The sequence below is a fragment of the Novispirillum itersonii genome (genome assembly GCF_014205675.1).
In the GTDB taxonomy this organism is placed as follows: Bacteria; Pseudomonadota; Alphaproteobacteria; order Rhodospirillales; family Rhodospirillaceae; genus Novispirillum; species Novispirillum itersonii_A.
The window spans coordinates 1-57,671 of sequence record NZ_JACIIX010000017.1; the positions used below are offsets into that span (position 1 = coordinate 1).

Consider the following 57,671-nt stretch of genomic DNA (forward strand, 5'->3'; position numbering starts at 1 on the left):
CAGCCATTCGTCCGGCCAGATACCCACGTATCCCTTCCCTCTCTTCACTTGTCTAACAGCGGCGCCACCAAGGTGACTTCCAAACTCCGCTTCCCGTCAGCTACTCGCTGCGGCCCGCGTCGTCGGGAGGCGCTTTATAGGTCCCCAACACAAAACCGTCAAACACTATTTTCAGGAAAATGACTCTTTTCTCGGCACTTGCGCCCAAACCCACAGAACGACAGGGGAGGGCAGGGGAGGAGGAGGCCCGCATTCCGTCCGCATTCCACAGGCCGTCTTGCCATCCAGGCCTTCCCCCTGCCAGACTCCTGCCAACAGGAGGAACCGTCATGAAACCCATTGGCCTGATCGGCGGCATGAGCTGGCAGAGCACCGTTCTCTATTATCAACACATGAACACCATCGCCCAGCAGCGGCTGGGAGGATTGGCGTCTGCCGACCTGCTTCTGCATTCGGTCAACTTCGCCGAGATCGCCGCCTGCCAGCATGCGGGAGACTGGGACGGGGCGGCGCGCCATCTGGTCACTTCCGCACAGGGGTTGGAGCGGGCAGGGGCCAAGGCCCTTGTGCTGTGCACCAACACCATGCATCTGGTCGCTGACCAGATAGAAGCGGCCTGCGCCCTGCCGCTGATCCACATCGCCGATGCCACCGCCGGGGCCATTCAGCAGGCCGGGGCGCAACGGCCGTTGCTGCTGGCCACCCGCTTTACCATGGAACAGCCGTTCTACCGGCAGCGCCTGCGGGAGCGGCACGGGATCGAGACCCTGATCCCGGAGGAGGGCGACCGCGCCACCGTCCACCGGGTGATTTATGAAGAGCTGTGCAACGGGGTGATCCGCCCGGAGTCAAAACAGGCCTATCTGGACGTGATCGAACGCGGACAGCAGGCCGGAGCAGACGGCCTTATTATGGGGTGCACTGAGATCACCCTGCTGATCGGACAGGGGGATTTCAGCATTCCGGTGTTTGACACCACCCGGATCCATGCCGAAGCCGCAATGGCCTATTCTCTTGGAGAGACGGAGGAGGGGAGGGCCTGAGGCCCTCACCCAGCCGCCTGAAGGGCTCCGATAAACACATCGGGGTCAACATTGCCCCCGGAGGCCACCAGCCCGACCCGCTGCCCGGCAAACAGCCCCGGATTGGCCAGAACTGCCGCCAGAGACGCCGCCCCGGCCGGTTCCAGCACCAACTTCAGGGTCCGGAACGCAACACTCATGGCATAACGCACCTGATCTTCCGACACCGCCAGCGGCGTAACCCCGTGACGCAGCAGCACGTCCAGCGGCTGCACCCCGGCGGACGGACCATTGATCCCATCCATGATACTCTGCGGGGCAGGGCGGATGGTCTGCGCCACACCCGCCGCCAGCGACGCCGCCATCTTCTGATACCCCGCCTGCTCGACGATATGGCAGGCCGTCTGCGGCGACAACGCCTTCACCGCTTCCGTCACCCCGGAGGCCAACCCGCCGCCACTGGTGTTCAGCAGCACGGCATCGAAGGTTTCGCCCAGATCCTGCACCTGCCGACACATTTCCAGCCCGATGGTGCCCTGACCGGCCATCACCCGCAGGTCATCAAACGGGGCAATGAACACCGCGCCGGTGGCCTCCATGCGGGTCTGCATCACCTCCGCCCGGTTCTGGGTGGCCGGGTCATACAGAATGACCTCCGCCCCCCACCAGCGGCAGTTGTCCACCTTCACCGCCGGGGCGACGGCGGGCATGATGATGGTGGCGGAACAGCCCATCTGCCGGGCTGCCGCCGCCACCGCCTGACCATGGTTTCCGGCGGAATAGGTGATGACGCCCCGGCCCCGCTCCTCCGCCGTCAGCGACAGCATGGTGTTCAGGGCCCCCCGGTATTTGAACGATCCGGTCCGCTGGAGAGATTCCGCCTTCAGGAACACCCGGCACCCGGCCAGGGCATCCAGCTGCGGCGACGTCAACAGCGGGGTCCGCACCACCGCATCCTGAATCCGCGTGGCGGCGGCCTGAATCTGGTCAACCGAGAACCCTGTCATCCGGTGTGCTCCTGACTGTGGCTTTCAACCCTGCGTATCAAGCCCCAGAAGGCAGCAGCAGGCAAGGAAAAGCCCCGGCGGCCGGAGCGTACGGACTGGCAGGGCAGGGGGGATCAGGGAAACCGGCCGCCAGCCTCTGCCGTGGCCTGCGCCCCTGCTGGCGCGGGCGCAAAATGAACGACCCGCTGCGGATAAGGGATGCCGATTCCGGCCGCGTCAAAGGCCTGCCGGATCATAAAGCGCAGATCACTGGCAATCTGTGCGCCATCTGAGGTCTGACTGTAATCAATCCAGTACTGCAAGGTGAAGAGCAGGGCGTCCGACCCGAAGTCCTCGAACAGAACCCGTGGGGGCGGGGTCTGCAAAACCTGACCATGGCGGGTGCAGATCTGAAGCAGCAGATCGCGGACCGTCTCCGGCGGTGCAGCGTAGTCTACCCCCACCCGGACCGAGCGGCGGACCGCCGAGCTGGAATAGGTCCAGTTCGTCACGTTGTTTTCGATAAAGGTCGAATTGGGGACCAGGATTTCGATCCCCTCGTTGGTGCGGACGGTGGAGGACCGCACCCCGATATCGGTAACCCAGCCACTGACGGAGCCGACCTCAATCCGGTCCCCCACCCGCAGCGGCCGTTCCACCAGCAGCATCAGGCCGCTGACCAGATTTTTCAGCAGAACCTGCGTCCCGAAGCCCAGACCGATGGCCAGCGCACCGCCCAGAAACGCAAAGACGGTCAGGGGGATATTGACCATGTAGAGAACCGCGATGAACAGCAGCCCCAGAAACATGAAATGCAGCCAGCGCGTCATCATGCTGGCATGACCGTCCCCGGCATTCAGCCGGTCAACCGCAAAGCGCCCCAGCCGCCGCGAAACCCAGGAGCTGATGAAGTAGCCCGCCGCCAGAAACAGCAGGGCGCCCCCCGTCTTGCCAACGGTGACACTGCGCGTGGCGATCACGGTACGGCCATCCACCGTCAGGGTATCTTCGGCACTGAAGATTTCGAACTGCCAGACATCCTGCACGACCCGCCAGAGGTCCGACGCCGCCTCGCGGGCCACCATCCCGACCGTCCGGTCCGCCCCCCGGGCCTGTAAGTCCTGACGCCAGAGGGAGAGGGTCCGCAGCAGGGTTCCCACCGCCTGCTGCGCCGTGCGCAGGATCTCCACCTGCCGCTGCTGTAAGGCCTGTGCGGTATCATCGGCCCCGGTGGCATGGCCGATCACCGGACGGTCACTGCGGTTAAGGGTCCGTTCTATTTCGTTCTCAAGATAGAGGCCCCACGCCTGAAGGCGGTGAGAAAGAATCTCCATCTCAGACAGGGCCTCACGCAGCTTGTCATGATCCCCCGAATTGAGCAGCAGCCAGCGCATCTGCCAGCCGGTCCGTTCCCAGGCCAGAACATCCAGCACGCGGTGAGTAACCTCGGCCGCCAGATCATCGGTATCCGCCTGCAACCGGCGCAAATCCTCCGCCCGTTCCAGCGCCGCCAGCGAAACGGTCCCGTCTCCGGCAACGCCGCCGTCCGGGTGCGCTTCCCTGAACTGGGCAACCGCCTGCTGCGCCGCTGTCAACTCCTGCCGGGACCGCAGACTTGCGGCACGGGCCGCGTCCACTTTCTGCTCCAGATCCGTCCGCCGGTGCTCAAGGTCAGCCAGCACCGTTTCCAGATCGGCACGGGGGAAATGAGTGGTCTGCCGCGCCACCGCCACCTGCTTGTCCAGCAAGGTCACCAGACTGCGCTGCTCGTCAGCTTCCGCCGCCGTCACCGCCCGCAGGGCGCGGGCCTCCTCCAGACTGGCCGCCGCAGCCCGCAGCCGCAGCCCGGCCAGCTCACTCCGCCACCGCTGCCGGTTGCGCTGTTCTTCCGTTCCGGCCTCGGCAGCCCGTTCCTCACTCTGGCGCCGGGCGACCTCCGCCTCTCTGTACTGCTCCTCTCCATCACGTTCCTGATCCTTCAGCAGCAGGACCCGGGCCTCGGCCCCCTGCACCTTGACGGTTGCCGCATCCAGCGCCGAGCGCAGCTGATCGACCAACAGAATGGAATAGGGCGGGGGAGACGGAAACCTGCTCCATTCGCGGGTCCGGACCTCCTGCATGGCGACCCGCTGGCGCAGCTCCGGCAGGCGTTCCGTCGCTTCAATGGTATGTTGAAGACTGGCAACAAGCTCCCCCATCAGGTGGTTCCGCTCCAGAACCTCCTCACGGCTGGCCCCAACCGGCAGATCCACTGTTGCCGCCGCCCGCCGGAAGGCCGCCTGCGCCGCCTCCAGAGCCCGCTTCAGACCGGCGCCGTCATCTGCGGACTGTGGAGCGGAGGCTGCCGTCCCCGCCGGACCGCCCGCCGGACCGGCAAGGGGAAGGACCGGACTCTGGGCCCCGGCCGGACCGGTCATGGCCGTCACCAGCAGGCCGAGAATGCCCAGCCTCAGGATCCCCACCTTAAAGGCGGTCAGGAGGGACATGACTTTCTCCTTTTCTCGGATCCGCAGAGGCAAGACCACGGCGCATAAGCGGCTGCGAAGAATAGCATAAGGAACCGGAACCGCCACAACACCAGCCGGGCAGGGACCGGCGCGCCGGGATGGGAGGCAAGGCTGTGTTCAGAAACGGGAAGGCAGGCCTGCCACAGCCCTTACCGCCGCTCCGGGGTCCCGGAGCGGCGGAGGAAAGCCGCATTAAGATATACAATAAGGATACTTGAGATATTGAATGTATATCTCTTATCAATCCGCGCCTGATCCCGGGATTCCCACTGACAGACCGAATTGTCGCATAATTTTTGTTATGAATACCGTTGGGAAGCCCCCGGTGTCGGCTGAATGCATCCCACAAGCTTGTCCCGAAGCCATTGCTGGGCCGGATCAGCCTGCAACCGCTCGTGCCATGTCAAAACCTTTGTAAAGCCCGGGACCGGAACCGGCGGCGGTACCATCACGCAATCCTTCACCCCGGTCGCCAGCCTGCCCGGGACCATGGCCACCAGATCAGAACGCCGTACAAGGTCAATCAACACAAGAAAGCTGGGAACGACAGCAACCACCCGGCGGCTGAGCCCAAGGCCTTCAAGCGCCACATCCGTCACCCCACGGAACTTTGATCCGTCGTGCGACATCAAGGCATGATCCAAGGCGCAGAACCGCTCAACCGTCAATGGGGTGTCTGCCACCGGATGGCCTTTGCGCATAAGGCAGACATAGTGTTCGTGAAACAACACACGCTGCCGCATCGTTTCAGCCGCCAGATCGGGCGTAATCAATGCCATATCGAGATGGCCACACTCCATCTGAGAACCAAGGCCGGAAGGATCGACCGGGCGGACGGCAATGCGGATCCCCGGGGCCTCCTGACGCAGCAGCAGCATCAACGGCAGCAGCACCGCTGTCTGTGCATAGTCGGTCGCCGCGACCGTCACCGTCATGGCGGCCTGTGCCGGAACAAACGCCTCGGGTGTCAGCAGAGACTGAATATCCCGCAGCGCCTGCCGCAAAGGCACACCAAGGGCTTCTGCCCTTGGTGTCGGAACAACACCCCGCTGGGACCGGATGAACAGAGGGTCTCCGAACACATCGCGCAGACGGACCAAAAGCCCGCTGACCGCAGGCTGTGTCAGTCCCAGCCGTTCAGCCGCACGGGTAACGGAACGGGTTTCCAGCAATGCATCCAGCGCCTTCAGCAGATTGAGGTCAAGGCTCTTAATATCATTCATTCTGATATCAAAAATTAAATATCCAGATTTGTCTTATAACAAAGATCCCCGCATGGTGCCAGCACCCCCTTCCTGCAAAGCGGCACATCCACAGGAGATCCGCATGAGTGACATCCTCTGGCCTGCGGGCTATGTCCCCGGCTTTACCGACAACTATTGTTCCAACGAAGTGATTATTGCCACTCTGACCACGGAAGACATCTGGCCCTTCCTGAACACCCCTGCCCGCTGGCCCGGCTATTACCGGAATTGTGCCGATATCCGTTTTTATGACGCTGCGGGACCGGATCTCGCGCTGGGGACCCGCTTCTTTTTCAGCACCTTCGGCTTTCCGGTTGAAGCCCGGGTCGTGGAGCATGTGGCACCGGTTAAAGGGCAACCCGCACGCATCGCCTGGCATGGCTGGTCGGGAGAAGACGGAGCCGCTGACCGGCTGGACGTTCACCACGCCTGGCTGATTGAGGACCTTTCGGAAAACCGTGTCCGCATTCTGACCCAGGAAACGCAGAATGGTGCCCCCGCCCGGCAACTGGCCCGGACCATTCCCAACCCGATGATTAACGGCCATCAGGAATGGCTTGACGGGTTGGTCGCCGCCGCCCGCACCGCAAAACAGTGAACGATGTGAGCGGCGGTCCGTTTCCGGCGGGCCGCCCTTCATCAAGCCTTTGATATTTAATGAAAATCAATACGCCAACTTACAGATAGTCCGTCAGCGACAGTTTGAACATGGTGCCAATGGCACTGTAGGAAGCCTGAAGCGTGCTTTCATACTGCGACAGCTCCACCGTCACTTCGGCGGTATCCACCGCCGTCAGGCCGGTCACGCGGTCCTGCAGCAAAGACAGCATGTCGCTCTGGGCAGTCTGGGCATTTTCCAGCCGTTTGGACTGTACCGACAGCCGCCCCTGATCGGCCAGCAGCCCTTCCAGCGCTTCCGTCGCCAGATCATAGGCTTCGGTGATGGCATCGGTATCCATCGGGCTGGTGGTCAGGTTCGCCAGCAGGTTGGCTGCCCGCAGCGCTTTCTCAAACCCGGTTCCGCCGGCGCTGACCCCATACTGAATGGTCTGGTCTGCCGAGACCCGGACCGACGCCAGCGTCGAATCCCCCTGAAAATAGGCGGTGTCTGCGGTTGATGGCACCGTCGGCACCGACAGGGCCGTGGTATCCACCGGTGCCGTATCGGTGCGGCTGCCGCTGAACAGATAGCGCCCGTCCATCTGTAAGTTCATCTGCTGGGCCAGATCGTCCAGCACCCCTGCCCCGATGCCGTTGTAATCGACCGAGGCCGAGGCATCGCTGCGGGCGGCGCTGAGGGTCGACCGCAGCGAGGACAGCTGATCAATCATCGACCCCAGCGCGCTGTACATCGCCTGAGAGCGGTCCACCGCCACCTGCGTGTTGCCGGACCATGCCTGCGTGCGGGTCATCACCGATTCCAGCGACAGCACGGTCCCCGCCGTCGCCCCCAACCCGCCATAGGTGGTCGTGACCAACCCGGAGGCTGAGGCCACCTGCTTTTCCGCCATCCGCGCCTGAAGGGCCATGGCTGAGCGCAGCATAATATCACTGAGACCGGCGGAGGAAACGCGCTGGATCATGGTGTCGGGTCCTTCCTGTACTGATCTGCCCGTGGGCCGACATCTGGCCTTACTTCACCGCCTGCAACAGGGTCTGGAACATCTCGTTCACCGCCGAGATGATCTGGGCCGAAGCGGAATAGGCGTTCTCCAGATCGGTGATGCGGGCGCTTTCCTCGTCCACATTCACCCCGTATTTCGAGGAAAACCGGTCGGTCAGGGTGGTCAGGGTGGTTTCCGCGGCGGTCTGGTCGGCTTTTGCCTGTGTCAGGCTGGTTCCGACCTGCGCCACCAGATCCGCCGCCGCCGCGCTGATTTTCGCCGATGCCAGCGCATCCGCCATCGCCTGCGCCGGGGAGCCGGATCCGGCGGTCAGCGCCACATCCCCGGCGGCCAGTGTCGCCGCCGTGCTGACGGTTCCGGTCGCCAGACGGGAGGGCGTGCTGAGGATATCCGCCCGCACCGCGATATCCGTTGCCCCGCTGCCGGTCAGCAGATCATTCAGCCCGAAAAAGGCCGAGGCCCCCTCCCCCGCCAGCGTCCCGCCGGACAGCGACACGCCATTGGCGCTGTCGGTGGTGGACAGCACCAGGGCCCCGTCGCTGTTGAGGCTGGCGGACAGACCGCCGAGGCTGTTCAGCTGGGTCAGCAGATCATCGACCGTCGCCACGGTGGACAGATCGATGTCCAGCGCTGCCACCGTCGCACTGCTGCTGTCCGACACCACCACCCGCAGGATACCGGACCCGCTGAGGCCATCGCTGCCGCTCAGGCCGGTTGTGGTGCCGGTCAGCGTTGCCGGGGCCGGAACCGCCGTATTGCCGTTGTGCAGGCTGTTCAGGGTGTCCATCAGGGTCTGGGCCTGATCGTCCAGCTCCTCCTGAATCCCCGGCAGGGTGGTGTCGCGCAAAGTGACCAGCGCCGCCAGTGACCCGGATTTCAGGCTGCCGGTGATATCCTTGCCATTCAGCATGATCCCGGAAAAGCCGCCGGGATAGGTGGTGTTGGCATCAACGCCCGAGGCCGTGTCGTAGGACAGCGGATGCACCACCGAGGTCAGCAGCGGTTCCCCGGTGCTGGTATAGATCTTGGTCGCCCCGGTGCTGTCGTTGAAGGTGGTAATGTCCAGATATCCGCCCAGCGACTGGATCAGGCCGTTGCGCTGGTCTTCCAGATCGGCGGTGGACTGCCCGGCCTGCCGGGTGCGGACCACGCTGTCATTCAGGGCCGACACCTGCGCCAGAATGTCGTTAACAGCGTTGACGGCATCCCCGATCCCGCTGTCCGCCTGCTGACGCAGCGACTGCACCGAGGCCGAGGTGGAGCGCAGGGCACTGGCGGCATCGTCAAAGGCCATCACCGCCTGCGTCTTCAGGGTGGCACTTTCCGGGGTCGTCGCCAGTTCTTCCAGCGCGGAGACCGCATCGGCCACCGCCGAAGACAGGGTCTGACCACTGCCGGTGCTGCTGAGTGAGCCCAGCGCATCCGACAGGCGGCCCAGAAAATCCGCCGTCACATCGGCCGCCCCGGAGGCCGATCCGGCGGACACGATCGAGCGCACCAGATTGGCGTCAACCCGGCTCTGGATCACTTTCAGGGTAACGCCGGTCCCCTGCCCGCTGCTGACGGTGTTGACCTGCGTCGCCGACTTGGCCGAATAGCCGTCGGTATCGCTGTTGGCAATGTTCGAGGACGCCACCGCCAGATGGGTCTGAATAGTCCGCAGCGAGCTGTTCGCCGAGGACAGGGCAAGGGACAGGGACATCGCGGTTCCCCCGGAGGGACGGGTGGGGTGGTGGCCTCAGGCGTGATAGGCGGTCTCGGGCACCGACAGGCGGGCCGCCAGCGGCACGGCCGGGGCCGGGCTATCGGTGCCCGGAGAGGTATCGGTGCGCAGCGCGGTCAGAACCGCCTCCACCCGGCGGCGGGAGGTCTGCATGGCGGTTTCCAGCCGGGCCATGTTCTCATCCGCCACCGCCCGCAGCAGCCGTACCCGGCGGATCAGCAGATCCACCGCACCCGGATCAACCTGTTGCAGATGCGGCAGAGACAGGCTGAGCGTCTCCCACAGCCGGGCATATTCCTCACTCAGGGCCTGTTTCTGATCCACGGTATGCACCAGACCGGCCGGAAACCCGGCGGCCAGTGCCTGATTTTCTTCGGTCATCACCGCAATCAGCTCGTCGATCACCACCTGAATCGGCCGCGACCGCAGCAGCCGCTGCCCGGCGGAACGCCCCACCAGCGGACGGGACTCCAGCGGGCCGGACACAGACGGGCCGGTGACCGGCGGACGGGGGGACAGGGGAGAACGCATGATCAGTCTCCTGACAGGAGGGGAAACACGGAGGAACAGGAGCTGGCAGCCAAAACGCCCTATCCCAGACGCCGGTAGGCGGTGGCCGCCCCGGTGTGCAGGGTGACGGCGTGCAGATCCGACGCCAGCGCCGACAGCTCCCCTTCCAGCTCATCCAGCAGGGTTTCCAGATCCGCCGCCGCCGCCGCTGACTGGCGTTGCAGCAGGCGGCGTTCCTCCGGCGGCAGGGTCTGCAACTGGTCAGCGACAGAGCGGGCCAGATCGGCGGCATCGGCAATCACCCGGTCGGCACGCCGTTCCAGCAGCGACAGGGCAACATCACGGTCCGGCGACAGGGTAAAGGCAGACAGTTTGGACATGGCGGTCTCCTGTTCAGGTCAGGGCAGGACAACAGGGCAGAAACAAAAGGCGGACGCGGCGGGCAGCCGGTCAGCGCATCGCTGACATCAGGACAGACCGTCAGCGCACCGCTGACATCAGGCTGTCGAACATGTCCTTGGTGCTGGTGATCACCTGTGACGCGGCGGAATAGGCCTGCTGCGCCACGATCATCCGGGTGAATTCGTCAGCGGTATCAACGGTGGAGGCTTCCAGCGCGCTGGACTTGATGGTCCCTGCCCCGTTTTCCCCCGCCTTTTGCAGGGCGTAAGTGCCGGAGGAATTGGACTCCTGATACACCCCGTCACTGAGGGCATTCAGGCCGTTGACATTGGGGAAGGTCGCCACCGCCAGCTTGTAGATCGCCAGCTGCTGGCCGTTGTCATACTTGGCGTAGACCGTGCCGTCGGTGGACACTTCCACCCCGCTGTAGGCCCCGTAGGTGATGCCGTTGCCGGAAATGCTGGTGATGGAGATGGAATCGGTGTTGGTCTTCTGGGTCAGGCGGTTGCCGCTGCCACTCTCGCCCAGATCCAGGGTGATGGTGCTGTCGGCGGCACCGGTGGTCCAGCCGGAGACCGACAGGGTCACCGGCGACGGCGTGGTGGAGCTGAGGTTACCGCTCTCATCAAAGGTGATGGTGTACGGCCCGCCGCTGCTGGTGCCGGTGGTGGATGTGCTGTCCGACGCTTTGGTGGGGTTGGACAGCTCCATCGACCACTCATTGGTATCGGTCTTGGTGAAGGTCATGGTCACGGTGTGGGCGATGCCAAGGGAATCCACCACTTCCATGGTGGCGGAATGTTCATCCAACACATCGGCACTGGCGGGCAGGCTGGCCTTGATGGTCTCGGTGGTGGTCGCCGACGACATCCCGGAAAACCGGTTGACGTTGATCGAGTCCAGCGTGGCGATGCTGTTGGTCGCCCCCTGCGAGATGTTGCCGGAGGAGTCCGCCGGCCAGCCTTGCAGGTAGTAGTTGCCCAGCGTCAGATAGCCCTCATCATTCACCGTGAACTGACCGTTGCGGGTGAAGTAGGCGGCGTTTCCGTCAACACTGTCGGTCAGCACGAACATGCCGTTCCCGTCCAGCGCCAGATCGGTATCATTGGTGGTGGAAGTCACCAGCCCCTGCGCCGATACGTTCTGGCGCACGGTGGAAAACACCCCGCCCGACGGGTAGGAGGTGCTGGAAAACTGTTGCGTCACCAGCGTTGAGAAGCGGGTGGTCACCGCCTTGTAGCCAGAGGTGCTGGAGTTGGCGAGATTGTCCGATACCATCGCCAGAGCCTGACTCTGGGCCTTCAGGGCGGACACGGCGGTGTTCATGGCTCCGGCGAGACTCATGGTCGTCTTCCTTTTCTCAGGGGCCGGGGTCAGGCCACAAGCCGGGTGACATCGGACATCGACACCTCGGTGGCGCCGATCTCGAAGACGGTGCTGCCGCCGGAGGAGTCGACCCCGGTGACGGTGCCGGTGATGGATGTGGAGGCAGAGAGGGTGCTGCCGCTGCTGTTCTTGGCGGCAACGGTCAGGGTGTAATCCCCGGCGGCGACGGCGTAGCCGTTGGCATCCTTGCCGTCCCAGCTGAAGGTGTGGCTGCCGGACGCGGTCTCCCCGCTGCCGGACCACACCACGGTGCCGTCGCTGTTGGCGATGCTGAGGGTGACGGAGGACGCCTCACTGGGCAGGCTATACTTCCACGCCCCGCCGACGCTGCCGCTGCTGTCAACCCCCAGGGTATCGCCGGACGCTTCAACCGCGTGGCCGAGGTAACCGACACCGCTGCTGAAGGAGAAGCTGTCGAGCTTGCTGATGACCGTCTCAAGCTTGTCATTGACCTGAATCTGCTGCTCGACCCCGGCATACTGCACCAGCTGCGAGGTGAAGGTCTGGGCATCCATCGGGTCCAGCGGCGACTGGTTCTTCAGCTGCGTGGTCAGCAGGCTGAGAAACATCTCGTAATTGGCGGAAATACCCGATGATGTCGAGGACGAAGACGACGCAGAAGACGTGGCCGTCATAGAAGAAATGGCTGACATTCTGACCCGCTCCGATAAAGACATTGCGACAGTCATGTGCCGCTTCTGTGGTCTGTTACGGTGCAATGCAGGTCTATCAGGCGGAAAAAATTCCGACTTCTTCTGAGAAATTCACGTCACTTATCCACAATGACATGGAGTTGAAACCGGCGTTCTTTATACGGTTCCTGCCGACGGATCAGGCGCAAAAAACAACCCTCCACGCGGAGGCCGCGGGAGGGTTGCTTCAGGGATGGCCCCGTCAACGGCGGAAGCCGCTGCCGGAACGGATCCGGGAAAGGTGTCAGTTTTTCGGCTTACCGGCACCGGAGGCCGCAAGAATACGGTCCACCAGCCCCTCGGGGGCCTTGATCCGGCTGTTCTTCAGCGTTCTGTGCAGGGCTTCGGCTTCCGCCAGAACCGCGACGGCCTCGTCAGAGTCCGTCAGCAAGGCTTCGGCAGCGCGGCGCTGATCCTCCGGCCAGACGGCAAGATCGGCACCATTGGTGTCAAGCAGCGTCACAAACGCCGCGACGGTCAGGGGGTGTTCAGTCATGGTGCCTCGAATTCTTCTTCGGCATGGTCAACCGGCCAGTTCTGACCGGGCACAAGAGAGTATCCGACCCCCTTGAAAATAGACAGCTTATTTTACCGTTCCATCAGGCGCAGACGGGGGTCGGATCCACCGTTTTTCTGGCCCCCCTGAAAATAGACAGCTTAATTTGCCGCCCCTTCAGGCCCTTCAGGCGCAGACAGGGCCGGATCCACTGTTTTTCTGGGCTCTGCCACCGCCATTCCGGCATTTTCCGCCCAGGAGTTGCGCAGGCTGCGCAGCCCGCGACTGATACGGTCATAGCAGCTCTCGGCCTCCGGGCTGCCAAGGCTGGACAGGATCGCGGTCATATTGCTGCGGTAGGTTTCCCCCAGCCGCACCGCCACCTCGCCGCCCCGGGCGACATCCAGCACCGACAGCAGTCCGCGCAGGATCTCCACCGCCCGCATCGACTCCTCCAGCTGGCGCGGATACTCCCCGCTCCGGGCCGCCACCGCCGCCCCGTGCAGGTGGCCGAGCACACGGTCATACAACATCACCACCGCCTGTAACGGCGGCACGGTCATCAGGGCGGACTGATAGACTCCCACCGCCTTGCGGGCACGGCGGGGATCGGGCATCGGCATCATGGCAGGTCTCCTTCTCCGGCGCAGCCTTACGCGCTGCTCTCGGCATTGTTGATGGCTTCCAGCAGATCCAGCACCGACTGGGCCTTGGCCAGTTTGGCCTCGATCCGGGCATACTTGTCCAACAGGTAGGACCGGTAGGTTTCGGCATTGGATTTGATGGTGGAAATCCGGTCCGTCAGATCAGTGTTGGTTTTCTGCAGGGTCGAAATGATCCCGGTCAGGGATCCGTCGTAGCTGTCCGCCACGGTATCGGTCACCTGCCACAGGGAATCTGCGATCCCCTGAGACAATTTGACGGAAATGCTCTGCGCGGTCTTACCGGTATAGACAAACACCAGCCCGTCATAGGCGGTGCCCGCCGCCCCGGTGATGGTGCTGCCCGAAACCGTGAACAGAGAGGCATTCCCGCCCACCGTCGCAGCGGTCAGCGCCCCGGAGGAATCCACCGTCACATCCAGCGTGAAACTGGCGCTGTCGGGGCCGTCACCGTGACGCAGCAGCTGCAACGAGGAGGTGGAGCTTTCCATCCGGTAGGAAAACAGGGTCTGCACCGCCTCGAAATTGTTCAGCAGCGCATCTTCCAGCGCGGTGCTGTCCAGTTCCAGCGCGTTGCTGCTGTCAAAGGACAGACCGATATCAGCCAGCGACACCCCGTTAACCTCGGTGGTCAGGATGGTCTGCATCTGCTGCGACACCGAGCGCAGGGTGGCATCACCGAACAGCACGGCACTGTCATCGGCACTGCCATCAGACCCGGTGGTCTGGTTGGTCAGCACGAACTCCCGGAAGGCATTGTAAGCCTCCACCAGTGCCGTGATCTGATCCATGATGCCGGACAGGTCGTTATCGACCTCCAGCGTCAGGCTGTTGCCCTCCTCGGCGCGGTACAGGGTAAGAGAGACACCGTCGATCACATCGTCAATGGAATTCCCTGACCGCTCAACCGTCACCCCGTCCACCACCAGCTTCGCCGGCTGGGCCGCCTGCAACACCACGGCAGCATCACCGGCACTGTCGGTGACGCCCAGCGCCGTCATCACGTCATCGCCGCTGACAGCGGTCAGGTTGATGCTTTTCCCGGTGTCGGCAGCGGTCAGGGTCAGCATGTAATCCCCGTCACTGACCTTAACCACCGACGCCTTGACCCCGGAGGCGGTGCTCTGGGCGTTGATCGCCGTCACCAGATCATCCAACGTCATGGTCGCGGTGACGGTGACCGAGGCCGATAACGACCCGGTGCCGAGAGTAAAAACCCCGGCATGACCCAGCGCCGTGGTCCGGCTGTTGACCGATCCGCTGCCCAGCCGCTCGGCCTTGGCGATCTGGAGCACCTCAATGGAATGGGTGCCAAGATCGGTGCCGTCGGCCACGGTCGCCGAAAGGATGGTGCTGGCGGTGGTGCTGGTCGAGGAGGTGACATAGGCGGTGCGGTCCCGGAACGCATCATTGGCCCGGCCGGAGGTCCCCGGTTCCGACCGCAGCGTGCCCAGCGATGTCTGCATGGTTTGCAGCAGGGTCTGCATTTCCTGATAGGCGGCGATCTTGGTCTCGTTGGCGGAGACCTTGGTGCTGAGGGTATCCGCCCGGGTCAGGCGGGCCGCCACGGCGGCCTCGACCAGACTGTCGGTATCGAAGTCATTGCGGTTCTGGGAATAACTGGTGGCGCTGGTGGTCGAGGATGTGGATGAAACGCTGGTCATGATCCCTCCGGCAGGCAGCAGACGGGGGCTGGCCCCCAAAGAACGGACGCCGGGTCCACTGAGCGGTCGGAACGGCTGGGCTCTCCGGGATGGAACGGACCACGCCACCGCTTCAGGCGGTGTTTTTTCCGTCTCCCTCCCCCGTGCATACCCCCCCCTGCGCACAAAAAGAAAGGCAGGGGCCGCCACGCCGGAGGACGCGGCAGCCCCTGCCCGTCAAGGCTCTTGGGCGTTAAACACACTCACTAAAAAGCCGTCAGATCATCAGCTCTTCAGCAGGCTGAGGAGATTCTGCGGGATCTGATTGGCCTGCGACAGGGCGGCAATCGCCGCCTGCGTCTTCACATCCGCCGACGACAGGGCCGACTTTTCTTCCGCCACGTCGGCATCCATTACCGCCGACTGAGCGGCGGAGAGGTTTTCGCTGCTGGTGGCGATGTTCTCGGCGCGGAACTCAAACCGCGACATCACCGCCCCGACATTGGCGCGGGCCTGCGAGATGGTGTCGATCGCCGCATCAATGGCAGTCAATGCCGCCTGCGCGGTGGTCTGCGTCTTCACATCCAGCGTGCCGACCGCCAGCGCGGTGGCATCAACATCGGTGATTTCGACCTTGATCACGTCGGTGCTGTCGGTACCGACCATGAAGTCGATGCCGGTACCGGTGACATAATCGCTGGTGCCGTCGAGCAGGGATTCCCCGTTATAGCGGGTGCCCTTGGCGATACCGTCGATTTCGTCGCCCAGCTGCTGGAATTCGGCATCAATATAGGCACGCTCGTCGTCGGTGACGGAGCCGGAATTCGACTGGGTCGCCAGCGCCTTCATCCGCTGGAGAATGTCGCCGATGCGGGCCATGCCGCCGTCCGCCGCCTGCAGGATGGCAATCCCCTGCGAGGCATTGGTCGCCGCCTGACTGAGGGTGGTCACATCCGACTGCACGCGGGTGCCGATCGCCAGACCGGCGGCATCGTCAGACGCCTTGGTGATGCGGGAACCGCTGGCCAGCTTCGACAGGATGCTGGACTGTTCACTGGCGTTGGAATTGAGGTACCGCAGGGCCGAATTGGCGGCGGTGTTGGTGGCAATAACGGGCATGGTCCGTCTCCTTCTGTTCCTGGACACATCTGCGACCCAGACCGGTGTCCTTCTGCCGCCCCCGCGCAGGGTTCTCCTCCGGGGGGCCATCGGACATGTCCGTCGGTGTCGTCATCAGGTGGAACGGACCAAACCGCCGCTTCAGGCGGTTTTTTTAACGCCACGGTTTTTCAGGCGTCGGCAAGGGCCAGACGCATATCACGCTCCGACCGGCGCAGACGTTCGCGCAGGGTCTGGCGGCCGCGTTTTAACAGACTTTCCACGGCTTTGACCGTGGTCCCGAGAACAGCGGCAATCTCGGCGTTGGCCATTTCTTCGAAATAGGCCAGCGTCAGCGCCGCCCGCTGCTGTTCCGGCAGCAGGCTGATGGCGTGGCCCAACCGGTCAAACACCTGACGGCGGTGCAGGGTCTGCTCCGCCGACCGGGCATCATCCTCCGGCTCCGGCACATCATCCAGACAGGCCCCCACCGGGCGCCGGCGCAGATCAATGCAGCGGTTGACCACCACCCGGTACAGCCAGGTGGAGAACCGGGCCCGGCCCTCCTGCCAGTCGTGCCGGTGGACCCATGCCTTGATCAGCGCATCCTGCGCCACATCTTCGGCATCGGCCCGGTTGCCCAGCATGCGCAGGGCCAGCGCGAAGGCGCGGTCCACGTGCCGTTCCACCAGCACCCGGTACGCCGCCGCGTCGTCCGCTTTCATCCGGGCGAGCAGAACATCATCATCACAGTCGTCCGGAGGGTCCGCCGGAACGGGGTACGCTATGGTCTGTGTCATGGTCATGGCAGAGTCCTGTCGCAATCAGGGTCTGTCGCAAGTCTTCCGGTCCGCCGGCGCCACCGCGCCCGGCTGCCGAAACACTCTCCCCGAAAGGCTTACACGCCGGGCCGGAAAAATTCCGTCGATAAAAAGTGCGGATTTTCCAACAGGATACCCGGCAAATTTTGCCCATCTTCCGCTTTCTGCGCGCAGGAAGCCGCAATCTGCCCCGTTTAAGCATCATGCCCGTCCCCCTGCCCGGTCCTTCCCCCCGCGGACAGACGCTGATACGAGACCTACGATGCAAGACCTTGATTCCCTTCTCAGAGTCCATGCTTCCGGCCCAGACACTTCCCAGCCGGACACCCGCCAACCGGGCTCCCGCCGGGGCCGGGCCCGGCAGACACTGGCGTGGGGGGCCCTGACCGCCGGAGTGCTGATGTGTATCACCGCCGTCATCGCCACCGATGCCGCCACCGGATCCGCCGCCGCCCCGCCGCCGTTTGAGACCGCCAGCGTCCACACCGGCCCCCTGACCGTCCGCATCACCGCCACCGGCACCCTTCAGCCGACCACCTCGGTCGATGTCGGCAGCGAGCTGTCCGGCGTGGTTGCCGCCGTTCTGGTGCAGGAGAACGACACCGTCCAGCCCGGACAGGTTCTGGCCCGGCTGGATACCGCCAAACTGGAAGACGCCGTCCTGCGGTCGCGCGCCGCCGTCACCGTCGCCGAGGCCAGCGTCACCGAGGCCCGCGCCACCATCACCGAAGCCCGCGCCACACTGGGCCGCCTGCAACAGCTTTTCGCCGCCACCCACGGCCAGACCCCGTCCCGCGGCGAACTGGACACCGCCGAGGCCACCCTGCAACGGGCCGTCGCCGCCGAAGCCAGTGCCCGGGCGCAGGTCATACAGGCGCAGGCCTCGCTGAAGACCGATGAAACCAACCTGAGGAAGGCCGAGATCCGCGCCCCGATGTCCGGCGTGATCCTCAGCCGCGCGGTGGAACCGGGGATGACACTGGTCACCGCCATGTCAACCCCGGTGCTGTTTGAAATGGCCGAAGACCTGACCCGGATGGATCTGGAGGTGAATGTGGACGAAGCCGACATTGCCGCCCTGCGCCCCGGTCAGCCCGCCACCTTCACCGTCGCCGCCTGGCCGGGCCGGAGCTTTGCCGCCACCGTGCGGCGGGTCAGTCTGGGGTCCAGCACCACCGACACCGTTGTGACCTACAAAACGGTGCTGACCGTCGCCAACGACGATCTGGCCCTGCGCCCCGGCATGACCGCCACCGCCACCATCACCACCGCCGCCCGCGACGCCGCCGTGCTGGTCCCTAATGCCGCCCTGCGGTTCTCCCCCGCCAGCGGGGCAAAGGCCGGGGCCGAGCCCCCCCGGCGCGGTGGCCTGCTTGCCAGCCTGCTGCCCCGCCCGCCGGAAGCCGCCCGCCGCCCCCGGCAGACGGAAACCACCCCATCCCCGGCCGCAGGCGGGGCGGCGGGCGGATCAACCGTCTGGGTGCTGACCGACGGCCAGCCGGTGCCGGTCCGGGTCTCCACCGGCCTGACCGACGGCCGGATGACCGAAATCACCGGCGGGGGTCTCAGCGCCGGAACCGACGTCATCACCGGGCAGGCAGCCCCGGCATCATGACCGCCGCCGCCCCGCTGATCCGCCTGTCGGCCCTGACCCGTGTCTATGGCCGGGGCGACACTGCCGTCGCCGCCCTGCGCGGCATCGACCTGTCGCTGTGCCAAGGGGATTTTCTGGCCATCATGGGGGCCAGCGGATCGGGAAAATCGACCCTGATGAACATTCTCGGCTGCCTTGATACCCCCAGCGGCGGAGAATACCGCTTCGGCGCAATCGCGGTGGAAACCCTGAACCAGACCCAGCGCGCCCTGCTGCGCCGCCACCGGCTGGGGTTCGTATTTCAGGGCTTCAACCTGCTGGCCCGCACCTCGGCGCAGGAGAATGTGGAACTGCCGCTGCTCTACCGGGGCCTGCCTGCGGCCCGGCGGCGGGAGGCGGCACTGGCGGCGCTGGATCTGGTCGGCCTGTCCGACCGGGCCGGACACACCCCGGCGGAACTGTCCGGCGGCCAGCAGCAGCGGGTGGCGATTGCCCGCGCCATTGTCACCGATCCCGCCGTGCTGCTGGCCGATGAGCCGACCGGCAACCTCGATACCGCCCGCAGCCATGCCATCATGGATCTGCTGACCCGCCTCAACCGGGAACGCGGACTGACCGTCATCATGGTCACCCATGAAGAGGATATGGCCGCCTACGCCGGGCGGACCCTGCATCTGCGCGATGGCCTGATTGACCGCGACAGTGGCCGCGACAACGCCCGCCCCCTGCTGACAGAGACCGCCCCATGCTGCTGAACGCCCTCCATCTTGCCCTGCGGGAGATCCGCCGCAACCTGCTGCGGTCCCTGCTGACGGTGTTGGGAATCGTCATCGGGGTTGCCGCCGTCATCACGCTGGTGACGCTGGGCAACGGTGCCACGGTGATGGTCAAACAGCAGATTTCGGCGCTGGGCAGCAATCTGGTGGTGATGCGCCCCGGCCAGCGGCTGGGGCCGGGCCATGATGAGGCCGGAGCCCCCCCGTTCCGGCGCGAGGATGCCGACGCCATCGCCGCCGAAATCCGGGGCATTGCCGCCGTTGCACCGGTGGTCAGCGCCACCGTCACGCTGGTGGCCGGGGCGGCGAACTGGTCCTCCTCCGTCACCGGCTCCACCAATGCCTATTTTCCGGCCGGAAACTGGAGGCTGGCACAGGGCCGCCTGTTCAGCGACGACGAGGAGCAGGCCGGGAAAGCCGTCTGCATCATCGGCGAGACCGTCCGCGCCAAACTGTTCGCCGGGGAGCCGCCGCTGGGCAGCAGCCTGCGGGTCAAAAGCTTCGGCTGCGAGGTGATCGGCGTGCTGGCCGCCAAGGGACAGGGGGCGATGGGCATGGATCAGGATGATACCGTCATCCTGCCGCTGGTCACCGCCCAGCGCCGCCTGACCAACAGCCGGGCGGTGGGAACGGTGATGATCTCCCTGCGCGACGGGGTTTCCGCCGCCACCGCCATCACCGACATCACCACCCTGATGCGCGAACGGCGGAAGCTGACCGAGGCGCAGGAAAACAATTTCTCGCTGATGGATACCCGCCAGATTGCCGAGACCCTGTCCGGCACCATCGGCACCATGACCACCCTGCTCGGGGCGGTGGCGGCGGTCAGCCTGCTGGTCGGCGGGATTGGCATTATGAACATCATGCTGGTCTCCGTCACCGAACGGACCCGGGAAATCGGCATCCGGCTGGCGATCGGTGCCACCGGGCGCGAGGTGCTGACCCAGTTCCTGACCGAAGCCGTCGTTCTGTCCGCCTGCGGCGGGCTGGCGGGCATGGCGCTGGCCCTGCTGGCCTGCCTCGGTCTGGCCGGGGCGCTGAGCATGCCGTTCCTGTTCAACCCCGGCATCAATGGCCTCGCCTTCGGGGTCTCCGCCGTGGTCGGGGTGATCTTCGGGTATATGCCCGCCCGCCGGGCCGCCGCGCTGGACCCGATCGACGCGCTACGGCGGGAATAGGAAGGGGTTTCTTTTCCACCCCCTCAGACACCGGACGCGGGCATCTGCCCGCATGACGGCTCTTGACCGTTGCGACGCTTGCCCCTTCCTACCCCCTGCGGCATCCTATCCGTCACAGAATCTCCCCGCCGGGGCTGCCATGTCTGCCAGAGCCATCCATCCCCTGCCCGTTTCCGGCCCCGCCCGCCTGCGGCAGGGGATACAGGCCGTTGCCGCCGATACCGCCTTCCGGTTTGGCCGCCACAGCCATGATCAGTTCGGGTTCGGTCTGATCCGGCGCGGCGCCCAGACCTCCGCCAGCGGACGCGGCACCGTGGAGGCCGGGGCCGGGGATCTGATCACCGTCAACCCCGGCGAGGTCCACGACGGCAGCCCGCTGGAGGAAACCGGGCGGGCCTGGCAGATGCTATACCTTGATCCGCAGACGGTGGCCGGTCTGCTGGCTGAAACCGGTGGCCCCGACCGGCAGCGGGAGTTTCATCACCCGGTGATCCGCGATACCCGGCTGGTCCGTCCGTTTCTGTCCACCTTCGGTGCCCTGACCGCCGCCCCTGACCCCGATGGCAGCGATCTCGGCACTCTGGCAGTGGAGGAACGGCTGATCCCACTGCTGACTGCCCTGCTGGTCCCCGGATCCGACCGGCGCGGCACCCCGGCGGGAATTGCCGCGGCCCGCAGCCGGATCGACGATGACCCCGCCGCCCCGCTGACACTGGAGACCCTTGCCACCGAGGCCGGACTCAGCCGGTTTCACCTGATCCGCGCCTTCCGCCGCCATACCGGCCTGACCCCGCATGCCTATGTGGTCCAGCGACGGATCCAGCAGGCCCGGCGGATGATCCTGCGCGGGGCGGCACTGGCCGACACCGCCGCCGCCTGCGGCTTTGCCGACCAGAGCCACATGACCCGGCAGTTTGTGCGGATGTATGGGCTGCCGCCCGGAGCACTGGCCCAACTGGCGGACTGACCGCACTTTTGTTCAAGACCCCTGCCCCCTGCGCCCGGCAGGCTGGCCACTCCTGTTTTCCTGACGGAGGGCCACCATGGGGCCGGAATTCCTGATCACCTCACTGCTGCTTGTCGCCTCCCCCGGAACCGGGGTGGTGATCACCCTGACCGCCGGACTGTCGCAGGGGGCCCGGGCCGCCACCCTGACGGCGCTGGGCTGCACCCTTGGCATCGTGCCGCATATGCTGGCCGCCAGCACCGGTCTGGCCGCCATCCTGCACAGCGGCAGCACCGCCTTCACCATTCTCCAGTCCGTCGGGGTCGCCTATCTGCTGTGGATGGCCATACAGGCCCTGCGGGACACCAGCCCGCTGAGTCTTGAGGCCAGTGCCCCGGCCCGCCTGCCAACAGCGCTGATCCGTCATGCAATTCTGGTCAATCTGGCCAACCCGAAGCTGTCGGTGTTCTTTCTCGCCTTCCTGCCCCAGTTCATTGCCGCTGATGACCCGACCCCGGCGCGGCAGATGCTGGTGCTGTCCCTGACCTTCATGGCCATGACCTTCGCGGTCTTTGTCCTCTACGGCCTTGGCGCGGCGCGGGTGCGGCGGCAGGTTCTGGCCCGCCCGGCGGTGGTGCGCTGGCTGCGGCGGGGCTTTGCCGCCGCCTTCGCCGGGCTGGGCCTGAAGCTGGCCCTGCTGCGGTCCTGACTTTTTTCCGGGAGAGGGCAAGATCACCGGTTGATCTTTATATAAATCTATATTCTTATAGAATTATATCTCTCGCTCTCTCTCCGGGAACTCCGCCATGCCCACCTCTGCCCTGCCGATCCTCGATATCAGCCAACTGCACGGCTCCCCCGCCGACCGTGCTGCCCTGATCGCCCAGATCCGTCACGTTGCCCGCCACGTCGGTTTCTTCTACGTCACCGGCCATGGCGTCAGCGAGGCGCTGGCGGCGGATGTGTTCCGGCATTCCAGACGGTTTTTCGACCTGCCCCCGACCGAGAAGCTGAAAATCGAAATGGCCAATTCCCCCCACTTCCGGGGCTATACCCCGCCGGGACAGGAATACACCAAGGGCCAGCCGGACTGGCGGGAAGAAATTGATATCGGGCTGGAACTGCCGCCGCTGGACCTGCTGCCCGGCGATCCGCCGTGGAAGCGCTTACAGGGGCCGAACCAGTGGCCGGAAGCCGTGCCAGAGCTGAAGGAGACCCTGTTGCACTGGCAGCAGGAGGTGATCCGGGTTGCCACCGATCTGCTGAAAGCCTTCGCGCTGGCGCTGGGCCAGCCCGAAACAGTCTTTGAAAGCATCTACAGCGGTGTCTCCAACCAGCTGCTGAAAACCATCCGCTATCCGGGGCGGGACCAGATCCCCGATGATCAGGGCTGCGGTCCGCACAAGGACGGCGGGTTTGTCACGCTGGTCCGGCAGGATCACATCGGTGGATTACAGGTCCAGACCGATGCCGGATGGATTGATGTCCCGCCGCTGCCGGGGTCCTTTGTCGTCAATATCGGCGAGCTGCTGGAACTGGCGACCGACGGCTTCCTGCGGGCCAATGTCCACCGGGTGGTGGCCCCGCCCGCCGGTCAGGACCGGCAGTCTCTCGCCTTCTTCCTCGGTGCCCGCCCCGATGCGGTGGTGCCGCAGCTGACCCTGCCCCCCGATCTGGCAGCCCAGACCCGGGGGGTGGAGCGGGACCCTGCCAATCCGCTGTTCCGCGATGTCGGGATGAACATCCTGAAAAGCCGCCTGCGGTCTCACCCCGATGTCGCCCGGCGGCATTACGGGGATCTGGTCGCCCTGCACGCCTGATACGCGCCGGAAAGGAGACAGAAGGGGACGGGCGGACAGGCCGGGGAAGGACTCCTGCCTGTGAAGCCTTCCCCTTGTCTCTTTCCGGTCCCTATACTCTCCGGCCCTGTTCCCGCTCCGGAGACCCCGCGCATGATTCCCCCGGCAATCACCCTGCTTGATGGCGGCATGGGCCGCGAGTTGCACCGCATCGGTGCCCCGTTCCGTCAGCCGGAATGGTCGGCACTGGCCCTGATGGACGGCCCGCAGTATGTGGAACAGGTCCACGCCGCCTATATCGCCGCCGGGGCTGATGTCATCACCAGCAACAGCTACGCGGTGGTCCCCTACCACATCGGCGAGGAGCGGTTTGCCGCGCGTGGGCAGGAACTGGCCGATCTGGCCGGACAGCTGGGCCGCCGGGCCATTGCCGCCGGGGGCCGCCCGGTCCGGCTGGCCGGATCAATTCCGCCGGTGTTCGGATCTTATCGCCCCGACCTGTTCCGGGCGGAAGACGCCGACCGCATCCTGCGGCCACTGGTGTCCGGCCTGACGCCGCATGTCGATCTGTGGCTGGCGGAAACACAGGGATCAGTGGCCGAAGCCGAAGCGGCGCGGCGGGCCATCGGGATGGAGGATCCCCGCCCGTTCTGGCTGTCCTTCACCGTCGGCGATGAGGATCCTGCGGCCATCGCAGCCGGCACCGCCACCCCCGGCCTGCGCTCCGGCGAGACCGTCCGGGCCGCCGCCGAAGCCGCCCTGCGCCTGAAGGCCACCGTCCTGCTGTTCAATTGCAGCCATGCCGATGTGATGGCCGCAACGGTCCGCGAAGCCCGCGCCGTTTTCGGGACGGCCCCGGCGGCAGACCGGCCGCAGCTGGGGGTTTACGCCAATGCCTTTGAACCGCAGGAGCAGACGGAGGAAGCCAACGAGGCGATCAGCACCCTGCGCCGCGATTTCGGGCCACAGGATTATCTGCGGGCCGCCCGCCACTGGCAGGCGGCAGGGGCCACCGTGATCGGCGGGTGCTGTGGGGTTGGTCCCGACACCATCGCCGTACTGGCCGCAGCCCTGAAGCCCTGACTCTCTGCCACCACCGGGACAGATGCCGAGGCCGTCAGACCGACGGCTCCGGCTCTGCCGGGGCACTGATCCGGTTACGCCCGGCGTGCTTCGCCCGGTACAGGGCCTCATCCGCCATCCGCAGCAGATCCTGCTCCGACCGGTCGCGGTCAGGGCGGAGGGACGCAACCCCGATGCTGACCGTCACCACCCCCAGGGCGGAATCGGCATGGGGAATCGCCAGCGCCTCCACCGCCCGGCGGATCAGGTCTGCCCGTTGCAGGGCCCGCTCCGGATCGGTATCGCCCAGCACCACCACGAATTCCTCGCCGCCATAGCGGGCGGTCAGGTCTCCGGCCCGGCGGGCCGCCCCGGCCAGCACCCCGGCCACCCGTTGCAGGCACAGATCCCCGGCCTGATGGCCGTAGAGATCGTTATAGTTCTTGAACAGATCGACATCGATCATCAGCACCGCCAGCATATGGCCGGAATGCCCGCCACGCGCCCATTCCCGCGCCAGAACCTGATCAAGGTGGCGGCGGTTGGCCAGCCCGGTCAGGCCATCGGTGGTCGACAGCTCCTCCAGCCTGCGGTTGGCCTGTTCCAGCTCCCACGTCCGTTCCGCGACTTTCTGTTCCAGCGTCAGGGTATAGGCGCGCTGGCGGTCCGACATCACGATCAGCCCTTCCGACAGGGACCGGACTTCGGTCACCGGGGTTGCCAGCGGGGCCTCGGTGATCCAGTCGCCGTCCGCCAGACGGCGGCACCAGCGCTCCAGCACCACCAGCGGCCGTGCCACCCAGTCGGCGGCAAACAGGATCAGGGCCAGCGCCGCCACCAGCACCGCACTGCCGAGAATCACCACATTATTGGCCGCCGCCTGCGCCGGGCCGGAGAAATGAGTCTGCGGCAGCGCAACCCCGATGGTCAGCACCGGGCCGTCCGGCAACTGCAACCGGCGCCAGTGAACATAATACCGGTCGCTGTCGCCGCGGGCAGAGCTGTAGCCCTCCGGCTCCGGCTGACTGTCGATGAGCGCCTTGGCCACCCGCACCGCCGCGTAACTGCTGTTCCCGGCGTTCAGGCGGCGCACCTGATCCTGCGCCATGGTATAGGTCGGCTCCGGCGTTGACGTGGCCAGCAGATCCCCGGCCCCATCAATGATAAACGCCACCGCCGCCGTGCCGTCCGTCGCCGCCTTCAGCCGGTCGCCCAGCTGCGACAGCGCCAGATCCGCCGCCACCACCCCGGCAAAGCGGCCATCCGGCGTGTAGAGGGGGGCTGCTGCCCCGAACCCCAGATCATCATAGGCCCCGGCCACATCCTCGATGGCATAGCGGTAGGCACCGTACCAGTGGATGCCATCGGTGGATCCGACCTTGAACCACGGCCGGGTCCGGGCATCAAAATACCGGTTGCCATTGGAAACCGCATCGGTCCGGCGGTTGTCATCCCCGACCCGGTACAGTTTCATTTGTCGCCCGTCGGTCTCCAGCGCCTCGATCAGCCGCAGCGTCCGGTCATCGCCCAGCGGCGGGCGGCTGGCGGCATGATAATCACCGGTGGCGGTCCCCATGGTGATGAAGGTCAGCACCGGCTGCTGCCGCAGTTGCAGCAGGAAGCTGGCGGTCAGGCGGGTTTTGTCCTCCGCGTTCAGCAGCCCGGTCCGCGCCTGCCCGACATTGTAGCGGACCACCCGGACCGGGATATCAAAGAAGTCGGAGACGGTCCCCACCACCCGGCTGCCAATGCCGATGGCATATTCCTCGGTCAGGTCATCGGCCAGCTGGCCGGAAGAGCGGTAAGACAGCCAGCCGGACAGGCCAATCGCCGGAACCAGCGCCAGCAGCAGCCCCCCGGCCAGAACCCCCCGCAGCGGAATCCGGCGGCTCCCCCGTCGTCCGGCCGGAGCCACCTCCGGCAGGGAGCGGGCAAGCCGCAGCCGCCCGCTGAACAGGGCCAGCAGCACCAGACTGCCGGTCAGCGCCGCCCCGACCACCCGGATCACCGTGGTATGCGATGCCGCCGCCAGATCCTGCGGCCTGATCTGGGCCGACAGGGTCCATTCCCCGTCAAAAAAGCGGACAATCGTCCCGACCCCGGCAGCGGCGGCCACCCGGGGATCCCCGTAGATGGTGGCTCCGCCCAGCTCATCCCCCATCCGCCGGATGGCAACCTGAAACGGCAGGGCCGGATCCGTCAGCCCGGCATCGGCCAGAATCGCATCAAAATCCATGCCGATCGACACCACCGCCAGCGGCGTATCCTCCGGCACTGCCCCGGACCGGAACACCGGGGCCCGCAGGATCACCCCCTGACGGCCACTCTGCATCAGCGTCACCGGGCCAGACAGAACCGCCGTCTTCCGCCGCATCGCCGTGCGCAGGCTTTCAATGAAGTCAGGGCGGTAATTGTAATCAATGCCCAGCAGGGCCTCGTTGCCCTTCACCGGATGGACGAACGTCACCACGGTCGGGCGCGACAGCACCACTGATTTGATCCAACGATGGCGGGACGTGACCTCATCGGCCAGAATCCGCATCTGCCCATCCGCCATATCCGGGTTTTCCGCAACCCGGGCGGCGAAACGGCTGCTGAGACTGTGCACCGAAGACAGGTCGCGTTCCAGCCGCAGCCGCATGTCATCCAGACGGACCGCAACCTCCGAGGTCAGGGCTTTTTCCGCCCGCATCTCAAAGACTGTCTCAGCGGTCAGGGTCGCAGTCAGACCGACCGCCAGCAGGATGATGGTTGACCAGACGGCGCGCCGCATTGCCCCCCCATGCTCCGACGTTCCCTAATATAGGAATACCATCAAATACCGATGGGAAACGAGCAGGAACCACCGTCATGGTGCTTAAGGCCCGGCAAAATGAAAACCCCGGCTCCGTTGCGGGAGCCGGGGCAGAAAAATATGTCCACACAGACAGATATGACCTCAGAGCGGCGCATACTCCGGGGGCGTGGCCACCGCCGGCGGCATCCAGTGCCGCCCCGGCACCGCCGCCACCAGTGCCTGCGTATAGGGGTGCTGCGGATCCGCCAGAATCTGCGCCGCCGGACCGGTCTCCACCACCTCCCCGCTTTTCATGACGATCAGGTCATCGGCCACCTGCGCCGCCACCCGCAGGTCATGGGTGATGAACAGCACCGACAGGTGCAGCCGCTGCCGCAGGCTTTCCAGCAGGTCCAGCACCTGCGCCTGCACCGAGACATCCAGCGCCGAGACCGGTTCATCGGCGATCAGGATCTCCGGTTCCAGCGCCAGCGCCCGGGCCAGCCCGATCCGCTGCCGCTGCCCGCCGGAGAACTCATGCGGGAAACGGGTGATCGCCTGCGGGTCCAGCCCGACCAGACCGAACAGCTCCCGCGCCTTTTCCAGCGCCGCCGACCGTGACAGGCCCCGCACGGTCAACCCCTGCGCCACCAGATCCCCGACCCGGCGGCGGGGGTTGAGGGATCCGAACGGATCCTGAAACACCATCTGCATCCGGCGGCTTTCCCGCCGCCACTCACGGCCCGACAGGGTCCGCAGATCAAGGCCATCCAGCCGCAGGCTGCCGCCATCGGCCGGGATCAGCCGGGCCAGACAGCGGGCCAGCGTCGACTTGCCCGATCCGCTTTCGCCGACAATCCCGAGTGTTGCCCCGCGCCGCAGCTCCAGCGACACTCCGCGCACCGCATGGGTGACGCGGCCGGTGCCGAAAAAGCCCTTGCGGCCATAGGTCTTGACCAGATCCTGCACCGTCAGCTGCACCGCCCCGTCCGGGCGCGGCCGGTCAGCTGGGGCCAGCGGCGGCACTGCGGCAATCAGGCTGCGGGTATAGGGATGCTGCGGACGGTTCAGCACCTCTTCCGCCGGTCCCTGCTCCACAATCCGTCCGGCCTGCATCACCGCCACCCGGTCGGCGATTTCCGCCACCACCCCGAAATCGTGGGTGATGAACAGCACGGCGGTGCCATGGCGGCGCTGAAGATCACGGATCAGCTTCAGGATCTGCGCCTGCGTCGTCACATCCAGCGCCGTCGTCGGTTCGTCGGCAATCAGCACCGCCGGTTCCAGCGCCAGCGCCATGGCAATCATCGCCCGCTGGCGCTGACCGCCGGACAGTTCATGCGGATAGGCTTTCGCCGCCGCCACCGGATCGGGGATCAGCACCTCGGTCAGCAGGGTCTGGACCCGTTCGGCGATTTCCGCCCGGGTCAGGGTGGTGTGGACACGGAACACCTCGCCGACCTGATCGCCGATGGTGCGCAGCGGGTTCAGGGCGGTCATCGGCTCCTGAAAGATCATGCCGATCCGCGCCCCGCGCACGGTCCGCATCTCGGCCTCCGGCAGGTCAGGCAGGTTCTGCCCGTCCAGCAGGATCTTCCCGGCAGCAATCCGCACCGAGGGCGGCAGCAGGCGCATCACCGCCCGCCCGGCGGTGGATTTGCCCGATCCGCTTTCGCCGACCAGACAGAGGATCTCGTTCGACGACAGGGTCAGCGACACCGAGTCCAGCGCCAGCGGGCGGTCGGCACTCTTCGGCAGGGCGACGGACAGGCCGTCAATGGCAAGGCGCAGGCTCATTGTTCGTCCAGTCGCGGATTGAGAGCATCATTCAGCCCCTGCCCGACCAGCGACACCGCCAGCACGGTCAGGAGGATGGCGAGACCGGGGACGGCACAGACATACCATTCCGTGCGCAGCACCGACCGCCCCTGTCCGACCAGATTGCCCCACGACGGCACGTTGGGGTCCGACAGATTGAGGAAGGCCAGCGCGCTTTCCAGCAGGATCGAGGTCGCCATCACCACGCTGGCATAAACGATCACCGGCGGCAGGGCGTTGGGCAGGATCTCGCCGAAGATCAGGCGCAGGTCGCCCAGACCGGACAGACGCCCGGCCTCGACGAATTCGCGGTTGCGCAGGCTGAGAAACTCCGCCCGGGTCAGCCGGGCCGGGGCGGGCCACGACACCACGCCGATGGCAATCACCACCGTCTCGATCCGCGACCCGAACACGGCGATCAGCAACAGCAGCAGCAGGAAGTTGGGCAGGGTCTGGAAGGCATCGGTGACGCGCATCAGCACCTCGTCCACCACACCGCCGTAGTAGCCCGACACCGCCCCGACCAGAATGCCCAGCACAATGGCGATCGAGGTCGCCACCACGCCGATCAGCAGCGACATCCGCGCCCCGTGGAAGATCTGGGCGGCAATGTCGCGCCCGGCGGTATCGGTGCCCAGCCAGAAGCGCGGGTTATCCAGCGGCCATTGCAGCGGCCGCCCGGCCAGCCCCAGCGGATTGCGCGGGAACAGCAGGTCGGCGCTGAGGGCGAGGGCCACCACCGCCACCAGCAGCGTCAGCCCCAGCACCGCCGCCGGACTGCGGAAATAACGTTTCAGTGCGGCCATGACGTCAGTGTCCTTTCACGCGGATGCGCGGGTCGAGGCGGGCATACAGCAGATCGACCACGAAATTGACGGCAATCACCAGAACCGCCGAGATGAAGACGATACCCAGCAGGGTGTTGAGGTCGCGCTGGATTACCGACTCATAGGCCAGCCGCCCCAGCCCCGGCAGGGTGAACACACTTTCCACCACCACCGCACCGCCCAGCATGGTTCCGGCGTGCAGGCCGACCAGCGTCACCAGCGGCAACAGCGCATTGCGCAGGATATGACGGGTGACAATCGCCCCGTCCGGCACCCCCTTGGCCCGGGCGGTGCGGACAAAGTCCAGCGTCGACACCTCCAGCATCGACGCCCGCATAATGCGCAGATAAATCGACAGGAAGATCAGCCCCAGCGTCAGGGTCGGCAGCACCAGATGGTGGGTGATATCCAGCGCCCGCAGCAGGCCGGTCTTGCCGGATCCGATCTCTTCAAAGCCCCCGGCGGGCAACCAGCCGAGTTTGATGGCAAACACCACCACCCCCATCAGGCCCAGCCAGAACGCCGGGGTGGCATAAAACAGCAGGCCAACGGTGGAGATCACCGCATCCTGCCAGCGGTGGACCTTGCGGGCGGCGATGATGCCCAGCACCACCCCGCCGACAGCGGCAAACCACAGGGACGCGACCATCAGCAGCAGCGTCACCGACAGACGTTCGGCAATCACAGCGGCCACCGGCTTGCCGTAGATGGCGGAAAAGCCAAGGTCAAACTGCACCAGCCGCCACAGATACCGGCCCAGCTGCACCGCCGCCGGGGCATCAAGGCCATAAAAGGTGCGCAGCTGCTGGATCTGGACCGGATCACCGCCGCCCATCTGGGCCAGCAGGGCATCCACCGTATCCCCCGGGGCCAGTTGCAGCAGGGCAAAGACCCCGATCAGGATCAGCAGCAGGCTGGGCAGGCTGACCGCCAGACGCCGCAGGGCAAAACTCAACAGGGCCATGGTCACATCCGGAAACAGGGCCGGAACCGGACCGGAAGCCGCCATGGCGGACCCCGGCCCGGTTCGTGGCCGTTACAGATCAGAACGAGGTATCGTGCCACGAGCTGGACGGCCAGCGCGGGGTATTGTGGTGATTTTTCAGCGTCTTACTGGTGACGGAGATGAATTCCCGCTCTGTCGCGAACCAGATCGGCAGGTCACGGTTCACTTCCGCCACGAAGTCGGCATACAGCGCCTTGCGTTTGACCGGATCGATCTCGGTGGCAGCAGCATCAATCAGGCCGTCAATCTTCTCCGACTGCCAGCCGTGCTGGTTGGTCCACGGTGCCCCCTTCGGGCTGCCGGAGCGGAACCACACGGTGGTCGACACCGCCGGATCGCCCCGGTACTGGTGCCAGCCGGTGGCCAGATCGAAGTTCCAGTCCTTGTAGATGGTGGCCAGCGCCCCGGCGACATCCAGCTGCACGATCTCCACCTTGATCCCCACTTCCGCCAGCGACTGCTGAATGAAGGTGGCGAACTGCGGAACGTCCTCGCCGTTCTGCACCGGCACCAGCTTCAGGCTGAAGCGGGTGCCGTCGCCGCCGCGCCTGTACCCGGCTTCGTCCAGCAGGGCCTCGGCCTTCTTGGTGTCGAAGGCATAGGGGAAGGCCCCTTCGGGGTAGAACGCCTTCGACAGCGACGGAATCGGGCCGGTGGCGCGCTTGCCGTTGCCGTACAGGAAGTTCTCGATGAAGAAATCCACGTCAATGGCATGGGCGATGGCCCGGCGGACCCGCACATCGGCCAGCTCTTTACGGCGGTGGTTGAATTCGATGGTGTTGTTGAAGGTGTTGCCTTCGTTGCCACGGCTGGAGACCTCGAAGCGCGGATCCTTCTTCAGGCGGTCGATATCCGCCAGCGCGATCTGGCTGTAGGCCGACAGCTGCACCTGCCCGGTTTCCAGCGCCGCGGCGGCGGCCGACTTGTCGGTGATGAAGCGCCACACCACCCGGTCCAGATACGGCAGGCCCTTGCGCCAGTAGCCGTCATAACGCTCGGCGACGATGTACTGACCGCGCTGATATTCGACAAACCTGAACGGCCCGGTGCCGACCGGGGCGGTGTTGGCCGGGTTTTCCAGCGGGTTGGTGCCTTCATACAGGTGACGCGGCACCACATAGCCGAGATCGACCAGCGCCCGCAGCAGCAGGTCCAGCGGCATCGGGCGGGAATAGCGGAACACGGCGGTATGGGCGTCCGGGGTGTCCACCGCTTCCAGATTGGCCTGAAGTTGGGTGCCGTAGTTCAGGTGCTTCTTCCACAGCTCCAGCGCATTGTACTGCACGTCGGCGGAGGTGAACGGCTTGCCATCGTGCCAGGTCACCCCTTCGCGCAGCTTGAAGGTGACGGTCTTGCCGTCGGGCGAAGCGGTCCAGCCGGTGGCCAGCACCGGCACCGGCTTGCCGTCCGGGCCGAGATCCAGCAGGCCTTCCACGATCTTGCCGGTGATGATGTACACCCCGGTGGAGGCCCGCAGCGACGGATTGAGGATCCGCTGTTCCGAGGCCAGATGCACGGTCAGCACCCCGCCCTTCTTCAGCTCTTCGGCGGCAAACACAAACTTCGGCAGCACGGAAACGGCGGCAGCGGCGGAAACGGACGCCAGCAGCGCCCGGCGGGACAGGTTCATCGGTCAGATCCTTGTGCGAAAAGACAGTCGTTGGTGCAGATCAGGACGCCGGAGCCAGCACGGTGCGCACCAGTTGCACCCAATACGCGGCCCCAATGGACAGAATCTCATCGTTGAAGTCATAGCCGGGGTTATGCAGCATGCAGCCGGACTGCCCCGGCCCGGCCCCCAGCCAGATGTAGGCGCCGGGACGCTGCTGAAGCATAAAGGCGAAATCTTCCGCCCCCATCGACGGCTGCGGATCCAGATCAACCCGGTCCGCCCCGGCCACCTGCGCCGCCACGTCGGCGGCAAGGCGGGCATTGGCGGCGGCGTTGATGGTCGGCGGATAACGGCGTTCATAACGGACGCTGACGGTCACCCCCTGCGCGGCGGCAATACCCTGCGCCAGTTCGCTGATCCGGCGCTCCACCAGATCCTGCACCTCCGGCGAGAAGGTGCGGACCGTGCCCCGGACCACCGCCTGCTGCGGCAGAACGTTCCAGGTGTCACCGCCGTGGATCTGGGTGACGCTGACCACCGCCGACTCCAGCGGGCTGACACTGCGTGCCACCACCGACTGCAACGCCACCACCAGCTGCGCCGACGCCAGCAGCGCATCCCGGCCCAGATGCGGCATGGCGGCATGCGCCCCCTGCCCGTCCAGCGTGATTTCAAAAATATCGTAAGACGCCATGATCGGGCCGGGGCGGATGGCAAAGCGCCCGGCCTCCAGCCCCGGCCAGTTGTGCAGGCCATAAACGCTTTCGATCGGGAAGCGGTCGAACAGGCCGTCTTCGACCATCGCCCGGCCGCCGCCTTCGTTTTCCTCGGCGGGCTGGAAGATCACCGCCACGGTCCCGGCGAACTCACGGTTGGCGGCCAGATGCACCGCCGCCCCCAGCAGCATGGCGGTGTGGCCGTCATGACCACAGGCATGCATCTTGCCCGGCACGGTGGAGCGGTGGCTGAAGGTGTTGCCTTCATGCACGTCCAGCGCATCCATATCAGCGCGCAGGCCCAGCCACGGACCGTCCGCCGTGCCACGGATGACCCCGACAACACCGGTGCGGCCGATGCCTTCATGCACGTCGATGCCATGGTCCCGCAGGACGGAGGCGACCAGCGCGGCGGTCTTCACTTCCTCGAAAGCGGTTTCCGGGTGGGCGTGCAGATGATGCCGCCATTCCCGCATCCGGGCGGTCAGGGCGTCGTCGGCGAGAATATGGCTCATGATGCGGCGTCCGTCTTCGGCAGGGTGTAGCGGAAATCACAGTGGCTGGCCCCGCCCATGATGGTCTGAGTGCGGGTCAGTTTCATGCGGGGGTCATAGCCGGTACAGAACTCGCCATCGCGGTTACACGACAGCAGGTCGCCGATCTCTCCGACGCCCAGCTCACGGTAGCTTTCGGCATAGCGGCAGCGGGTGACGTTGAAGTTCAGCACCCCCGGTTCGACATCCAGCCAGTCGATGACCAGCGCATCGTCCTTCTGCCACAGCGACAGCAGATCGGCGAAGGCCAGCAGGTCAGTCGGTCCCCCGGCCCTGTCGGCAAAGTCGGCCCCGGCGGCACGGGCGGCATCAATCACCGCCGTGCCGAGCAGGCGGCGGGCGGTCTCGGTGCCCAGCTCGGCCTCCAGAACGTCATAGATTTTCTTGGCGAAGGCCGCCTCGATGCGGCGCTGTTCGAGAATGGTGGTCATGATCAGAGAGAAACCTCACGGCGGTCACGCAGGCGGTAGCGCAGCAGTTCCAGACTGGCAAAGCGGCGGATCAGCCCCTGAAACGGCACCGGACGGACCGGTGTCAGCGGAATATCGAGATCCTCCAGCCCATGGCCCAGTGCCGCCCGGGCCAGAACCGGCCCGCAGGCGGTGGCCAGCGCCACCCCCCGGCCATTGTAGCCGGTGATGGTGACCACCCCGGGGGCCAGCTCATGCAGGTGCGGCAGGAAGTCGGGGGTAAAGGCAATCGTGCCGTCCCAACGGTGGCTGAAGCGGATCTCCCGCCCGGCGAAGGCCGGGAAAACCTCCCGCAGGCGCTGTTCCACCCGCCGGTCAAGGCGCGGCTGCCAGTTGGCCTGCGACACCAGCGCCCCGCCGCTGACGATCCGGCCATCGACGGTGGGACGGAAGAAATACAGGTCGGCGTGGGTGTCAGACAGGGCATGGCCCTTACCCAGCACCTGCGCCAGCAGGTCCGGCGGCAGCGGGTCGGTGGCAATCTGATAGAACGTCACCGGCACCATCGACCGCCGCAGATCCGGGAACAGGGCGTCGGCATAGGAATCCGTCGCCACCAGCACCTTGCCTGCCGTCACGCTGCCCCGGGGGGTGGACAGCCGCCAGCCGCCCCCTTCCGCCGTCACCGTCAGCACCGGCGACCGGGTGTAGACCTGTGCCCCGGCGGTCAGGGCCGCCCCGGCCAGACCCCGGGCCAGACCCAGCGGATTGACATGGCCACCGTCATGGGCCAGCCAGGCGGCGGAATAGCCGGTGGCCCCGGTCAGGTCCTGCACCTGCGCCCCATCCAGCAGGGCGACATCGGACCCCAGTTCCTTCCACTGTTCATAGCGGCGGCGCGACAGGGCCGCCCGGCCCGGGGAGTGGGCGGGCTGAAGCCAGCCGTCCTGCCGGGCCTGCGCATCAATGCCATGGCGGCGGATCAGATCGAAGGTCAAGGCGGCCGACCCGGCCACCAGCCGGGCCAGACGGTTGCCCCGGTCCACCCCGAAGCGGCGGCGCAGATCCGCCGGATCCGAGCGGGTCAGCGACGGAATCACCTGACCGTTGTTGCGCCCGGCCCCGCCGTGCCCGACCTCCTGCGCTTCCAGCACTGCCACGCTGCGCCCGGCCTCGGCGACATGCAGGGCGGCCGACAGCCCGGCAAACCCGGCCCCGATCACCGCCACATCAACAGTGATGTGGCCGTCAAGCGGGGTGGTCGGCGGAGCGGCGGCGGCAGTGGCCGCCCACAGGGACGGAACAGGAGGGGAAGACTGGGTCATGGGCGCTCTCCGGCAGGAAATCACCTGCACACATATAATCTATAAACTAATAGATTATTAGGTCCATCTATCCCTGTTCCGCAAGGCTTTTGTGTTTAATTTTTCAATATGCCTGCATTTTTCAGGATATTTGTGTGAATTGCATACAAAATAACGGTCCTGTCCGACAAAAAATATCCGCCTCCCGTGCGGACACCGGATCAGCACAGCCAAAGGATGTTTCTATTCAACGGGTTAAAAATGCAGAAGCCCCCGGCGACAGACTGAGTCGCCGGGGGCTGGAATCAGGAATCAGGTCATCAACCCCTTGATCGCAGGGGAACGGGCTGTTCAGCGAACCACCCCAGTCTCCCCGATTTTCAGGGTGAAGGTGGTGACCTCCCCCCGCCGCTCGCTCTGTTCGCGGTCAAGGTCACGCGGCGCCGGTGCAGGCTCCGCCACCGGAACCCCGGTCATATCCAGACCGAACAGCAGGGCCGGAAACCGCAGGGCACTGAACTGCGGCGACGGATACAGCCAGCCGGTGACACCATAACGGCCATCCCGGCAGTAGGCCCCGACCCAATAGTAACCGCCCGAGGGCAGTTCCAGCCCGACCGCCGGGGGACCGAACTGCCCGGCCTCGGTCAGGGCGGCAAGCAGATCCTCATACTGCTTCTGCCCGAGCGGGGTGGTGACCTTTTCCGCCCGCCACGGGGCCAGCGGATCATCAAGCGTCACCGTCAGCAGGCCTTCATTGTGCTTCGAGACCGTCGCCGTCAGGGTGCGGCTGGCGGCGTCAAAATCATAAACCCGGATCTGACGCGCATACTGGCCATTGTAGGTCAGGCGGAAGCGGTCAGGGGCCCCCGGCTGGCAGGCCTGCCGGATGTCATCCCCGGCGACGGCGGAAAACCACTGGGCCTTGCGCACCAGCGGATTGCCGAGATCATCCCCGGTGTAGGCACAGGCCGCAGGCAGCAGCGCCGCAGCCAGAACCAGAGAACGGAGGAGAAGAGAACGGACCATGATGGCTGTTACCCAAAAGCGGAGACCATCCCCCATGATTCCCCGTGTTGCGCCGCAGGTCCAGATCTGTTGCGGCCTGTCCCCAATCCTGACCGGAGAAAGCGCACAATCCGCCACCGTCAGTCCGCTGCCCGCCGCACCGCCAGAACAGTCAGCAGGATCAGGACCAGCGCCAGCGGCAGGAATGACAGCATCAGGACCGACGCCCAGCCATAGGTTGACAGAATCCCGCCGGAGGAGAACGACCCGACCACCATCACCCCGAAAACGATGAAATCATTCACCGACTGGACCCGGGTTTTTTCGTCCGGCGTGTGGGTGTCCAGCACCATCGCCGAGGCCCCGAGGAACCCGAAATTCCAGCCCAGCCCCAGCATGATCAGCATGCCCCAGAAGTGCAGGTCCGTCTCTCCGCCCAGCCCGATCACCGAGGCCACACCGATCAGCAGCAGCCCGATCACCGACAGCCGCACCGCGCCGAAGCGCACGATCAGCCGCCCGGTGATGAAACTGGGAGCATACATGGCAATCACGTGCCATTGCAGGCCCAGATTGGCCGCCGTCTGCGGCAGGCCACACAGATGCATCGCCAGCGGGGCCGCCGTCATCAGAAAGTTCATCAGCATGTAGGAAACGGCCCCACAGGCCGCCGCGACGATAAAACGCGGCTGCGCCACGATCACCGCCAGAGGCCGCCCCCCGGCCTGCTCCGCCGCCGTCGGGGCCGGAACCCGCACCCCGGACAGGATCACCCCGGCCACCGCCGCCACCGCCGCCTGCATCAGGAAGGTCACGGCAAAGCGGTAGACCGGCCACAGGTCCATGGTCGAGGAAACCAGCTGTGGCCCAACCACCCCGGCGGCAATGCCCCCGGCCATCACCAGCGACAGCGCCCGGGGCCGGGCCTTTGGTGCCACCCCGTCGGCGGCGGCAAAGCGGAACGACAGCACCACCGCCGCGTAAAAACCGCCGAAGAACGTCGCCAGACAGAACAGCCAGAACCAGCCGAGGATCACCGCCGCCGCCGCCAGCAGGCCGGTCAGGATCCCGGCCCCGGATCCGGTCTGAAACGCCGCCCGCCGCCCGTAACGCCGGGCAATTTTCCCCACCGGCAGAATGCTGGTGGCCATCCCGACCACAAACAGCGAGATCGGCAGGGTCGCCAGCACCGGGCTGGGGGCCAGCGTCGATCCGATGATGGCGCCGGTGGCGTAGACCACCACCGAATTGGCCCCGGCCAGAGCCTGCGCCACCGCCAGCCGCCAGATATTGCCGCGCTGCACGGCGGGGGGCAGGAGATCCGGGGCAGCAGCAGGAACAGGGCTCATCATGGTCAATCCGTCAGGGGCCATCAGGGGGTCTTCCCCGGTGGTAGCATACTCCACGCCGCCCTGCCTATTCCGGATCCCCTGCCCTGCCACAACCCAGAGCTTACGGCGGGGGCACCCGGGCAATATCCGCCTGCATCGGACCGAACGGGGTCTCCACCGGCACGCTGTCGACCTGCGGGAACCCCGCCTGCCGCAGGGCCGCCGCGATCTGCCCGTGATGGAACGACGGATCCCGCCCGCGCAGGGACGGAACCAGCCGCCCGATCACATGGGTTTCCGGCCCGGTCCGGTCTTCGCTCAAGCCTTCGTGGAAGCTGACGAACACCCCGCCCGAGGCCAGTGCCTGACGGGCTGCGGTCAGGACCGCCCCCAGATCGCGGGCGAAGTACAGGGTCATCGCCGCCCAGATCACGTCATAGGGTCCGCCGAACGGAACCGCATTGAAATCCCCGGCAATCACCTGCACCCCAGCTCCGGCCCCACCCCCGTGCGGGGACCGGGCCAGCGCGGAGCGGATCCGGTCGGCCATCGGCGGCAGGTCCAGCACCGTCACCGCCCGGCCTGCCGGGGCTTCCGCCGCCAGCGCCAGCGCCAGCCGCTCCGACCCCGCCCCCAGATCAAGGATCCGCCGGGCCGAGGCCCATTCCGGCAGGCCGCGCAGCACCGACAGGGCTGTTTCCGTCCCCATCGCCCGGTGAAAGGCCCGCAGGCTGTCCGCTGACCGGTCCCAGAAGGCGGGCGAGGCCATATCCGGCCCGCCGCCGGGGTCACCCTGCCGCACCAGATCCGTCACATCCCCGTGCCGGACCCGGACGATCGTCAGCAGCAGATCCCGCATCGACCGCGCCCCGTCCCGGCACAGATAGGGGGCCAGATCCTCCGGCAGGCTGTAGCGGCCCCCATCGGCGCGGCAGATCCCCAGCGCCGTCATCGCGTTCAGCAGCAGCCCGGTGCGGCGGGGGTCAAGCGACAGCGCCGCCGCCGTTTCCGCCACGGTACGCCCTCCCCCGTCGGCGAGGTCGTCAACAATCCCGAGTTCCAGAGCCGCCCGCAGGATTTCCCAGCGGATCGGGGCCTGTATCAGGTCAAACAGGGCAGACGGAGTCATCATCACCAGTACGCCTTGATCCGCAGGCCCAGTTCACGGCCATCACCATCCTCGGCAATGATCCCGACCGGGGTTGCCGCCGCGCGGCTGTAAACGTTCTCGTCAAACAGGTTGCTGCCCCACAGCGCCACGTCGACCCCGGCGAAGCGGTAGCCGATCTCGGCATCCGCCAGCAGAGACGCCCCCTGCCGCGCCACGTTCAGGCTGTCAAAATAGAACGGCCCGGACCCGTTCAGGCTGGCCTGACCGAACCATCCGGCTTCAGCGTCATAGCGCACGCCGAGCCCGTAGGTGACTGACGCCGCCATCGGCAGGGTCCGGCCGGACAGATCGGTGCTGACCAGCGCCGCCCCCTGCTGGACCATGGCCCGGTACTCGGTGGCCTCGGCATGCTGCCAGCCGCCGGAGGCGAACACCGACCAGTTGCCGTCAAGCCGGGCCTCGGCGGACGCCTCCATCCCGTAGATCTCCGCCCGGGCAGCATTGCTGACCCGCTGGGTTCCGCCCGGCACCAGATCAAAAATCTGCTTGTCGCGGGTGGTGGTGTGGAACAGGGCAAGGCGGGTGTTCAGCCGGTCTTCCCAGAAGCGGTTTTTCAGCCCCACTTCCGCCGTCCAGCTGGATTCCGCGTCATAGGTGAAGCCTTCCGCGGTTCCGGCGCTGCCATAGTTGTAACCGCCCGGCAGATAGCCCCGGGCATAGGATCCGTACAGCAGGCTACTGTCTGTCACATCAAACGACAGGCTGGCCCGGGGCAACAGGGTGACGCTGTCACGGCTGCCGTCAAAGGTGGTGCGCCCGGTGGCCGTGGCATAGGTCTGGTGCCCGTCCTGCCCCAGCCACTCCACCCGGCTGCCGAGACCGGCGCGCAGGCGGTCGGTCAGCCCGATCTCCACCTGCCCGAAGGCGGCAGCCCCGGTCTGATCAATGGTGGTGGTCCGGCGGGTGGCGGCGGTGCCGGTGGTGAACTCCAGATCGGTCCATTCCCGGAAGGTATACAGCCCGCCCAGCCAGCGGACCCGCGCCTGCGGATCGGCGGTCGCCAGCCGGAGTTCCTGCGACACCGCATCATCGGTATGCGACAGGGTGTTGCGCAGCGCCTGAACGGACCAGCCATCCAGATCCATCAGGAAATCGCGGCTGTAATGGGTCCAGCCGGTGACGGAGGTCAGCTCCAGATCCCCGGCCTGATGCACCACCTTGGCCGACTGCACCGCCGTCAGCGTCCGGTCCCAGGACTCCGTGTTGTAATTGGTCTCATAGCGCGGGGTGGTGAAAGCCCCGGTGATGTAACGCATCCGCTGTTTGCCCTGTTCGCCGCGTTCCACCACGCTCTTCAAGGTCACCTCTGTATCATCGCCGACAAAGGCGGAGACCCCGCCGGACAGGGTCCAGCGGTCCAGATCGCCACCGGTGGAACTGCCGTCCCAGCGGTTGCGGTGAACGCCGTCGGTGGTCTCCCCGCGCACCGCCAGCGATGCGGCGACATCACCGGTCACCGGACCGGACACCTGCCCGGAGGCAACGGTGGTCGGCGACCAGCCGGTGGCACCGTCGCGGAAACCGACCGAGGCCTCCGCCTGCGCCCGCAGGGTCCGCGAGGGCTCCCCGGTGATCACCTTGATCGCCCCGGCCTCGGTGTTGCGGCCATACAGGGTGCCCTGCGGCCCCTTCAGCACCTCCATGGAGGCGGTGTCAAACAGCCGGGGGGCCTGCGATGCCCCGTGCGGCAGGGCGACATCGTTGACGAAATACCCGACCGGATCCTGCAAGGCGGTGTTGGCGGCGGTCATCCCCCGGATCACCACCCGGCTCTGCACCGTGGACTGTTCGATCTGCACATTGGGGGTCACCTTGGCAACGGCGGCCAGACTGTCCCACAGCGGCGTCCCCAGCGTGTCCCCCCGCAGGACCGAGACCGAGGCGGGAAGATCCTGCTCGTCTTCCTTCCACTGCCGGGCCTCGACCGTCAGCGGGGCCAGCGTCACGCTGCCCGGCTGGGCCGGGGCGGTCTGGGCCGCCGCCCGGACGGGCATCATCAGCAACGGACCCAACGAAGCGGAGAGCACCAGTGCCCCCCGCATGGATAACCGGACCATCAGCAATACCTCCTGCCTGTCTCCGTCTGAACTGTCCGCCCAGTATCGGAAACCGGTCAGGCCGCCGCTCTCAGATGGCGCACGAAAACCATCACCCGGCGAACAGGCGGGAGCGGAGCGTCAGCACCGCAATCAGCAGCATCAGCAGGGCCGCCGCCACAAACGGGGCCTCCGGCATGATCTGATGCAGCATCGCCCCGGTCACCGGACCGGCCGCCAGCCCCAGCCCCTGCCCGATGGCATTCAGCCCCGCCGCCCGCGCCTGCGCCGCCGCTCCGGCCCGCAGGCTGAGACCCGCCAGATTGCCGGGAATCAACAGGCCCAGCATCGCCCCCAGACCGGCCATCCCCACCATCAGCACCGGCAGCGACGGCGCTACCGCCACTCCGGCCAGAAACAGCGCCGCCCCCAGCGCCCCCACCCGGACCAGCAGCAGCGGCGCACAGCGCAGACGGCGGACAATCCCGCCCTGCGTCACCACCATCGCCAGCATCGTCACCATCATGGCACCGCCACTGTGCTGCACCGCCTGATCCAGCGGCAGCCCGAACCCGTCGTGCAGGCGCAGCGCCATCACCTGCTGCAACAGGCTGTAGGCCCCCAACCCGAGAAAGGTGATCAGCAGAAACGGCCAGAGGGCCGCCAGCCGCAGCGGCCCACCGCTGTCAGCCCCGGACAGGACCCGGCGTGGCGGTTCCGGCAACAGGACCGTCAGGGCCAGAAGGGCCACCGCCTGCATCCCGGCGATCAGCAGCAGGGCGGTTCCCGCCCCCGCCGCGCCGAAGCCCCAGGACAGGGCCCCGCCCGCGATGGTTCCCGCCCCGAAGGCGGCCCCCATCACCCCCATACCTCCGGCCCGGTTGCGTTCCGGGGTACAGTCGGCCAGAAAAGCCTGCGCCCCCGGCATCAGGCCTGCGGTCAGCACCGCCTGCACCAGCCGGGCTGACAGCAGCAGCGTAAACGCCAGCTCCACCGGCAGCAGACCGGTCCCCCGCCCGGTCAGAACCCCATAGAACACCAGCGCGAAGGCCGCCGCCGCGATCAGACCGGTAATCAGGGCCGGGCGGCGGCCATGGCGGTCACACAGAATTCCCCAGACCGGCCCGGCGGCGGTCAGCAGCAGGGCGGCGGCCCCGATGAGCCAGCCGGTGCGCAGATCGCCGAACCCCATCTGCCGCCCCAGCGGCGGCAGGACCATCAGGGCATAGGAATGACCGACCGCATTGGTCATCAGCGCCGCCACCAGCACGGCAAAAGCCCGGCGGGGCACCGCCGGTCCCCCGGCAGGCGGCACAACGGCGTGCAGGCCGGAGGAAGAAGACTCTGTCATGACAAAACCTCGGAGAATTTCAGGGGCAGACCGTGGCAACACGGCCTGCATCGGGTCCTCTGGACAGGGAACGCTACGCCCGGGCAACGTGTTCCCGCCATCACGGCGCGAACATGGATCATCACTCACAGAACCGTGTGGCAAGGCGCAGCGGCTTATCCCTGCCCGCGCCGGTAATCCCCCGGGCAGCAGCCATGCATCTGCCGGAACAGCGAAGCAAAATGGCTGGAACTGCTGAACCCGCAGAGGAAGGCAATCTCGGTGACGCTGTACCGTCCTTCCGCCAGATAGCGGCAGGCCAGCTCCAGCCGATAGGTGCGCAGCCAGCCGAAAACCGTGGTGCCATGCAGCCTGCGGAAACAGCGGTTCAGGCGGGTGTGGCTCATCCCCGCCTCGCGGGCCAGCTCCTCCAGCGACGGCGGATCCTCCAGCCGGGACACCAGCAGATCCATCGCCCGCGCCACCCCGCGCTGTTCATCCCGCCCCAGAATCCCCCCTGTATCCTCAACCGCCGGGGCCGGGTCCAGCCAGCGGGCCAGCAGGCCAAGGGCATGGCTTTCCGCCTGAAGACGCTCCAGCGGGCGGAGCAGCGGATTGTCGGTCAGGGCGGCCAGACCGGCGGCGGCATCGGGACTGCGGCCCAGCCGCAGGGCCCGGGTTCCGCCGGTCTCCACCGTTGTTTCCAGCAGGCCATGCAGACGGCTGGCATCGAATTTCAGGGCCAGCATCTGCCCGCCGCTGCGGGCCGGGGTCAGACGGTCCATCGACAGGTCAGCGGTCTGGAACAGCCAGACATCGCCTGGCCGGATCTCATGGCGCGGGGCCTCTCCCCCCAGTCCGAACAGACTGCCGCCGGACAGGCCGAAGCCCAGAACGCAGGTCGGCCCCTCATGCTCGATCCGGCTGCGGAAATCCTCTGTCAGGGCGCAGCGGCTGTGCGTGACGGTCATTCCCGCCGCAATCCGCGCCGTCCGGAACCGGGCCTGCCCGGACACCTGCGGCAGACAGTTGTCCTGCCATCCGCCGCCCGCTGGCAGAAACTCCCGCAGGCGGCTGGCATCAACATGGCAGGCAGGGGACGGCATCGGGGACCCTCCGTTCCGACATAATGATTATGATTATTAATTGCACTATGTCGACGGACGGATCAACCGGAAAACGGACCGGCACCCAAAACAGACAGCCCTGCCCCCGATGACCACCGGGCAATCTGACGGGCGATGGAAAGGGCCACCAGAGCCTGAAAGACCTGCGCCCCATGCGCTGGTACCGGTGTATTGCGGTTCCTCAGCCGGGTCGCCTCCTCCAGATCCGGGGCGGCAGCGATGATTCTGGCAACCGCGTCCAGATTCACCTGTATCGCTGCGGCACTGTCGCGCAGCGCGTCCACCTGCGCCAGCACTCCGGACTTCACTCACGCTAAATTCAGCATGGCGTCGGGGGTGGGGGCGCTTTTGTCGGTACGGGTGCGGATCATCTCCGGCAGGATGCCGGTCATCGCCGCACGATAAGGCTGACGGACAAAGCCATCCGCCACAAAGCGTTCCAGCGGCAGGGAAAGAATAAAATCAACGATCCGCCGGTCCAGCAGAGGGGCGGAATAGGCCACGCCATAACGGGCGGCGATGGTCGACCGGCAGTCGTTGCGGCCAACGACATAGCTTTTGACAAACATTTCCGCCCGATCCTGCGGGTGGCCGGAAATCCAGCACCGCCAGCGCCGCCGGTCCATCGGCCCGGACGGCCAGCCGGGGGGACAGTCCGGGGGCGGTCAGCGCCGCCGCCATGACATGCGCGCTGGCGGGGGCGGCATCGCCCCCTACAGATTGATGCGGGATTTCCCGGGCGATGAGAGGGTCGAGCGGGTGTTGCACGGAGGCGTTTTCAGCAAAACCGCAACCGGTATCTCCACGACCACGGGAGGAGGGGCTCGATCACCGACCGTCACCATCGCCGCAACCGGCCCGGCAGCGGTCTGCCACTGCCAGACCCGGACAGCAACCCCCAGACAGGCCGGACCGGATTGCCGGAGCACCCGGCCCTCCGCCGGATGACCGGACAGGGCTGTCGGCGGCTGCATCGAAAACGTCTCCAGCCCCAGCGCCAGCCCCTGCCCTGCTGCTTTGACAAAGGCCTCCTTCAACGTCCAGATCTGTAAGAATGCCTGTAACGGTAAGGGCTGCCTGCGGATCCAGACCGCCTCTTCCGCCGCAAAAAAGGACGCGGCCAGATCCTCCGGGACCGGACGGGACAGCGACTCAAGATCGAAGCCGACGGCCACCGTCCCGGCTTCCGGCTCTCCCCGGCCCCAGACCGCACAGCCCACAGCTCCCGCCGTATGGCTGATATTGAAATCAACCACCATTCCCGGCATCAGCAGGCACGGTTTTCCATACTCTCCGGAGACCCCGAACCGGAGGGCCTGCGGAGAACAGCGGCACCGCAGCGCCAGCAGGATCCGCTTCAGGGCATGGGCAACCGTATATTCCCGCCGGTTGCCGGGCCGGAGGAACCGGTCAGCCCGGGCCTGCTCCTGCGGCGACAACAGCAGGCGGCAGGCCTGTTCCTCCGGCTCCGACAGAGGATCCAGAGGAACCACAACCGCCACAGGAGCAGACCCGGAGAGGCCAGACAGGCAACACCCGGTCATCCCATATCCCCCATGACAGACATCCAGCCTCCCGGCCCGCCCAGCGTCCCGGCACCTCTGGCGGATCAGGCCGGAACCGCCTCCCGCACCAGCGCGAGACAGGCGGCAACCTCGGCAAATTCCGCCGGATCCGGCGGCAGGTCGAGGATGATGGCATCAACGCCCCGCTCAATATGGCCGATCAGGATGTCGGCAATCCGCTGGCGTGATCCGACCAGCCACGGGCAATCCGCCCGCAACTGCCGGAACGGTTCCAGCCAGTATTCCGGATGCGTCCCTTTGGCCAGCGTCGCTTCATACATCTTTTTCTTCCAGACCGAGTCCGAGCTTTCCATCATGAAATCAAGCAGGCCTTCCCGCTCAGGGTCCGCCGGGAAGCGGGCCCGCGCGGCGGCCCAGGCAGCGGCCTCCGTCGTCCGGGACACCATACCCAGATGCACACCGATCCCCCCCGGCGGGGCCGTCGGCAGGCCATCAGCCAGATCCGGGGCCAGCATTCTCAGGCGCATGGCCTGCACCAGATCCGCCGTCTCCCCCGCCACGGCGGAATGGCCGGACACCAGAAACGCCGGGTGCAGGGCCGGGGGAAGCGCCGGGGACAGCACCGCCTGTGACAGATGGTAATAATCCCCATGAAAATCGGTCATCCGGGCATCCGTCAGCAGGCTTTGCATCACCTGCACGTATTCCTTCAGCCGGGCATAGAGAGCGTCATGGTCCAGCGGATCATGCAGGACCTCGCGGTCACGCAGCGATGCCCCGGCAATCAGGTTCAGAATGGTGCGCCGCCCATACATATAGGCAAAGGACGACACCATTTTGGCGGCGGTAAAGGGATGCATGTACACCGGATTAAGGGCAACAATCGGCGTCAGCGCCCGTGAGTTCTGAAGCAGATAATGAGCTGCCAGCCACGGGTCGATCATCGTTTCATTGGCGGAAAAGCACAGCATTCCGTCGAACCCGGCCCCGTCGCTCATGCGGACCAGAGTCCGGAAATCCTGCCAGTAGGCCGCCGGATCACTGGTGCGGGTATTGATGGTATGAAAAGCGATCTGTCGGTTGTTCCAGATGAGCGGCATGGCCTGCCCTCCCCAAAAAATCAGGAATGGAAAATGTTACAGAATGAACTCTTCGACCGGCCCCGCCGGTGGGGCTGACACGGCCTGCGCAGGCGGCGGACCGTCCTCCCGCAGGATCAGGCTGCGGGCCAGAACCGACAGCACCGGGGTCTCAAACACCGCCCGGACCGGCAGGCCGTGGCCGGTCTCCCGCCGGACACGGGAAGACAGACGGGCGGCGGCAAGGGAATGTCCGCCAAGATCAAAGAAATCGGCGTCCGGCCCCGGTGGCGTCACCCCCAGCACTTCCTCCCACAGGCGCAGCATCAGCGCCTCCTGCCGGGTCAGCGGACGTTGGGAAGCGGCTTCCCGTTCCGGTGTCCGGCCACCACCGGCTTCCGCAGCCAGCCGCAGGATGGCAGGATAATCAACCTTCCCCGCCGGGCTCCGGGGGATCCGGGGAACCGGCAGCAACAGGGCGGGAACAGCAACCGCAGGCAGCCGGGCCTTAAGCCGCATCCGGATCTCCGCCACCGGCAGGGTCCCGGCGATCACCGCAATCAGGCGGGGGTCTGCGGGGCCCCCGTCTTCCAGCACCACCGCCGCATCCGTCACATCGGGCAGCCCCCGCAGAACCGTCTGCACCTCGTCCAGTTCCAGACGCTGCCCGCGCAGTTTGATCTGCCGGTCCTGCCGCCCGAGGAGGGTCAGGCTCCCGTCAGCCGCGATCACCCCCCGGTCTCCGGTCAGGAAGACGCGTTGCCCCTGCCAGTCCCGGAAACGGCTGGCGGTCAGCTCCGGCCGGTTGCGGTATCCCCGGGCGAGGCAGACACCGCCGATGATCACCTGCCCCGGTACCCCGGCGGGCTGCGGTGTCAGGTCATCCGCCACCACCCACAGCCGGACCCCCGGCAGCGGCCTGCCGACGGTCATCCGGGTCACATCAGGGGGAATCAGGGCTGCCGTGGCATCTGCCCCGGTTTCCGAGGACCCATAGAGGTTCCACAGCCGGACCCCGGGGATTCTGTCGTGCAGATCCTGCGCCAGAGCGGCGGGAAGAGGCTCCCCGCTGCTGACCCACAGCCGGACTCCCGCCAGTTGGCCCGGACCGGAAGCGTCCAGCAGGGCCCGCAGCAGGGACGGAACCACCAGCAGGCGGCTGACCCGGTTCCCCGCGATCACTCCCGCCAGACGCTCCGGATCCCGTGCGGTCCCGGCGGTGGCAATAATCAACGGAATCCCGTTCAGCACCGGGGCGAAAAGTTCCGTCAGATAATCGGCAAACTCCACGGCGGTCCGCGCCAGACAGATCTCTCCGTCCTGCCACGGCAGGGCCTCCCCCTGCCACAGCAACCGGTTGTGCAGAAAATCCGCCGTTGCCTCCACCCCATTGGGAATCCCGGTGGAGCCGGACGTATACACCAGCGCCACCAGCTCATCTCCCGTGACCGGGGCCGCAACGGCAGGCGCTGCCCCGCCCCTGTCCGCCGCATCCAGACCGGCCACCGTCAGCAGGACAGAAGGGGCCGCATCAGCCAGCAGCAGCGCCCGCCGTTCCGGTGGCAGGTCAGGCGACAGGGCGAGAAAATGAGCCCCACAGCGCCAGACCGCCAGCAGGGCCGCCACCAAGGCTGGCCCCCGGGGCAGCTCGACGGCAACGGTGGTCCCCGGGCGGGCTCCGTTTTCCCTCAGCCAACCGGCAATGCGGTGGCTGAGGTCAGACAGCTGGCGGCGGGACAGCCGTTCTGCCCCCTCTTCAGACATCAGGGCCATGGCGTCCGGGTTGGCCGCGACGGTGCGGTCAAACCAGCCGATCAGATCCGCCGTGGTGCGGCGCGCTGCCGGACTCACCGGGGCACCGGAGACCGGACGGGACCGCCCCCCGGGCGGTTGCCCGGATGCCACAACCGGCAGCGTGGCAGCCGCCGCGTCAGGGGTGGCGGCGATCGCCTCCAGCAGAGAGGTCAGCCCGGCCAGCAGATCGTGGACCTGATCCGCATCCAGCAGGGCACGGCTGTAGACGGCTTTCAGAAGAATCCCGCCGTCCGGGGCCGGAGCGGTTGCCACATCCAGATCCAGCGCCGTCCGCGCAACGAAGGCCGGTCCACTGGCCACCGTCAGCGGCCCCGCCTGTACCGGCGGGGGCTCCGCAGCTTCCTGCGTCAGGGTTATGCCATAAAGCGGGTGACGGCTGAGGTCCCGCCATCCGCCCAGCGCCTCGACCACGCCATTGAACGGGGCCAGACCATGGGCCCAGCCATCCATGAAGGTCTGACGGGCAACGGCAATCGCCTGAGGCACCGTCGCCACCGCCGACAGATCAAGGTCAAGAACCACCGGGTTGATCATCATCCCCGGCAGAGCCTCAAGTCCCGGCTGATCCCGCAGGGCAAGGTGGGTGCCGATCACCACCCGCCCGCTGTCGCAGCGGCGGGACAACAACAGGGAAAACCCGGCCAGCAGGATCACGAACAGAGTGGTGCCCTGCTGTTCCGCCATTGCCGTCAGCGCACGGATCACACCGGCCCGGACAGTATGGCAGACCAGTCCGGCCGCATCATCCCGTGGCAGGGTCCGGGGGGGCATCCCGGGCAGTTCCGTCGCCCGCGGCAGATCCAGCAGGCGCTGCCGCCACCACCCGGTCTGGCGGACCTTTTCCGCCGCCACCGCAGGCAGGGCTTCCCAGCGGGCATAATCCAGCGGGGTCAACCGGGGCGGAGCGGTCTCCACGGTCAGGGAGGGCTGATCCGCAAGGGCTGTGCTGAGATCCTGCACGAACAGAGGCCAGCACCAGCCATCGAACAGGGCGTGATGTACGCTCAGGATCAGCAGGGACCGGTCATCGGCAATCCGGACCAATGCAAACCGGACCCCGTGACCACGGCCCAGATCAAGGGGCCGGGCCGCCAGATCCTGCCCGAAGGCCTCAACCGCTGCCTCGAGAGGGATCTCATGGCGGACATCACGCTCGATCAGGTCCAGCCTGTCCGGCACCGGCAACACCTGCTGGACCAGCCGTCCCCCCGCCTCCTCCCGGATTGCCAGCCGCAGTCCAACCCACTGGCCCAGAACCTGCCTCAGGGCGGCCTCCACCCGCGTGCGGTCAAGGGCCACCCCGCGCAGATCCGCCGACAGGCACAGGGTATGGCGGGACCCGGCGGAACTGACCCGGTCCTCAAACCACAGGCGGGCCTGAACCGCCGTTGCCGGGGCCAGATCCCCCCCCGTTCCGGCTGATACCGGGGGCAGGACCGGTTCCTCAGGCGCGGCGGATGTCAGCAGCGCCACCAGCCCGCCGGGGGTCGGAGACCGGAAAATACTGACCACCGTTGCCCCGGCAACCCGCCCGGCCAGCAGTGTGTTGTACAGCCGGATCGCCGTCAGAGAATCTCCCCCGGACGCAAAGAAGTTGGCATCCGGACGGGCCGGGGCACGGCCCAGACACGCCTTCCACGCGGCTGCCACCTGTTTTTCCATGGCGGTGACAGGCTGCCACAGTCCGGCATCGGCGGGACCGGCGTCCTCCGTCTGTGCCGCCTCGGCCTCCAGTGCGGTACGGTCAACCTTGCCGTTCCGGGTCAGGGGCATGGCGGACCGCAGCAGAACAGCCCGGGGATGCATCGGTTCGGGCAGGGCCGCCCGCAGCAGGTCCAGCAGCGTTTCGGCACTCTCCGTGGCACCGGCATGCAGGCAGACCCAGACCACCAGCCCCCGCACCAGCGTTCCCTGACGGCGGGGAACGGCAACGGCCTGCGAAACCGCCGGGTGACGGTTCAGAACCACCTCCAGATCCCCCGGCTCAATCCGGTACCCGTTGACGTTGACCTGCCTGTCCCCCCGCCCGAGAAACTCGATGACTCCTCCGCCGTCCCCGGTCGGACGGAAGCGTCCGTAATCGCCGGTGCGGTACATCCGCTCGCCGCTCCGGGGGTGACGGGTAAAGGCCCGTTCCGTCCGCACCGGGTCATCAAGATACCCGGCGGTGACCCCGATGCCGGTGCAGCACAGCTCACCCCGGACCCATTCCGGGCAATCCTCACCATCGGCATCAAGGATATGATACCGGTTATTGGCAATCGGCCGCCCATACGGCACGCTGCGCCATCCGGCCTCCAGCGGGCCACCCTGCCGGTGGGCAATGTTCCACAGGGTGGTTTCCGTCGGCCCCCCGACCGAGGTCAGGGTCGCCGCAGGGGCGAAAACGGTCAGCCGTTGCGGGGTTGCAACGGGAATCCAGTCCCCGCCCAAAATCACCGTCCTCAGGCTGGACAGCCCGCCCCGGATCGGCTCCCGCCGCTCCGGCGGCTGCCCTTCGGCCCAGTCCAGCAGCATCGTCAGCATCGCCGGAACACTGTTCCAGCCGCTGACGGCATGGGTCTGCATCAGATCCAGCCAATGGGCGGGATCACGCCGCCGGTCAGGATCCGGGAAAACAACCCGCGCCCCGCTGGCAACAGCGACGAACAGATCATACAGGGCCATATCGTGCCAGAACGGGGTCAGGGACAGCAGGGAATCCCCGTCTGTCACCGCAAACCGCTCCAGACCGTCAGCAATGGCATTCCGCAGCCCCGGCAGCGGGACCATCACCCCTTTCGGCACCCCGGAGCTGCCGGAGGTGAACAGAATGCAATGGCAGCGGTCGGGATCAAGCGACGGATCCTCCTCGGGCAACCGCGACGGTCCGCCGGACAGATCAGCCCGGTCAAACCGCAGCACCGGCGGCGTCAGCCCCAGTTCTCCGGAAAATTCTCCTGAAAGCTCCCCCGCCGCAGGCAGAATGATCAGGGCAGGACGGGCAGCCGTCAGGATCTGAACCAGACGGCGGGCCGGGGTTTCCGGGTCCACCGGCACACAAATGGCCCCCAGTCCGTGCAGTGCATAGGCGATCAAGGCCTGTTCACTGCTTTTGGGCAGCAGCGTCACCACCCGGCTGCCCACCCCGACCGTCTGCCGCCGCAGCAGGGCCATCGCCGCAGCGGTCAGGGCGGCGGTTTCCCCCCAGTCCAGCGTTCCACGGCCATCGACAAGGGCCGGGGCCTGTGGCCGGGTCTGCGCCTGCATCCGCAGCAGCCGCAGGAACGGTGGCAAGGACAGCGGGCGGTCGGTGGCGGTCAGGGCCTGCCGCCGGACCCGTTGATCCGCTGGCAGTGGCAGGTCCGCGGGACGGTGCCAGCAGGCCGGATCATCGGCCAGAGTCTCCGCCAGACCGGCATAGGCCGCGAACATGTCAGCGACCAGTCCGGGCGGAAAGCGGTCATCAAGGGCATCCCAGACCAGCAACACCCCATCGCCGAGATCATGGTACTGGGCATCAATCCAGACCTGCGGGGTCTGGGTCAGGGATTGCCGGACCGGCGCCACCCGCCCGAACGAGGCCAGCCACGCCCGCAGGCGGGGATTTTCATCCAGATCGGCCGGATCGGGGGCATCGGGTTCGTGGGTAAAGACATAAGGGATGCCGCTTCCCGGACCAATGCCCCCTTGCCCGGCCCCTCCCCGGCCGGCAATGCCCTGACCGGTGGCCCGCCGCCATTCCCGCAGCACCCGCACGCCGGACACCCGGTCATGCTCCAGATCCGCCGCGAACTGGTCCTGCACCCGGCGCGCCCGGTCAAGGAAGCTGAGCCGGATGGCTTCAGGCCTGCGGAAATCAACTTCCAGCAGGTCGAAGGTGGCAAATTCCCCCACAATGCCGTCAACATCCGGGTGAAGCGGATGGCGGTTCCAGCGGGGAATATTCAGGGTAAAATGATCATCACCGCTCCAGCGGGCAAGAACCGAGGCATAGGCCGCAATCAGGGCGCTGGCAACGGTCAGGCCATGCGACCGGGCATTCCGGCGCAGGCGGTCCACCTGACCGGAGGTCAGACGGTGGGCATGGCGGACAAAGGCCGGCCGCCCCGTTGCCCCGGATTCCGCCAGTGGCAGGGCGGCCGCAGCAGGCAGGGTTTTCACCCGGTTCTGCCACCACCGCAGCGACGCCTGATAGGCCTCTCCCGCCTCCTCAGCCTGCAATGCCAGCAGATAATCTCGGAACGTCAGCGCGGTCGATGGCAGGACGACCGCCCGATCACGGTAGGTGGCGGCAAAATCGGCGGCGATAATCTGGATACTGCGCCCATCAAGGGCCCAGCAATCCAGACTGATCAGCAGAACCGCACCGGCAGAGGTCAGGACCCCATGCAGACGCCACGTCGGCCAGCGGGTCAGATCGGCACAGGCACCGGACAGTTCAGCCCGCAGGGCCGCAAGCCGACGGTCCGCCTCCTCCTCCGGCAACGGGCGGAGGTCGGTGACAGGAAGGGACCACTCCGGCGGGGTTTCCAGACATTGCTGGCGGCCATCGGGCAGGACCACCGCCCGCAGCATGTCGTGGTGCGCCACCACCCGGCGCCATGCCGCCTCGGCCTGCGGCAGGGACAGACCGGGATCCGCCAGCTCGACAAAAACCTTGATCGCCACTTCGCCGGACTCAAAAACCGCATCCCGGCCCAGCCAATAGGCCTGCTGGTTCTCATTCAGCGGGAAAGGCTGATACCGGTCCGCCGGGGCAGGCACACTCTGTGCCCGGGCGGGCATCTGCCCCGCCGGTCCGGCCCGCAGGGCTGCCCGGACCCAGTCGGTCACGGCCGGGATTGCCTGCCCGGTGTAAAAGAGCGGGATCGGCGGCTGCACGCCACACAGGCGGGCAATCTCGCGGGAAATGCGGACCGCCAGCAGGGAATCCCCACCCCGCTGGAGGAAGCCATGGTCCGCCGTCAGCTCCGGATCCACCAGCAGCGCCCGGAACACCCCTAACACACCATCGTCAGGGGCAACTGGGTCAATTTTCAGCGGACCGTCTCCGTCCTGCATCAGCGGCAGGGGCAGGCGGCGGCGGTCAATCTTGCCATTGCCGGTCAGGGGGAAAACCGCCACCGGCAGAACCCAGGCGGGCACCATGTAGTCCGGCAGGGTCCGGCGCAGTTCGTCCAGCACCGCTTCCGGGGTCGACCCGCGGATCCAGACAGCCAGACGGCGGTCTCCCGGCCGGGGTTCATGCACCCCGACGCAGGCCTGCTCAACCCCCGGGCAGGCCAGAACCGCCGCCTGCACCTCCCCCGGCTCAATCCGATGGCCACGCAGCTTGATCTGATCATCAGCCCGCCCCCGGAACAGGAGCCGCCCGTCCGCCAGCCGCTCCGCCCGGTCTCCGCTGCAATACAGCCGCCCAAGGCCGGGGATTTCAACGAAACGCCCCCCGGTGCGGACCGGGTCACCAAGGTATCCCACGGCGACGCCATCCCCCCCCAGCCACAGGTCCCCTTCAACACCGGGGGCCACTTCCTGCCGCTGCTCATCGAGAACAAACGCGGTGGTGTGAGCGATCGGCATCCCCAGAGGAACCGACGGTCCGTTCAGGGTCTCCGGACGGATCCGGTCGGCGATGGCGTAAACCGTGACCTCGGTCGGGCCGTAGCAATGCGTCAGGGCCGGGGCCTGCGGGCGGCTGAGCAGGCGGGCAAAACTGCGGGGGTTCACCGCCTCCCCCCCGACATACAGAAATCCGATGCCGTCAAACAGGCTTTCATCCTGATCCAGCAGGCTCTCGAACAGGGCCGTGGTGAAGAAGGCAAGATCGACCGGCTGAGTGATCCGCCGCAGCCGGAACGCCTCGGCCGTCAGCAGGTCATCCCGCCGGAACAGGCTGATGCACCCGCCACGCAGCAAGGGCAGCCACAGTTCCTTGGTCGAGGCATCAAACACCAGCGGCGCACCGTGCAGAACATGCTGGCCGGGCATCAGGGGAAGGAGATCACGGTCAAAAACCAGACGGCTGACTCCCCGGTGGGGGATCTCCACCCCTTTGGGGACTCCGGTGGAGCCGGAGGTGAACAGGATGTAAACCCGGTCCCCCCCCGCCCGGAGCGGAGGACTGCGACGCAAAGCGGCCCTGTCGTCAACACTGTCTTCCGGGAGGCACCGGCAGTCCGCCAGCGGCAGCCCCAGCCGTGCCAGCGGCTCAGGCAACACCGGAGCCGGGTCCGGCAGCAGGATCCGCACCAGCCCGGCGGCCTCCGTAATCAGGGACAGGCGGGGAGCAGGCCAGTCCGGATCAAGCGGAACATAGACCGCCCCGGCCAGCACAATCCCGACGATGGCAAGGATTGCCTCGGGGCTGCGCTCCCCGAACACCCCCACCGCCTGCCCCGGCCGGACACCCTGACGGTGCAGCGCCACCGCAATCTGCTCCGCCCGCTCCAGCACGTCCCGGAAGCGCAGGGTCAGATCTCCATCCCGCAGGGCCGGGTGATCCGGCCATTGCTCCACGGCCTGCCGGAACAGGGTGGCAAGATCGGCATCCCGGGGATACGCCGGACAGGGGCCATATCGGCCGGGGCCGGATTGACCACCGGAAGAGAGAGAAGACCCGGAGGGAGCTGCGGACATAATGTTTCTTCCCGGCAAAAAGGCATGGCGGTGCGGAGGCTCAGGAAACGGGTTCCTGAGACCATGGCCTGCCGACCCGGAGGCCAGAGGCAGCGGAGCGGCCCAAAACCGTTGACCGCGTCGCCATCAGCCCGGAAGGAAGGGGCCTTCATGACAGGCGGATGGTGACCGGAGGGGGCCGCCTTGAAGCGTTTTCAGGAAAAGGGGACACCGGCCTTACGGCTAAAAATGTTCCAGAGCATCAAAGGCAGGGCGTGCTCTTCGACGGACCGGTGTCCCCCGACCCGGCCCCTTCTCTAGGCGGGAACCGGCTGCAACCGGGACACAGACCCCGGCATGGGAACCGGGCGGGACTCTTCGGTCTCCGTATCCAGAACCTGCATATCGAGATCACCGTCCCCGTTGACGAAAACATCATAGGTCACGCGGTCAATGATCGCGTTGTCAGCGTCGAAAATCAGCACCCGCGGTTTGTCCCGCATCACATCCTCCACCCGGCCATAGGAAGAGGCCGCGATGATGACCACATCGCCCGGCTGGCAGGTGCGGGCGGCAGCCCCATTCAGGATGCAGCACTTTGACCCCGGTTCGCCATACAGCACATAGGTGCTGATCCGGGCTCCGGAATTGCGGTTCCAGATATCCACGAACTCCATCGGCCGGATGCCGATCTCGCGGCAATGCAGCGGATCAAGGGTGATTGATCCGTGATAGTTGAGCACCGCTCCGGTGACTGTAATCCCGTGCAGTTTGGCGCGGACGTATTTTTCCATGATCGGGGAGTCCTTCAGAAGAGAGGGGACAGGGCTGGCGCAGGCTCGGGAAGGGAAATGGCGGAAGAGAACACGCCATCAGGATCAAACCGCCGCTTGAGATCCAGAAGACGGTCACGGTTGGCGGCAAAAGCGGCGCTTGACTGCTCCTTTGCTTCCGGTCCCAGCAGATTGGGGTATCCGCCGGGCAGCGCATGGTTCGCCACCGCCTGCGACAGGGCCTCAGCCCAGGCAATGTGACCAGCGGCCCCGGCCGTCTCGCTGTCATCCCAGCCCGCCACGAATTCCATCAGGATATGCGGTTGCCGCAGTCCGAAAGCAGTGGCGTCGGGGGCGACAGCGGCGGCGGCTCCGTGGAAGCGGTGCAGCACAATGGATTGACCGGGGACCGTCCGCCGGGACAGGCCATCGAGCAATGTGTCAATCAGCGGCGTGGTCAGATCCGCCGCATTGCGGGTCCGGACCGCATAATGGTGCCCCTCCGCCACCCGGAACATGCCCAACGCCTGCCGGTACGTCATCAGGCGCAGATCGCGGTACAGTGGCGTCCCCAGTGTATCCAGCGGTTTCAGCAGGGCTTCCCCTGCGGCGGGATCACCGCACCAGACAGGGATCAGCACAGCAGCCGCATCACCGGTATCGGCGGTCAGCAGGGTTGCCATCATCGTCAGCTCCGCCGGGGCGGTGGCGGTGACCTCTGCCCAGACTTCCAGCGCCGGGCGGATCTGCGCCCCGGTAAACAGGAAGGCACCGGACAGCACCTGTGGCTGGGCATGCAGGCGGACAGTCAGTTCCGTCACCACCCCAAAATTGCCGCCACCCCCGCGCAGGGCCCAGAACAGATCGGGGTTTTCCCCGGCCGACGCGGTCATCACCCCCCCATCGGCCATCACCACCGTGGCCGACAGCAGATTATCCAGCGCCAGCCCGTAGGCCCCGGTCAGCAGACCATATCCACCGCCAAGGGTCAGTCCGGTCAGACCGACCTGAAAGATTGTCCCGGTGGTGGCAACCAGACCATGGTCCTCGGCAGCGGCGACAACCATCCCGGCCAGAACACCGCCTCCGACCCGCGCCGTCCGGGCCTCCGGGTTGATCGCGATATCCCGCAGGCGGCTGAGGTCTATCACCAGTCCACCATCCCGCAGGGCCCGTCCTGCCCAGTCATGGCCCCCTCCTTTGACCGACAGCGGGACACCATGGCGGACCGCCACCCTGACAACCGCTGCGGTTTCTTCTGTGGTGACGGGGGTCACGGCGAGAACCGGCCAATGGATGACCGCCGCATTCCACAGCCCGCAGGCGGCGGCAAAGTCCGGGGTCTGCGGACGTGCCACCAGCCCGGAACGCAGACGGTCAAGATCATCCGCCAGAGCCATCACGGCGGCGGGGGAATATGCTGGGGTCATCTTTTTATCAGTCTCCGTCAAGAAGGGCGCAGCCGCCCCCCTTCTGTTGGATCCGTCAGGCCGGAACCGAAGGCACCTGCCGGGCCTCCGGTATGCCGCCCTCCGGCGGGCCGGAGACCGGTTCGCGGTCAGCCAGCCGCCGGAAGGTGGCACAGTCACGCAACAGGTCTTCGTACCGGCCGCTACCGGCAATGCGGCCCTGATCAAACACCACAATCTGGTCGGCATGCCGGACCGACGACAACCGGTGAGCCACCACCACCACGGTTTTCCCGGCACACAGGGATGCCAGAGCAGCGCGGATCTCGTGACTGGTCTCCGGGTCCACCGAGGCGGTTGCCTCATCCAGCAGGACCACAGGGGCCCCCTTCAGAATGGCCCTGGCAATGGCAAGACGCTGCCGTTCGCCGCCGGACAGCCGCCCTCCCCCTTCGCCGACCCGGGTCTCATAGCCTTCCGGCAGCGCCAGAATGAAATCGTGGCAGCGGGCCGCCGTGGCGGCGGCGATCATCTCGGCATCGGTGATGCCGGGCCGGGCGACCCGGAGGTTTCCGGCAACCGTGTCGTCAAACAGGAACGTGTCCTGAAAGACAATCGAGAACAGACCGGCCCGGGTCTTCTCTTCCAGTGCCCGCAGATCGACCCCGCCGATGCGGATGGCCCCCTGATCCACATCCTGAAAGCGGGCCAGCAGGGTCAACGCCGTGGTCTTTCCCGACCCGGACGGCCCGACGAACGCATGCAGCCTGCCTGCCGCCAGATTCAGCGACACATCCAGCAGAGCGGCCCCGTCCCCGGTCCAGGAAAAACCGACATGGTCAAAGGTGATGTCAAGGCCCGGCGGCAGGGCCGGGGCGACCGGCTCCGGCAGGACCGGCAGCGACAGAACCTCGCTGATCCGCTGGATGGTCTGATCCTGCTGACGCCGGGCAGCAACCAGATCAAAGGCATCAATGATCGGACCATAAAAAACCAGTCCGACCACCAGAACCAGCAGGAACAGCGGCAGCGACAGGCTGCCCGCTGCCGTCAGCAGCCCCCCGGCCAACAGAATGGCGCAGAAGCCGAGATCAAGAATGGACACCCCGACCGCCATGGTTGGTGACAGCCGCAGAACGGTGGCCAGACTGACCTGACGGTGACGGTCCAGTGCCACGGCCAGGGCGCGGTGACGCAGCCCCCCCATGCCAAAGGCCCGCAGGGTTGCCACCCCCTGCAAATGATCAATCAGCCGTGCCGACAGGTCTTCCCGC

The 57,671-nt window shown here is 66.4% G+C and carries 45 protein-coding genes (1 of these 45 running past the window's edge); 9 read left to right on the forward strand and 36 right to left on the reverse strand.

Annotation, left to right across the window (positions count from 1 at the left end; genetic code table 11):
• Positions 1-329: 329 nt before the first annotated feature.
• Positions 330-1,043, forward strand: a complete 714-nt coding sequence (locus tag FHS48_RS17640) for an aspartate/glutamate racemase family protein (RefSeq protein WP_184265478.1) — start codon at positions 330-332, stop codon at positions 1,041-1,043.
• Between the two features lie 5 nt (positions 1,044-1,048).
• Here FHS48_RS17640 and FHS48_RS17645 read toward each other — a convergent pair whose 3' ends face one another.
• From FHS48_RS17645 to FHS48_RS17655, 3 genes are all read right to left on the reverse strand, one after another.
• On the reverse strand, positions 1,049-2,029 hold the full coding sequence (locus FHS48_RS17645) for a threonine ammonia-lyase (protein WP_184265481.1): 981 nt from the start codon (positions 2,027-2,029) through the stop codon (positions 1,049-1,051).
• Between the two features lie 113 nt (positions 2,030-2,142).
• Entirely contained in the window at positions 2,143-4,494 is a 2,352-nt protein-coding gene (locus FHS48_RS17650) for a mechanosensitive ion channel domain-containing protein (protein WP_184265484.1), read from the reverse strand.
• Between the two features lie 320 nt (positions 4,495-4,814).
• Positions 4,815-5,738, reverse strand: a complete 924-nt coding sequence (locus tag FHS48_RS17655) for a LysR family transcriptional regulator (RefSeq protein ID WP_184265487.1) — start codon at positions 5,736-5,738, stop codon at positions 4,815-4,817.
• A gap of 103 nt (positions 5,739-5,841) precedes the next feature.
• Here FHS48_RS17655 and FHS48_RS17660 point away from each other — a divergent pair, with 103 nt between their 5' ends.
• Positions 5,842-6,357 carry an SRPBCC family protein gene (locus tag FHS48_RS17660; RefSeq protein ID WP_184265490.1) on the forward strand — a complete coding sequence of 172 codons (516 nt, stop codon included), beginning with the start codon at positions 5,842-5,844 and terminating at the stop codon, positions 6,355-6,357.
• A gap of 79 nt (positions 6,358-6,436) precedes the next feature.
• On the opposite strand, the gene FHS48_RS17665 is transcribed toward FHS48_RS17660, so the two are convergent.
• From FHS48_RS17665 to FHS48_RS17715, 11 genes are all read right to left on the reverse strand, one after another.
• Positions 6,437-7,342 carry a flagellin gene (locus FHS48_RS17665; protein ID WP_184265493.1) on the reverse strand — a complete coding sequence of 302 codons (906 nt, stop codon included), beginning with the start codon at positions 7,340-7,342 and terminating at the stop codon, positions 6,437-6,439.
• A 49-nt stretch (positions 7,343-7,391) separates the two neighbouring features.
• Entirely contained in the window at positions 7,392-9,086 is a 1,695-nt protein-coding gene (gene flgK / locus FHS48_RS17670; RefSeq protein ID WP_184265496.1) for a flagellar hook-associated protein FlgK, read from the reverse strand.
• 36 nt (positions 9,087-9,122) lie between these two features.
• Positions 9,123-9,638 (reverse strand): hypothetical protein, encoded by a 516-nt coding sequence (locus FHS48_RS17675; RefSeq protein WP_184265498.1) that lies wholly within the window; start codon positions 9,636-9,638, stop codon positions 9,123-9,125.
• Between the two features lie 59 nt (positions 9,639-9,697).
• Positions 9,698-9,997, reverse strand: a complete 300-nt coding sequence (locus FHS48_RS17680) for a hypothetical protein (protein ID WP_184265501.1) — start codon at positions 9,995-9,997, stop codon at positions 9,698-9,700.
• Between the two features lie 100 nt (positions 9,998-10,097).
• The gene (gene flgE / locus FHS48_RS17685; RefSeq protein ID WP_184265504.1) at positions 10,098-11,363 is read right to left on the reverse strand and encodes a flagellar hook protein FlgE; all 1,266 of its coding nucleotides are present in this window, start codon (positions 11,361-11,363) and stop codon (positions 10,098-10,100) included.
• Positions 11,364-11,392: 29 nt separating this feature from the next.
• Positions 11,393-12,058, reverse strand: coding sequence for a flagellar hook assembly protein FlgD (locus FHS48_RS17690; RefSeq protein ID WP_260402568.1), 666 nt, complete (start codon positions 12,056-12,058; stop codon positions 11,393-11,395).
• Positions 12,059-12,341: 283 nt separating this feature from the next.
• Positions 12,342-12,593: a single stranded DNA-binding domain-containing protein gene (locus tag FHS48_RS17695; RefSeq protein WP_184265506.1), complete on the reverse strand. Its 252-nt coding sequence runs from the start codon at positions 12,591-12,593 to the stop codon at positions 12,342-12,344.
• A gap of 161 nt (positions 12,594-12,754) precedes the next feature.
• Positions 12,755-13,219, reverse strand: a complete 465-nt coding sequence (locus FHS48_RS17700; RefSeq protein ID WP_184265509.1) for a flagellar export chaperone FliS — start codon at positions 13,217-13,219, stop codon at positions 12,755-12,757.
• Positions 13,220-13,245: 26 nt separating this feature from the next.
• Positions 13,246-14,919 (reverse strand): flagellar filament capping protein FliD, encoded by a 1,674-nt coding sequence (fliD, locus tag FHS48_RS17705; protein WP_221443581.1) that lies wholly within the window; start codon positions 14,917-14,919, stop codon positions 13,246-13,248.
• A 264-nt stretch (positions 14,920-15,183) separates the two neighbouring features.
• Positions 15,184-16,017: a flagellin gene (locus tag FHS48_RS17710; RefSeq protein ID WP_184265512.1), complete on the reverse strand. Its 834-nt coding sequence runs from the start codon at positions 16,015-16,017 to the stop codon at positions 15,184-15,186.
• Positions 16,018-16,187: 170 nt separating this feature from the next.
• Positions 16,188-16,802, reverse strand: a complete 615-nt coding sequence (locus tag FHS48_RS17715; RefSeq protein ID WP_260402569.1) for a sigma-70 family RNA polymerase sigma factor — start codon at positions 16,800-16,802, stop codon at positions 16,188-16,190.
• 415 nt (positions 16,803-17,217) lie between these two features.
• Here FHS48_RS17715 and FHS48_RS17720 point away from each other — a divergent pair, with 415 nt between their 5' ends.
• The 7 genes from FHS48_RS17720 to FHS48_RS17750 all read left to right on the forward strand — a co-directional run bounded on the left by FHS48_RS17720 (position 17,218) and on the right by FHS48_RS17750 (position 24,193).
• Positions 17,218-18,432, forward strand: a complete 1,215-nt coding sequence (locus FHS48_RS17720; protein ID WP_260402570.1) for an efflux RND transporter periplasmic adaptor subunit — start codon at positions 17,218-17,220, stop codon at positions 18,430-18,432.
• A complete protein-coding gene (locus tag FHS48_RS17725; RefSeq protein WP_184265516.1) occupies positions 18,429-19,166 on the forward strand; it encodes an ABC transporter ATP-binding protein in 738 nt (245 codons plus the stop codon). The genes FHS48_RS17720 and FHS48_RS17725 overlap by 4 nt, the downstream gene beginning before the upstream one ends.
• Positions 19,157-20,365: an ABC transporter permease gene (locus tag FHS48_RS17730; RefSeq protein ID WP_184265518.1), complete on the forward strand. Its 1,209-nt coding sequence runs from the start codon at positions 19,157-19,159 to the stop codon at positions 20,363-20,365. Before FHS48_RS17725 ends, FHS48_RS17730 begins: the two co-directional genes overlap by 10 nt.
• Positions 20,366-20,504: 139 nt before the next feature.
• Positions 20,505-21,332, forward strand: coding sequence for an AraC family transcriptional regulator (locus FHS48_RS17735; RefSeq protein ID WP_184265520.1), 828 nt, complete (start codon positions 20,505-20,507; stop codon positions 21,330-21,332).
• 76 nt (positions 21,333-21,408) lie between these two features.
• A complete protein-coding gene (locus tag FHS48_RS17740; RefSeq protein ID WP_184265522.1) occupies positions 21,409-22,020 on the forward strand; it encodes a LysE family translocator in 612 nt (203 codons plus the stop codon).
• A gap of 97 nt (positions 22,021-22,117) precedes the next feature.
• On the forward strand, positions 22,118-23,131 hold the full coding sequence (locus FHS48_RS17745; protein WP_184265524.1) for an isopenicillin N synthase family dioxygenase: 1,014 nt from the start codon (positions 22,118-22,120) through the stop codon (positions 23,129-23,131).
• Positions 23,132-23,263: 132 nt separating this feature from the next.
• Complete coding sequence (locus FHS48_RS17750) at positions 23,264-24,193, forward strand: homocysteine S-methyltransferase family protein (protein ID WP_184265526.1); 930 nt, start codon at positions 23,264-23,266, stop codon at positions 24,191-24,193.
• Between the two features lie 34 nt (positions 24,194-24,227).
• On the opposite strand, the gene FHS48_RS17755 is transcribed toward FHS48_RS17750, so the two are convergent.
• The 22 genes from FHS48_RS17755 to FHS48_RS17860 all read right to left on the reverse strand — a co-directional run.
• Complete coding sequence (locus FHS48_RS17755; protein WP_184265528.1) at positions 24,228-26,945, reverse strand: diguanylate cyclase; 2,718 nt, start codon at positions 26,943-26,945, stop codon at positions 24,228-24,230.
• A 165-nt stretch (positions 26,946-27,110) separates the two neighbouring features.
• Entirely contained in the window at positions 27,111-28,745 is a 1,635-nt protein-coding gene (locus tag FHS48_RS17760) for an ABC transporter ATP-binding protein (protein WP_184265531.1), read from the reverse strand.
• Positions 28,742-29,572 carry an ABC transporter permease gene (locus FHS48_RS17765; RefSeq protein WP_184265534.1) on the reverse strand — a complete coding sequence of 277 codons (831 nt, stop codon included), beginning with the start codon at positions 29,570-29,572 and terminating at the stop codon, positions 28,742-28,744. Before FHS48_RS17765 ends, FHS48_RS17760 begins: the two co-directional genes overlap by 4 nt.
• 4 nt (positions 29,573-29,576) lie before the next feature.
• A complete protein-coding gene (locus FHS48_RS17770) occupies positions 29,577-30,602 on the reverse strand; it encodes an ABC transporter permease (protein WP_416046522.1) in 1,026 nt (341 codons plus the stop codon).
• Positions 30,603-30,636: 34 nt separating this feature from the next.
• Entirely contained in the window at positions 30,637-32,229 is a 1,593-nt protein-coding gene (locus FHS48_RS17775) for an ABC transporter substrate-binding protein (RefSeq protein ID WP_184265537.1), read from the reverse strand.
• 40 nt (positions 32,230-32,269) lie between these two features.
• Positions 32,270-33,442 carry a M20 aminoacylase family protein gene (locus FHS48_RS17780; RefSeq protein ID WP_184265540.1) on the reverse strand — a complete coding sequence of 391 codons (1,173 nt, stop codon included), beginning with the start codon at positions 33,440-33,442 and terminating at the stop codon, positions 32,270-32,272.
• Positions 33,439-33,912 (reverse strand): L-2-amino-thiazoline-4-carboxylic acid hydrolase, encoded by a 474-nt coding sequence (locus FHS48_RS17785; protein WP_184265542.1) that lies wholly within the window; start codon positions 33,910-33,912, stop codon positions 33,439-33,441. The genes FHS48_RS17780 and FHS48_RS17785 overlap by 4 nt, the downstream gene beginning before the upstream one ends.
• Before the next feature lie 2 nt (positions 33,913-33,914).
• Positions 33,915-35,216 carry an NAD(P)/FAD-dependent oxidoreductase gene (locus FHS48_RS17790; RefSeq protein ID WP_184265545.1) on the reverse strand — a complete coding sequence of 434 codons (1,302 nt, stop codon included), beginning with the start codon at positions 35,214-35,216 and terminating at the stop codon, positions 33,915-33,917.
• Positions 35,217-35,546: 330 nt separating this feature from the next.
• Positions 35,547-36,224, reverse strand: coding sequence for a hypothetical protein (locus FHS48_RS17795; RefSeq protein WP_184265548.1), 678 nt, complete (start codon positions 36,222-36,224; stop codon positions 35,547-35,549).
• Positions 36,225-36,343: 119 nt separating this feature from the next.
• A complete protein-coding gene (locus tag FHS48_RS17800) occupies positions 36,344-37,555 on the reverse strand; it encodes an MFS transporter (protein WP_184265551.1) in 1,212 nt (403 codons plus the stop codon).
• A gap of 100 nt (positions 37,556-37,655) precedes the next feature.
• Positions 37,656-38,666, reverse strand: a complete 1,011-nt coding sequence (locus FHS48_RS17805; protein ID WP_260402571.1) for a class I SAM-dependent methyltransferase — start codon at positions 38,664-38,666, stop codon at positions 37,656-37,658.
• A complete protein-coding gene (locus tag FHS48_RS17810) occupies positions 38,666-40,762 on the reverse strand; it encodes a TonB-dependent receptor (protein ID WP_184265554.1) in 2,097 nt (698 codons plus the stop codon). The genes FHS48_RS17805 and FHS48_RS17810 overlap by 1 nt, the downstream gene beginning before the upstream one ends.
• A gap of 91 nt (positions 40,763-40,853) precedes the next feature.
• Entirely contained in the window at positions 40,854-42,092 is a 1,239-nt protein-coding gene (locus FHS48_RS17815) for an MFS transporter (protein WP_184265557.1), read from the reverse strand.
• A 155-nt stretch (positions 42,093-42,247) separates the two neighbouring features.
• Positions 42,248-43,177, reverse strand: a complete 930-nt coding sequence (locus FHS48_RS17820; protein WP_184265560.1) for a helix-turn-helix transcriptional regulator — start codon at positions 43,175-43,177, stop codon at positions 42,248-42,250.
• A gap of 62 nt (positions 43,178-43,239) precedes the next feature.
• Positions 43,240-43,506: a hypothetical protein gene (locus FHS48_RS17825; RefSeq protein WP_184265563.1), complete on the reverse strand. Its 267-nt coding sequence runs from the start codon at positions 43,504-43,506 to the stop codon at positions 43,240-43,242.
• Complete coding sequence (locus FHS48_RS17830; protein WP_184265566.1) at positions 43,507-43,767, reverse strand: asparagine synthase-related protein; 261 nt, start codon at positions 43,765-43,767, stop codon at positions 43,507-43,509. It abuts the gene before it with no gap.
• Between the two features lie 144 nt (positions 43,768-43,911).
• The gene (locus FHS48_RS17835; protein WP_184265569.1) at positions 43,912-44,700 is read right to left on the reverse strand and encodes a 4'-phosphopantetheinyl transferase family protein; all 789 of its coding nucleotides are present in this window, start codon (positions 44,698-44,700) and stop codon (positions 43,912-43,914) included.
• A gap of 107 nt (positions 44,701-44,807) precedes the next feature.
• Positions 44,808-45,824, reverse strand: a complete 1,017-nt coding sequence (locus FHS48_RS17840) for an LLM class flavin-dependent oxidoreductase (protein WP_184265571.1) — start codon at positions 45,822-45,824, stop codon at positions 44,808-44,810.
• Positions 45,825-45,860: 36 nt separating this feature from the next.
• Positions 45,861-54,236: a non-ribosomal peptide synthetase gene (locus FHS48_RS17845; protein ID WP_184265574.1), complete on the reverse strand. Its 8,376-nt coding sequence runs from the start codon at positions 54,234-54,236 to the stop codon at positions 45,861-45,863.
• 296 nt (positions 54,237-54,532) lie between these two features.
• Positions 54,533-55,009 (reverse strand): aspartate 1-decarboxylase, encoded by a 477-nt coding sequence (locus FHS48_RS17850; RefSeq protein ID WP_184265577.1) that lies wholly within the window; start codon positions 55,007-55,009, stop codon positions 54,533-54,535.
• A gap of 14 nt (positions 55,010-55,023) precedes the next feature.
• Positions 55,024-56,418, reverse strand: a complete 1,395-nt coding sequence (locus FHS48_RS17855; protein WP_184265580.1) for an FAD-binding oxidoreductase — start codon at positions 56,416-56,418, stop codon at positions 55,024-55,026.
• A gap of 55 nt (positions 56,419-56,473) precedes the next feature.
• Positions 56,474-57,671, reverse strand: the end of a protein-coding gene (locus FHS48_RS17860; RefSeq protein ID WP_184265583.1) for an ABC transporter ATP-binding protein. It continues 2,393 nt past the right edge of the window; the window shows 1,198 of its 3,591 coding nt (coding positions 2,394-3,591); its start codon lies off the right edge, out of view — the gene reads right to left on this strand; the stop codon is at positions 56,474-56,476.

What these genes read in the sequence shown, in the direction of transcription:
- FHS48_RS17640 (WP_184265478.1), top strand. Translation starts at nt 330, where the DNA reads ATGAAACCCATTGGCCTGATCGGCGGCATGAGCTGGCAGAGCACCGTT.
- FHS48_RS17645 (WP_184265481.1), bottom strand. Translation starts at nt 2,029, where the DNA reads ATGACAGGGTTCTCGGTTGACCAGATTCAGGCCGCCGCCACGCGGATT.
- FHS48_RS17650 (WP_184265484.1), bottom strand. Translation starts at nt 4,494, where the DNA reads ATGTCCCTCCTGACCGCCTTTAAGGTGGGGATCCTGAGGCTGGGCATT.
- FHS48_RS17655 (WP_184265487.1), bottom strand. Translation starts at nt 5,738, where the DNA reads ATGAATGATATTAAGAGCCTTGACCTCAATCTGCTGAAGGCGCTGGAT.
- FHS48_RS17660 (WP_184265490.1), top strand. Translation starts at nt 5,842, where the DNA reads ATGAGTGACATCCTCTGGCCTGCGGGCTATGTCCCCGGCTTTACCGAC.
- FHS48_RS17665 (WP_184265493.1), bottom strand. Translation starts at nt 7,342, where the DNA reads ATGATCCAGCGCGTTTCCTCCGCCGGTCTCAGTGATATTATGCTGCGC.
- flgK (WP_184265496.1), bottom strand. Translation starts at nt 9,086, where the DNA reads ATGTCCCTGTCCCTTGCCCTGTCCTCGGCGAACAGCTCGCTGCGGACT.
- FHS48_RS17675 (WP_184265498.1), bottom strand. Translation starts at nt 9,638, where the DNA reads ATGCGTTCTCCCCTGTCCCCCCGTCCGCCGGTCACCGGCCCGTCTGTG.
- FHS48_RS17680 (WP_184265501.1), bottom strand. Translation starts at nt 9,997, where the DNA reads ATGTCCAAACTGTCTGCCTTTACCCTGTCGCCGGACCGTGATGTTGCC.
- flgE (WP_184265504.1), bottom strand. Translation starts at nt 11,363, where the DNA reads ATGAGTCTCGCCGGAGCCATGAACACCGCCGTGTCCGCCCTGAAGGCC.
- FHS48_RS17690 (WP_260402568.1), bottom strand. Translation starts at nt 12,058, where the DNA reads ATGTCAGCCATTTCTTCTATGACGGCCACGTCTTCTGCGTCGTCTTCG.
- FHS48_RS17695 (WP_184265506.1), bottom strand. Translation starts at nt 12,593, where the DNA reads ATGACTGAACACCCCCTGACCGTCGCGGCGTTTGTGACGCTGCTTGAC.
- FHS48_RS17700 (WP_184265509.1), bottom strand. Translation starts at nt 13,219, where the DNA reads ATGATGCCGATGCCCGATCCCCGCCGTGCCCGCAAGGCGGTGGGAGTC.
- fliD (WP_221443581.1), bottom strand. Translation starts at nt 14,919, where the DNA reads ATGACCAGCGTTTCATCCACATCCTCGACCACCAGCGCCACCAGTTAT.
- FHS48_RS17710 (WP_184265512.1), bottom strand. Translation starts at nt 16,017, where the DNA reads ATGCCCGTTATTGCCACCAACACCGCCGCCAATTCGGCCCTGCGGTAC.
- FHS48_RS17715 (WP_260402569.1), bottom strand. Translation starts at nt 16,802, where the DNA reads ATGACCATGACACAGACCATAGCGTACCCCGTTCCGGCGGACCCTCCG.
- FHS48_RS17720 (WP_260402570.1), top strand. Translation starts at nt 17,218, where the DNA reads ATGTGTATCACCGCCGTCATCGCCACCGATGCCGCCACCGGATCCGCC.
- FHS48_RS17725 (WP_184265516.1), top strand. Translation starts at nt 18,429, where the DNA reads ATGACCGCCGCCGCCCCGCTGATCCGCCTGTCGGCCCTGACCCGTGTC.
- FHS48_RS17730 (WP_184265518.1), top strand. Translation starts at nt 19,157, where the DNA reads ATGCTGCTGAACGCCCTCCATCTTGCCCTGCGGGAGATCCGCCGCAAC.
- FHS48_RS17735 (WP_184265520.1), top strand. Translation starts at nt 20,505, where the DNA reads ATGTCTGCCAGAGCCATCCATCCCCTGCCCGTTTCCGGCCCCGCCCGC.
- FHS48_RS17740 (WP_184265522.1), top strand. Translation starts at nt 21,409, where the DNA reads ATGGGGCCGGAATTCCTGATCACCTCACTGCTGCTTGTCGCCTCCCCC.
- FHS48_RS17745 (WP_184265524.1), top strand. Translation starts at nt 22,118, where the DNA reads ATGCCCACCTCTGCCCTGCCGATCCTCGATATCAGCCAACTGCACGGC.
- FHS48_RS17750 (WP_184265526.1), top strand. Translation starts at nt 23,264, where the DNA reads ATGATTCCCCCGGCAATCACCCTGCTTGATGGCGGCATGGGCCGCGAG.
- FHS48_RS17755 (WP_184265528.1), bottom strand. Translation starts at nt 26,945, where the DNA reads ATGCGGCGCGCCGTCTGGTCAACCATCATCCTGCTGGCGGTCGGTCTG.
- FHS48_RS17760 (WP_184265531.1), bottom strand. Translation starts at nt 28,745, where the DNA reads ATGAGCCTGCGCCTTGCCATTGACGGCCTGTCCGTCGCCCTGCCGAAG.
- FHS48_RS17765 (WP_184265534.1), bottom strand. Translation starts at nt 29,572, where the DNA reads ATGGCCGCACTGAAACGTTATTTCCGCAGTCCGGCGGCGGTGCTGGGG.
- FHS48_RS17770 (WP_416046522.1), bottom strand. Translation starts at nt 30,602, where the DNA reads ATGGCGGCTTCCGGTCCGGTTCCGGCCCTGTTTCCGGATGTGACCATG.
- FHS48_RS17775 (WP_184265537.1), bottom strand. Translation starts at nt 32,229, where the DNA reads ATGAACCTGTCCCGCCGGGCGCTGCTGGCGTCCGTTTCCGCCGCTGCC.
- FHS48_RS17780 (WP_184265540.1), bottom strand. Translation starts at nt 33,442, where the DNA reads ATGAGCCATATTCTCGCCGACGACGCCCTGACCGCCCGGATGCGGGAA.
- FHS48_RS17785 (WP_184265542.1), bottom strand. Translation starts at nt 33,912, where the DNA reads ATGACCACCATTCTCGAACAGCGCCGCATCGAGGCGGCCTTCGCCAAG.
- FHS48_RS17790 (WP_184265545.1), bottom strand. Translation starts at nt 35,216, where the DNA reads ATGACCCAGTCTTCCCCTCCTGTTCCGTCCCTGTGGGCGGCCACTGCC.
- FHS48_RS17795 (WP_184265548.1), bottom strand. Translation starts at nt 36,224, where the DNA reads ATGGTCCGTTCTCTTCTCCTCCGTTCTCTGGTTCTGGCTGCGGCGCTG.
- FHS48_RS17800 (WP_184265551.1), bottom strand. Translation starts at nt 37,555, where the DNA reads ATGATGAGCCCTGTTCCTGCTGCTGCCCCGGATCTCCTGCCCCCCGCC.
- FHS48_RS17805 (WP_260402571.1), bottom strand. Translation starts at nt 38,666, where the DNA reads ATGATGACTCCGTCTGCCCTGTTTGACCTGATACAGGCCCCGATCCGC.
- FHS48_RS17810 (WP_184265554.1), bottom strand. Translation starts at nt 40,762, where the DNA reads ATGGTCCGGTTATCCATGCGGGGGGCACTGGTGCTCTCCGCTTCGTTG.
- FHS48_RS17815 (WP_184265557.1), bottom strand. Translation starts at nt 42,092, where the DNA reads ATGACAGAGTCTTCTTCCTCCGGCCTGCACGCCGTTGTGCCGCCTGCC.
- FHS48_RS17820 (WP_184265560.1), bottom strand. Translation starts at nt 43,177, where the DNA reads ATGCCGTCCCCTGCCTGCCATGTTGATGCCAGCCGCCTGCGGGAGTTT.
- FHS48_RS17830 (WP_184265566.1), bottom strand. Translation starts at nt 43,767, where the DNA reads ATGTTTGTCAAAAGCTATGTCGTTGGCCGCAACGACTGCCGGTCGACC.
- FHS48_RS17840 (WP_184265571.1), bottom strand. Translation starts at nt 45,824, where the DNA reads ATGCCGCTCATCTGGAACAACCGACAGATCGCTTTTCATACCATCAAT.
- FHS48_RS17845 (WP_184265574.1), bottom strand. Translation starts at nt 54,236, where the DNA reads ATGTCCGCAGCTCCCTCCGGGTCTTCTCTCTCTTCCGGTGGTCAATCC.
- FHS48_RS17850 (WP_184265577.1), bottom strand. Translation starts at nt 55,009, where the DNA reads ATGGAAAAATACGTCCGCGCCAAACTGCACGGGATTACAGTCACCGGA.
- FHS48_RS17855 (WP_184265580.1), bottom strand. Translation starts at nt 56,418, where the DNA reads ATGACCCCAGCATATTCCCCCGCCGCCGTGATGGCTCTGGCGGATGAT.